The sequence below is a fragment of the Wenxinia saemankumensis genome (assembly GCF_900141735.1).
Taxonomy (GTDB): Bacteria; Pseudomonadota; Alphaproteobacteria; order Rhodobacterales; family Rhodobacteraceae; genus Wenxinia; species Wenxinia saemankumensis.
This window is the reverse complement of the sequence record NZ_FQYO01000003.1, coordinates 276,432-328,560: the sequence shown is the minus strand read 5'-3', so window position 1 is coordinate 328,560 and position 52,129 is coordinate 276,432. Positions and strand designations below refer to the sequence as shown.

The 52,129-nt window shown below is 72.3% G+C and carries 60 protein-coding genes, 2 tRNA genes and 1 riboswitch (2 of these 63 only partly in view); of the genes, 19 read left to right on the top strand and 43 right to left on the bottom strand.

The annotated features are described in order from the left end of the window. On the top strand, positions 1-454 hold the end of the coding sequence (locus tag BUE30_RS09115) for a hypothetical protein (RefSeq protein WP_073328998.1). 566 nt of this gene lie to the left of the window's left edge; the window shows 454 of its 1,020 coding nt (coding positions 567-1,020); the start codon falls outside the window, past its left edge; its stop codon occupies positions 452-454. 19 nt (positions 455-473) lie between these two features. Here BUE30_RS09115 and BUE30_RS09110 read toward each other — a convergent pair whose 3' ends face one another. The 3 genes from BUE30_RS09110 to mobA are packed head-to-tail and all read right to left on the bottom strand — an operon-like array spanning position 474 to position 2,559. Next, entirely contained in the window at positions 474-1,052 is a 579-nt protein-coding gene (locus BUE30_RS09110; protein ID WP_073328993.1) for a GNAT family N-acetyltransferase, read from the bottom strand. Further along, the gene (locus tag BUE30_RS09105) at positions 1,049-1,990 is read right to left on the bottom strand and encodes a hypothetical protein (protein ID WP_073328988.1); all 942 of its coding nucleotides are present in this window, start codon (positions 1,988-1,990) and stop codon (positions 1,049-1,051) included. Before BUE30_RS09105 ends, BUE30_RS09110 begins: the two co-directional genes overlap by 4 nt. After that, on the bottom strand, positions 1,987-2,559 hold the full coding sequence (mobA, locus tag BUE30_RS09100) for a molybdenum cofactor guanylyltransferase MobA (protein ID WP_073330229.1): 573 nt from the start codon (positions 2,557-2,559) through the stop codon (positions 1,987-1,989). Before mobA ends, BUE30_RS09105 begins: the two co-directional genes overlap by 4 nt. A 111-nt stretch (positions 2,560-2,670) precedes the next feature. On the opposite strand from mobA, the gene BUE30_RS09095 reads away from it, so the two are divergent. Together BUE30_RS09095 and BUE30_RS09090 are read left to right on the top strand one after the other, a co-directional pair. Continuing rightward, positions 2,671-3,390 carry an AzlC family ABC transporter permease gene (locus BUE30_RS09095; RefSeq protein WP_073328983.1) on the top strand — a complete coding sequence of 240 codons (720 nt, stop codon included), beginning with the start codon at positions 2,671-2,673 and terminating at the stop codon, positions 3,388-3,390. Next, positions 3,387-3,728 (top strand): AzlD domain-containing protein, encoded by a 342-nt coding sequence (locus BUE30_RS09090; RefSeq protein WP_073328978.1) that lies wholly within the window; start codon positions 3,387-3,389, stop codon positions 3,726-3,728. Before BUE30_RS09095 ends, BUE30_RS09090 begins: the two co-directional genes overlap by 4 nt. A gap of 13 nt (positions 3,729-3,741) precedes the next feature. On the opposite strand, the gene BUE30_RS09085 is transcribed toward BUE30_RS09090, so the two are convergent. The 5 genes from BUE30_RS09085 to BUE30_RS09065 form a co-directional block, all read right to left on the bottom strand. After that, the gene (locus tag BUE30_RS09085; protein ID WP_244526317.1) at positions 3,742-4,359 is read right to left on the bottom strand and encodes a hypothetical protein; all 618 of its coding nucleotides are present in this window, start codon (positions 4,357-4,359) and stop codon (positions 3,742-3,744) included. Between the two features lie 13 nt (positions 4,360-4,372). Continuing rightward, the gene (locus BUE30_RS09080) at positions 4,373-4,513 is read right to left on the bottom strand and encodes an aa3-type cytochrome c oxidase subunit IV (protein ID WP_073328973.1); all 141 of its coding nucleotides are present in this window, start codon (positions 4,511-4,513) and stop codon (positions 4,373-4,375) included. 54 nt (positions 4,514-4,567) lie between these two features. After that, a complete protein-coding gene (locus BUE30_RS09075) occupies positions 4,568-5,098 on the bottom strand; it encodes a DUF6173 family protein (RefSeq protein ID WP_073328968.1) in 531 nt (176 codons plus the stop codon). 337 nt (positions 5,099-5,435) lie between these two features. Continuing rightward, positions 5,436-6,533, bottom strand: coding sequence for an MBL fold metallo-hydrolase (locus BUE30_RS09070; protein ID WP_083601292.1), 1,098 nt, complete (start codon positions 6,531-6,533; stop codon positions 5,436-5,438). A 28-nt stretch (positions 6,534-6,561) separates the two neighbouring features. Further along, on the bottom strand, positions 6,562-8,265 hold the full coding sequence (locus BUE30_RS09065; protein ID WP_073328963.1) for an acyl-CoA dehydrogenase: 1,704 nt from the start codon (positions 8,263-8,265) through the stop codon (positions 6,562-6,564). Between the two features lie 134 nt (positions 8,266-8,399). On the opposite strand from BUE30_RS09065, the gene BUE30_RS09060 reads away from it, so the two are divergent. Further along, positions 8,400-9,362: an L-threonylcarbamoyladenylate synthase gene (locus BUE30_RS09060; RefSeq protein WP_073328959.1), complete on the top strand. Its 963-nt coding sequence runs from the start codon at positions 8,400-8,402 to the stop codon at positions 9,360-9,362. A 63-nt stretch (positions 9,363-9,425) separates the two neighbouring features. Here BUE30_RS09060 and trpB read toward each other — a convergent pair whose 3' ends face one another. The 3 genes from trpB to BUE30_RS09045 all read right to left on the bottom strand — a co-directional run bounded on the left by trpB (position 9,426) and on the right by BUE30_RS09045 (position 12,510). After that, positions 9,426-10,652 carry a tryptophan synthase subunit beta gene (gene trpB, locus BUE30_RS09055; RefSeq protein WP_073328954.1) on the bottom strand — a complete coding sequence of 409 codons (1,227 nt, stop codon included), beginning with the start codon at positions 10,650-10,652 and terminating at the stop codon, positions 9,426-9,428. A 162-nt stretch (positions 10,653-10,814) separates the two neighbouring features. Next, positions 10,815-11,771 carry a DUF7282 domain-containing protein gene (locus BUE30_RS09050; RefSeq protein ID WP_139300521.1) on the bottom strand — a complete coding sequence of 319 codons (957 nt, stop codon included), beginning with the start codon at positions 11,769-11,771 and terminating at the stop codon, positions 10,815-10,817. 58 nt (positions 11,772-11,829) lie between these two features. Further along, positions 11,830-12,510 (bottom strand): phosphoribosylanthranilate isomerase, encoded by a 681-nt coding sequence (locus BUE30_RS09045; protein WP_073328945.1) that lies wholly within the window; start codon positions 12,508-12,510, stop codon positions 11,830-11,832. Between the two features lie 199 nt (positions 12,511-12,709). Between BUE30_RS09045 and BUE30_RS09040 the strand changes: the two genes are divergently transcribed. After that, a complete protein-coding gene (locus BUE30_RS09040; protein ID WP_073328941.1) occupies positions 12,710-13,000 on the top strand; it encodes an ArsR/SmtB family transcription factor in 291 nt (96 codons plus the stop codon). Positions 13,001-13,015: 15 nt separating this feature from the next. On the opposite strand, the gene BUE30_RS09035 is transcribed toward BUE30_RS09040, so the two are convergent. The 3 genes from BUE30_RS09035 to rpsA form a co-directional block, all read right to left on the bottom strand. Further along, positions 13,016-13,375 (bottom strand): lipopolysaccharide assembly protein LapA domain-containing protein, encoded by a 360-nt coding sequence (locus BUE30_RS09035; RefSeq protein WP_073328936.1) that lies wholly within the window; start codon positions 13,373-13,375, stop codon positions 13,016-13,018. Next, positions 13,375-13,665, bottom strand: a complete 291-nt coding sequence (ihfB, locus tag BUE30_RS09030; protein ID WP_073330216.1) for an integration host factor subunit beta — start codon at positions 13,663-13,665, stop codon at positions 13,375-13,377. The genes BUE30_RS09035 and ihfB overlap by 1 nt, the downstream gene beginning before the upstream one ends. A gap of 438 nt (positions 13,666-14,103) precedes the next feature. Beyond that, positions 14,104-15,786 carry a 30S ribosomal protein S1 gene (gene rpsA / locus BUE30_RS09025; protein WP_073328931.1) on the bottom strand — a complete coding sequence of 561 codons (1,683 nt, stop codon included), beginning with the start codon at positions 15,784-15,786 and terminating at the stop codon, positions 14,104-14,106. 314 nt (positions 15,787-16,100) lie between these two features. Here rpsA and BUE30_RS09020 point away from each other — a divergent pair, with 314 nt between their 5' ends. Then, positions 16,101-16,742, top strand: coding sequence for a histidine phosphatase family protein (locus tag BUE30_RS09020; RefSeq protein ID WP_073328926.1), 642 nt, complete (start codon positions 16,101-16,103; stop codon positions 16,740-16,742). 19 nt (positions 16,743-16,761) lie between these two features. On the opposite strand, the gene BUE30_RS09015 is transcribed toward BUE30_RS09020, so the two are convergent. From BUE30_RS09015 to ybeY, 8 genes are all read right to left on the bottom strand, one after another. Then, on the bottom strand, positions 16,762-17,367 hold the full coding sequence (locus BUE30_RS09015) for a (d)CMP kinase (protein ID WP_073328922.1): 606 nt from the start codon (positions 17,365-17,367) through the stop codon (positions 16,762-16,764). After that, on the bottom strand, positions 17,364-17,846 hold the full coding sequence (locus BUE30_RS09010; RefSeq protein ID WP_073328918.1) for a hypothetical protein: 483 nt from the start codon (positions 17,844-17,846) through the stop codon (positions 17,364-17,366). Before BUE30_RS09010 ends, BUE30_RS09015 begins: the two co-directional genes overlap by 4 nt. Beyond that, positions 17,843-19,195, bottom strand: a complete 1,353-nt coding sequence (gene aroA, locus BUE30_RS09005) for a 3-phosphoshikimate 1-carboxyvinyltransferase (protein WP_073328913.1) — start codon at positions 19,193-19,195, stop codon at positions 17,843-17,845. The genes BUE30_RS09010 and aroA overlap by 4 nt, the downstream gene beginning before the upstream one ends. Before the next feature lie 193 nt (positions 19,196-19,388). Then, positions 19,389-20,108, bottom strand: a complete 720-nt coding sequence (trmB, locus tag BUE30_RS09000) for a tRNA (guanine(46)-N(7))-methyltransferase TrmB (RefSeq protein ID WP_073328909.1) — start codon at positions 20,106-20,108, stop codon at positions 19,389-19,391. A 262-nt stretch (positions 20,109-20,370) separates the two neighbouring features. Then, positions 20,371-21,552 (bottom strand): methionine adenosyltransferase, encoded by a 1,182-nt coding sequence (gene metK / locus BUE30_RS08995; RefSeq protein ID WP_073328905.1) that lies wholly within the window; start codon positions 21,550-21,552, stop codon positions 20,371-20,373. 5 nt (positions 21,553-21,557) lie between these two features. Continuing rightward, a riboswitch (SAM-SAH riboswitch) is annotated at positions 21,558-21,606 on the bottom strand. 16 nt (positions 21,607-21,622) lie between these two features. Beyond that, positions 21,623-23,143, bottom strand: a complete 1,521-nt coding sequence (lnt, locus tag BUE30_RS08990) for an apolipoprotein N-acyltransferase (protein WP_073328901.1) — start codon at positions 23,141-23,143, stop codon at positions 21,623-21,625. Between the two features lie 4 nt (positions 23,144-23,147). Continuing rightward, entirely contained in the window at positions 23,148-24,041 is an 894-nt protein-coding gene (locus tag BUE30_RS08985; protein ID WP_073328896.1) for a hemolysin family protein, read from the bottom strand. Between the two features lie 37 nt (positions 24,042-24,078). Next, positions 24,079-24,582: an rRNA maturation RNase YbeY gene (gene ybeY, locus BUE30_RS08980; protein WP_073330213.1), complete on the bottom strand. Its 504-nt coding sequence runs from the start codon at positions 24,580-24,582 to the stop codon at positions 24,079-24,081. A gap of 105 nt (positions 24,583-24,687) precedes the next feature. Here ybeY and BUE30_RS08975 point away from each other — a divergent pair, with 105 nt between their 5' ends. Both BUE30_RS08975 and BUE30_RS08970 read left to right on the top strand, forming a co-directional pair. Continuing rightward, positions 24,688-25,029, top strand: a complete 342-nt coding sequence (locus tag BUE30_RS08975; protein ID WP_073328892.1) for an ArsR/SmtB family transcription factor — start codon at positions 24,688-24,690, stop codon at positions 25,027-25,029. Then, positions 25,026-25,937, top strand: a complete 912-nt coding sequence (locus BUE30_RS08970) for an SRPBCC domain-containing protein (protein WP_073328888.1) — start codon at positions 25,026-25,028, stop codon at positions 25,935-25,937. The genes BUE30_RS08975 and BUE30_RS08970 overlap by 4 nt, the downstream gene beginning before the upstream one ends. Positions 25,938-25,973: 36 nt before the next feature. Here BUE30_RS08970 and BUE30_RS08965 read toward each other — a convergent pair whose 3' ends face one another. The 6 genes from BUE30_RS08965 to rpmH all read right to left on the bottom strand — a co-directional run bounded on the left by BUE30_RS08965 (position 25,974) and on the right by rpmH (position 29,099). Then, complete coding sequence (locus BUE30_RS08965; protein ID WP_073328883.1) at positions 25,974-26,996, bottom strand: PhoH family protein; 1,023 nt, start codon at positions 26,994-26,996, stop codon at positions 25,974-25,976. Positions 26,997-27,145: 149 nt separating this feature from the next. Beyond that, on the bottom strand, positions 27,146-27,448 hold the full coding sequence (locus tag BUE30_RS08960; RefSeq protein WP_073328879.1) for a hypothetical protein: 303 nt from the start codon (positions 27,446-27,448) through the stop codon (positions 27,146-27,148). A 13-nt stretch (positions 27,449-27,461) separates the two neighbouring features. Next, entirely contained in the window at positions 27,462-28,031 is a 570-nt protein-coding gene (locus BUE30_RS08955; RefSeq protein WP_073328875.1) for an OmpA family protein, read from the bottom strand. 194 nt (positions 28,032-28,225) lie between these two features. After that, positions 28,226-28,447 carry a membrane protein insertion efficiency factor YidD gene (gene yidD, locus BUE30_RS08950; protein WP_073328871.1) on the bottom strand — a complete coding sequence of 74 codons (222 nt, stop codon included), beginning with the start codon at positions 28,445-28,447 and terminating at the stop codon, positions 28,226-28,228. Further along, positions 28,444-28,812 carry a ribonuclease P protein component gene (gene rnpA / locus BUE30_RS08945; protein ID WP_073328868.1) on the bottom strand — a complete coding sequence of 123 codons (369 nt, stop codon included), beginning with the start codon at positions 28,810-28,812 and terminating at the stop codon, positions 28,444-28,446. Before rnpA ends, yidD begins: the two co-directional genes overlap by 4 nt. Before the next feature lie 152 nt (positions 28,813-28,964). Beyond that, positions 28,965-29,099: a 50S ribosomal protein L34 gene (rpmH, locus tag BUE30_RS08940; RefSeq protein ID WP_073328865.1), complete on the bottom strand. Its 135-nt coding sequence runs from the start codon at positions 29,097-29,099 to the stop codon at positions 28,965-28,967. Positions 29,100-29,360: 261 nt separating this feature from the next. Between rpmH and BUE30_RS08935 the strand changes: the two genes are divergently transcribed. The 5 genes from BUE30_RS08935 (at position 29,361) to BUE30_RS08915 (ending at position 33,693) form a co-directional block, all read left to right on the top strand. After that, positions 29,361-30,095 carry a TVP38/TMEM64 family protein gene (locus BUE30_RS08935; RefSeq protein ID WP_073328860.1) on the top strand — a complete coding sequence of 245 codons (735 nt, stop codon included), beginning with the start codon at positions 29,361-29,363 and terminating at the stop codon, positions 30,093-30,095. A gap of 5 nt (positions 30,096-30,100) precedes the next feature. Further along, positions 30,101-31,516: a dihydrolipoyl dehydrogenase family protein gene (locus BUE30_RS08930; protein ID WP_139300540.1), complete on the top strand. Its 1,416-nt coding sequence runs from the start codon at positions 30,101-30,103 to the stop codon at positions 31,514-31,516. A gap of 145 nt (positions 31,517-31,661) precedes the next feature. Further along, positions 31,662-33,005, top strand: coding sequence for a sensor histidine kinase (locus BUE30_RS08925; RefSeq protein ID WP_073330210.1), 1,344 nt, complete (start codon positions 31,662-31,664; stop codon positions 33,003-33,005). A gap of 86 nt (positions 33,006-33,091) precedes the next feature. Continuing rightward, positions 33,092-33,565, top strand: coding sequence for a hypothetical protein (locus BUE30_RS08920; protein WP_073328851.1), 474 nt, complete (start codon positions 33,092-33,094; stop codon positions 33,563-33,565). 51 nt (positions 33,566-33,616) lie between these two features. Next, positions 33,617-33,693, top strand: a tRNA-Arg gene (locus tag BUE30_RS08915). Positions 33,694-33,782: 89 nt separating this feature from the next. Here the strand turns inward: BUE30_RS08915 and BUE30_RS08910 are convergent. The 4 genes from BUE30_RS08910 to BUE30_RS08895 are packed head-to-tail and all read right to left on the bottom strand — an operon-like array spanning position 33,783 to position 37,029. After that, complete coding sequence (locus BUE30_RS08910; RefSeq protein ID WP_073328846.1) at positions 33,783-34,553, bottom strand: SDR family NAD(P)-dependent oxidoreductase; 771 nt, start codon at positions 34,551-34,553, stop codon at positions 33,783-33,785. Positions 34,554-34,565: 12 nt separating this feature from the next. Continuing rightward, the gene (locus tag BUE30_RS08905; RefSeq protein WP_073328841.1) at positions 34,566-35,537 is read right to left on the bottom strand and encodes a threonine ammonia-lyase; all 972 of its coding nucleotides are present in this window, start codon (positions 35,535-35,537) and stop codon (positions 34,566-34,568) included. Continuing rightward, complete coding sequence (locus tag BUE30_RS08900; RefSeq protein ID WP_073328837.1) at positions 35,534-36,352, bottom strand: alpha/beta fold hydrolase; 819 nt, start codon at positions 36,350-36,352, stop codon at positions 35,534-35,536. Before BUE30_RS08900 ends, BUE30_RS08905 begins: the two co-directional genes overlap by 4 nt. Then, the gene (locus BUE30_RS08895) at positions 36,349-37,029 is read right to left on the bottom strand and encodes a haloacid dehalogenase type II (RefSeq protein ID WP_073328832.1); all 681 of its coding nucleotides are present in this window, start codon (positions 37,027-37,029) and stop codon (positions 36,349-36,351) included. The genes BUE30_RS08900 and BUE30_RS08895 overlap by 4 nt, the downstream gene beginning before the upstream one ends. Before the next feature lie 201 nt (positions 37,030-37,230). Between BUE30_RS08895 and BUE30_RS08890 the strand changes: the two genes are divergently transcribed. Beyond that, positions 37,231-37,665 (top strand): FKBP-type peptidyl-prolyl cis-trans isomerase, encoded by a 435-nt coding sequence (locus BUE30_RS08890; RefSeq protein WP_073328827.1) that lies wholly within the window; start codon positions 37,231-37,233, stop codon positions 37,663-37,665. 521 nt (positions 37,666-38,186) lie between these two features. On the opposite strand, the gene BUE30_RS08885 is transcribed toward BUE30_RS08890, so the two are convergent. The 4 genes from BUE30_RS08885 to fabA form a co-directional block, all read right to left on the bottom strand. Then, positions 38,187-38,975, bottom strand: coding sequence for an enoyl-ACP reductase FabI (locus BUE30_RS08885; RefSeq protein ID WP_073328822.1), 789 nt, complete (start codon positions 38,973-38,975; stop codon positions 38,187-38,189). A gap of 4 nt (positions 38,976-38,979) precedes the next feature. Further along, positions 38,980-40,206 carry a beta-ketoacyl-ACP synthase I gene (gene fabB, locus BUE30_RS08880; protein WP_073328817.1) on the bottom strand — a complete coding sequence of 409 codons (1,227 nt, stop codon included), beginning with the start codon at positions 40,204-40,206 and terminating at the stop codon, positions 38,980-38,982. A 157-nt stretch (positions 40,207-40,363) separates the two neighbouring features. Next, positions 40,364-40,570 (bottom strand): cold-shock protein, encoded by a 207-nt coding sequence (locus BUE30_RS08875; RefSeq protein ID WP_073328813.1) that lies wholly within the window; start codon positions 40,568-40,570, stop codon positions 40,364-40,366. Between the two features lie 287 nt (positions 40,571-40,857). Continuing rightward, on the bottom strand, positions 40,858-41,367 hold the full coding sequence (fabA, locus tag BUE30_RS08870) for a bifunctional 3-hydroxydecanoyl-ACP dehydratase/trans-2-decenoyl-ACP isomerase (protein ID WP_073328809.1): 510 nt from the start codon (positions 41,365-41,367) through the stop codon (positions 40,858-40,860). A 134-nt stretch (positions 41,368-41,501) separates the two neighbouring features. On the opposite strand from fabA, the gene irrA reads away from it, so the two are divergent. Further along, positions 41,502-41,936: an iron response transcriptional regulator IrrA gene (gene irrA, locus BUE30_RS08865; RefSeq protein ID WP_073328805.1), complete on the top strand. Its 435-nt coding sequence runs from the start codon at positions 41,502-41,504 to the stop codon at positions 41,934-41,936. Positions 41,937-41,970: 34 nt separating this feature from the next. Here the strand turns inward: irrA and BUE30_RS08860 are convergent, their stop codons facing one another. Further along, entirely contained in the window at positions 41,971-42,840 is an 870-nt protein-coding gene (locus BUE30_RS08860) for a glycosyltransferase family protein (protein ID WP_073330207.1), read from the bottom strand. Positions 42,841-43,052: 212 nt separating this feature from the next. Between BUE30_RS08860 and miaB the strand changes: the two genes are divergently transcribed. Then, positions 43,053-44,366 carry a tRNA (N6-isopentenyl adenosine(37)-C2)-methylthiotransferase MiaB gene (miaB, locus tag BUE30_RS08855; protein WP_073328801.1) on the top strand — a complete coding sequence of 438 codons (1,314 nt, stop codon included), beginning with the start codon at positions 43,053-43,055 and terminating at the stop codon, positions 44,364-44,366. A gap of 46 nt (positions 44,367-44,412) precedes the next feature. Here miaB and BUE30_RS08850 read toward each other — a convergent pair whose 3' ends face one another. The 4 genes from BUE30_RS08850 to BUE30_RS08835 form a co-directional block, all read right to left on the bottom strand. After that, the gene (locus tag BUE30_RS08850) at positions 44,413-45,330 is read right to left on the bottom strand and encodes a phosphotriesterase family protein (RefSeq protein WP_073328797.1); all 918 of its coding nucleotides are present in this window, start codon (positions 45,328-45,330) and stop codon (positions 44,413-44,415) included. A 58-nt stretch (positions 45,331-45,388) separates the two neighbouring features. Next, a complete protein-coding gene (locus BUE30_RS08845) occupies positions 45,389-46,645 on the bottom strand; it encodes an aminopeptidase (RefSeq protein WP_073328793.1) in 1,257 nt (418 codons plus the stop codon). 260 nt (positions 46,646-46,905) lie between these two features. Then, positions 46,906-48,015, bottom strand: a complete 1,110-nt coding sequence (gene zapE, locus BUE30_RS08840) for a cell division protein ZapE (RefSeq protein ID WP_073328788.1) — start codon at positions 48,013-48,015, stop codon at positions 46,906-46,908. A 64-nt stretch (positions 48,016-48,079) separates the two neighbouring features. Continuing rightward, positions 48,080-48,934 carry an N-formylglutamate amidohydrolase gene (locus BUE30_RS08835; RefSeq protein WP_073328784.1) on the bottom strand — a complete coding sequence of 285 codons (855 nt, stop codon included), beginning with the start codon at positions 48,932-48,934 and terminating at the stop codon, positions 48,080-48,082. A 180-nt stretch (positions 48,935-49,114) separates the two neighbouring features. Between BUE30_RS08835 and BUE30_RS08830 the strand changes: the two genes are divergently transcribed. From BUE30_RS08830 to BUE30_RS08820, 3 genes are all read left to right on the top strand, one after another. After that, a tRNA-Val gene (locus tag BUE30_RS08830) sits at positions 49,115-49,189 on the top strand. Positions 49,190-49,269: 80 nt separating this feature from the next. Next, positions 49,270-49,395: a type B 50S ribosomal protein L36 gene (ykgO, locus tag BUE30_RS08825; RefSeq protein ID WP_008884645.1), complete on the top strand. Its 126-nt coding sequence runs from the start codon at positions 49,270-49,272 to the stop codon at positions 49,393-49,395. A 420-nt stretch (positions 49,396-49,815) separates the two neighbouring features. Further along, positions 49,816-51,108: a pre-peptidase C-terminal domain-containing protein gene (locus BUE30_RS08820; protein WP_073328780.1), complete on the top strand. Its 1,293-nt coding sequence runs from the start codon at positions 49,816-49,818 to the stop codon at positions 51,106-51,108. A gap of 108 nt (positions 51,109-51,216) precedes the next feature. Here the strand turns inward: BUE30_RS08820 and BUE30_RS08815 are convergent, their stop codons facing one another. Together BUE30_RS08815 and BUE30_RS08810 are read right to left on the bottom strand one after the other, a co-directional pair. Next, positions 51,217-51,747, bottom strand: coding sequence for a GNAT family N-acetyltransferase (locus BUE30_RS08815; RefSeq protein ID WP_073328776.1), 531 nt, complete (start codon positions 51,745-51,747; stop codon positions 51,217-51,219). Continuing rightward, positions 51,744-52,129, bottom strand: the end of a protein-coding gene (locus BUE30_RS08810) for a peptidoglycan-binding domain-containing protein (RefSeq protein ID WP_073328773.1). 1,264 nt of this gene lie beyond the right edge of the window; only the last 386 of its 1,650 coding nucleotides appear in the window; its start codon lies beyond the right edge, outside the window — the gene reads right to left on this strand; the stop codon is at positions 51,744-51,746. The genes BUE30_RS08815 and BUE30_RS08810 overlap by 4 nt, the downstream gene beginning before the upstream one ends.

Sequence of the window (52,129 nt, the reverse complement as noted above, 5' to 3'; positions counted from 1 at the left end):
CTTCGTCCGGGCGCTGAACTTCCCCGACCATGACGGCGATGCCGAGGGGTTCGCCGCCCTGCGCACCGCCCTGTCCGACCGCAAGGGCCGGCAGCTCATCCAGTCGGCGCAGGACGTGCTCACCCTGCTCAGCCAGGACGGGATCTATGTCGACGATCTCGCCGCCGACCGCGCCCGGCCCGAGATCTGGCGCCGCTTCGCGCGGGGCGAGCGGGGCCGCGCCGTGGCGCAGCTGGGCGGCATCCACGACCGCACCGCGATCGCGATGGTCGCGGCGCGGATGCGCGAGGACCTGATCTTCCGCGACACGGCCCACCATTTCCTGCGCCATTTCGACCGGATGCTGGTCGAGTTCGAGGACGGGGCCGAGGATGCCGAGCTGGCGCAGCTTGCCACGACGCGGACCGCTCGCGCCTTCATGCTGATCGGCCGGGCCACCGGGGCGTTCGACTAGGGGCGGGCCGGGCGCGGCCTCAGGCCAGCCGCCGCACCATGGTGACCGTCGGCGGCAGGCCCAGCAGCGGACCGGCCAGCCCGGGGCGGCGCGTGCCGGCCGCGACGAATCCCTCGCGCTCGTAGAGGGCGCGGGCCCGCAGGTTGCCCTCGGCCACGTCGAGCCGGATCTCGCGGTGGCCCCGGCCGGCCGCCAGCCCCGCCAGCGCGGCGAGGAGCCGCGTGCCGACCCCCTGCCCGCGGGCTCCCGCCGCGACGGCGAGCCCGTCGACGAGGAACCGCGCGTTGTCGACGTCGCGCGGGATCGCGACGAGGGCGAGCGCGCGCAGCGGCGCGGCGACGCCGTAGGCGGCGAGGAAATCGCCGGGCCGGCCCGCGACCAGACCGCCCGCCCCGTCGCGGATCCCCGCCACGCCCAGCACCTGCCCCCCCGCACCCCGCGCGACGAGCGCGTGGGCCGGGTCCAGCGCGCGGACGAGGAATGCCTCGGCGCGCCGCCGCGGGCCGAGCGCGCGGCCGAGCTTGTCGCCGAACGCGTCCCAGTAGATCGCGGCGAGGGCCGGCCGGTCCGACGCGGCGAAGCCCGCCTCGATCCTCATCTCGCGCCGCCCCCGGCCCCGGTACCCGCACCGGTTTCCGATCCGGGGCCCGGATCGACGCCCAGGATCCACCCTTCCTCCCGCGCGACGCGCTCCGCGTCGCCGTCCAGCCCGGCCGGAGGCCCGAACAGCGCGGCGAGCGCGGCCGGCGGCAGGTCCGCCAGGTGATCGACGACCGCGCGGACCTGCCGGGCATCGGGAATGGCGTAGCTCTCTTCCGGGAGGGCCTCGACGAGCCAGGCGGGGTCGTGGCGCCGCAGCAGGCCGGGATAGATCTCGTTGAGGGTGATCGGCGCCCCGGGCACGCGCCAGCCGCTCTCCATCGGCCAGACGGACAGGTCGGGCCCGTAGCGCCGCCGCAACGCCGCCAGACGCGGCAGACCCAGCAGCGTCTGCGAGCCGACCGCGCCGGTCGTGTAGAGCTTCCACACCGATTGCGCGCCGGGCGCCCGCCCCTCGGTCAGGCGATGCGGCGGCAGGCCGCGGCCGTGACCCGGGGGGCGCAGGCGCGGCAGGCCGGGACAGGACCGCCCCGGCGGATGCCCCCAGAACGGACCCTCGCCCGGGAAGAATGCGTTCAGCTCGGCGGCGACCTCGAACCTGTCGTTCGCGTTGTCCGGCCCGTCCTGCACCCGCGCGGCCAGCCAGTCCCAGACGGCCAGCGCCTCGGCCCGGCCGGTCAGCGCGCGGGCGAAACCCGGCGGGAAGCCGAAGGCGAAGTCGAAGCCGACCAGCACCTTTTCCCCCGCCGCCAGCGAGCGGCCCAGGATGTCGTGGATCGCCTCCATCGCCGCGTCCCTGGTCCGCAGATAGACCGGGTGATCCGCCCCGCCGGGGCCGCGCTCGCACAGGAAGATCGCGTCGGGGGACGGCCGACGCGGCGAGGGACCGGCGCGGGCCGACCAGTCGATCGCGACGATCCGGTCGAAGGGGCTCATCCCCCCTCCAGCGCGGCGAGATCGCCGGGCGTGTTGACGTTGGCGAAGGACGCGGGGTCCGGGAACGGTGCCTCGACCGCGCCCGCCTCAGCACTCCAGTCCCGCATCCGGGCCATGTCCCCGCCCAGGGCCGCGCGCAGGGCCCCGGCCAGCCGGGCGGGCCAGAGCCCGATGACCGGATGCGCCCGCCCGCCGGCGGCGGCAACGGCGGGGCGCGTCCCTTCGTCCCCCGCGAGGATCAGGCGGGGCACGAGGTCGGGGGGCAGGAAGGGCGTGTCGCAGGGCACGGTCAGCACCCAGCGATCGCCCCGCTCCGCCGCCCAGTCCATCGCGGCGAGAAGGCCCGCCAGCGGCCCCGGTCGCCCCGGCAGGGGGTCGGGCAGGACCGGCAGCCCGAACCGGGCGAGCGCGCCGGGATCGCCGTTCACCGCCAGCGCCGCGACCTGCGGGGCGATCCGGTCCGCGACATGCGCCAGCAGCGGCCGGCCCCGCAGCAGCGCCCCGGCCTTGTCGCCGCCCAGCCGCCGGGCCGCGCCGCCGGCAAGGATCACGCCGGGGGGCTGTCTCATGCGCACCGTCCCGGCATCGTCCACCTCCGCGATCCCATCCGGCCCCCGCGATTGCACATCCCCCCCGCCGCGCCTAGACCGGCGCGGCATCCCGACCCTAGGCCCATTCCGATGTCCCGGCAAAGATCCCCCTACACGCTCGGCTTCCTCGACGGCCTGCCGTTCCTGTTGGTGATCGCGCCGGTCGGCCTGCTCTTCGGCGTCGTGGCGACCGAGGCCGGGCTCGACATCCTGCAGGCGCTCGCCTTCTCGATCGTGGTGATCGCGGGGGCGGCGCAGTTCACCGCCGTCGCGCTGATGCAGGACCAGGTGCCGGTCCTGATCGTCATCGCGACCGCGCTGGCGGTGAACCTGCGGATGGCGATGTATTCCGCGGCACTCACGCCGTTCCTCGGGACCGCGCCGCTCTGGCAGCGGGCGCTGGTCGCCTATCTCAACGTCGACCAGACCTACGCGCTCGCCTCGGCCCGCTACGAGGATTTCCCCGGCTGGACCGTCCGGCAGCGCGTGGCCTATTTCCTCGGCGCGGCGACGCCGGTCTGCCCGATGTGGTACGTCTTCACCGTGATCGGCGCGCTGATCGGGGCGGGCCTGCCCGACTGGCTGGCGCTCGATTTCGCGGTGCCGATCTGCTTCCTCGCCATCATCGCGCCGGCGCTGAAGACGCTGGCCCATGTCGCCGCGGCGGTCACCTCGGTCGTGCTGGCGCTCGCCCTGGCCGTCCTGCCGTTCCGGCTGGGGCTTCTGGTCGCGGCGCTGGCCGCCATGGCCGTCGGCGCCGCGGTCGAGACCTGGACCGCGCGCCGCGCCGGACGGAGGGCGGCGGCATGAGCGCGCCCATCGACGCCGCGACAATCTGGATCGTCATCGCCGCGCTCGGCGCCGGAAGCTGGCTGATCCGCTTCTCGTTCCTGGGACTGATCGGCGACCGCGAGATGCCGCCCCTCGCGATGCGGCTGCTGCGCTACACGCCGGTCGCCGTCCTGCCGGGGCTCGTCGCGCCCTATGTCGTCTGGCCCGACGCCACGGGGGGCGAGCCCGATGCCGCGCGGATGCTGGCGGCGCTTGTCACGCTGGGCGTGGGCCTCTGGCGGCGCTCGATGCTGCCGGCGGTCGGCGCGGGGGCGGTCACCCTCTACGCCGTGCTGGCGCTGCAGGCCTGGCTCTAGTCCGCAGCGGCCCTCAGCCCCGGATCTCCTGGTCGAAGGTCTCGAGCGCGACGGCCTTGTCGGGATCGTCGTCCTCGCGGATCTCGGTCTCGCGCACGCCCGGCAGCCGCGCCACCTGGTCCGAGAGCGATCCGGGGAAGAAGGTCGACCGGATGCGCGGCACGCCCGCGTCGCGCAGGATCCGGCTGACCGCGGTCGTGCAGCGCGCCTGGCTGACCGGACCGGCCGATTGCGCCAGGACGAAGGCACGCTCCGCCACCTCGGCGCTGACCGGGATGTCCTGCCGCAGGACGTAGTAGGTCGCCCGCGCGTGGTAGCTTTCGTAGAAGGCCGCGATGCGGGGCGTGATCCCGTAATGCAGCTCGTTCCGCTCGGGGATCGAGGGATGGCCGAACGTGCCGGCCGGGTCGAAGATCACCCGCTGGCTGGCCGAGATCATCAGCCCGGTATGGTTGCCGGCGCCCGAGGACGTGCTCTTCATCGTGTAGAGCGTCAGCAGCGGACCGCCCGGATCCGTATAGGCGGCACCCCGCAGGGCGCTGTCGGGCGCCCAGGTCTCGGGCGCGGTGGCGCAGGCGGCGAGCGCGGACAGGCCGCCCAGCAGGGCGGCGCGGCGGGTCAGATGGGTCAAACCGGGACCGGCCTCAGGCGTTGACGAGGGCGAGAAGGATCAGCAGCACGACGATGACGATCGAGGCGCGGGTGATCATCTTCACGAAGCCGTGGAAGACGCGTTGCTGCGCGGTGATGTCCATCGTGCCGGGTTCGTGGTGCTGCTCTGCCATGGTCCTGCGTCTCGCTTGGGTCGGTGCGTCCCATAGCAGCGCGCGCGCGGCCTGTCACGACCCGGCGGCGCCCCCGTCCTGCGGCGCGGCGCCGCCCCCTGCCCCGCCGCCGGCCTCGTCCGCGGTCCCGTCCTCCTCGCCCGGCTCGATCTCGCGCGAGAGGCGGAAGCCGATCCGGCGCGGCGCTTCGGCGCTCTGCGGTTTGGGCAGGGCGCGCAGCATCACCGAGAGTTGCGTGACATGCTGGATCAGCTGGGTGCGCCCCCCGGCGGGATCGGTGCCGTAGAAGGTCACCACGTCCGGGTCGAAATAGCCCATCCCCTCGATCCGCAGCACGCCCGCATCGCCGCCGACGAACCCCATCGCCACCTCGTGCTCGGAATCGAGCCTCTCCTCGAACTTGCGGATGTAGAGGATCAGGCGCTCGTAGGCCCAGCGCGCGGGACTCTTGGGGGCCTTGCCCCGCATCGCGGGCGGCAGGTCGGCCTCGCAGGTGGCGGGCCTGGCAGGATCGGCATGGACCTCGCGGAGCGCGGGCAGAGCCGCGTTCTCCTCGGCCTCGGCGGTGGTCTGGATGTCGCTCATGGGGGCGAGGTATGGGCGCGGGCGCGCGCGGCAAGGGGGCGCGTCGCCCCGGCCGGGTCTCGGGCCCCGGCGGCTGGCCGAGGTATCCGGGTCCCTGCGAAGGAGGGGGCCGGGCGCGCCGGACCCCGGGGCGGCTCCGGAAGGGCCGGCTGCCGGAGACGGACGGCGCCCCGGGTCAGGCGGCGGTTGGAGGGGCGGTGGGTCGCGCTTCGGGCCATCCCTGCCGGCCGCGGCATCTCGGTCCCTGCGACGGGGGGCCGGGTGCGCCGCGCCTGGGGGACGAGGGGGGTCGACCGCGCGCCGGCGACCGGCGCGCGCGCCCTCCCCCGTTGCCGGCTCAGGCGGCGGCGTTCGCCTGCCAGCGCCAGGCCCCGTCCTCCGCCAGCCAGCGCCGGGCGCGGCCGGTCGCGACGAGGTGGTTCAGGTGGGCGACCGTCTCGGCGAAGGCGAGGCCGTAGACGCCGCGCCCGATCTCGCGCCGGAACAGCGGGGGGAAGCACTCCCCGCCGCGGCGCGGCTCGGCGAGATGCGCCTCGAGCCGGGCGAGCGCGCCGTGATGGTTCGCCTCCAGCTGGTCGAGCCGCGTCGGCAGGCCGCGATAGGGCAGCTTGTGCCCCGGCAGGACGAGCTGGTTCTCGCGCGCATGGGGCGCGAGTCGCCGGCAGGACGCGATCCACTCGCCGAGGGGATCGGCCTCCGGCTCGGTCGGATGGACGCCGATATTGGGGCTGATCCCGGGCAGCAGCTGGTCGCCCGCGATCACCAGCGGCTCCTCCCGCGCCCAGAGGGTGGCGTGCTCGGGGGCGTGGCCGTCGCCCATGCGGATGTCCCAGCTCCGCCCCGCGAGGCGCAGAATCCCGCCCTCGACCAGCCGCGTGTGGCCGGGCGGCAGCAGGTCCACGCAATCGGCGAAGTTGAAGGGCCGCTCGTCCAGCCGCCGCGCGTATTCCGCGGGATCCATCCCGTTCAGCCGCCAGAAGGCCCGCGCCTCGGCGCTGGGGCGGTCCTGCACGTCGAGCGTCAGCATCCGCGCCATCAGCCAGGCGGTGCGCGGCATCAGGATCGTGGCGCCGTCCCGGGCCAGCCAGGCGGTGAGGCCGACATGGTCGGGATGGGCATGGGTGACGAGCACGCGCGCGACCGGCCGCCCGGCCAGCGGGCCCGCCAGCAACTCGCCCCAGAGCGCGCGCCCCGTCTGCCAGGACAGGCCGGCATCGACGATGGTCCAGCCGTCCTCGTCCGCCAGCGCGTAGACGTTGACGTGGTCGAGCGCCATCGGCAGCGGCAGCCGCATCCACAGGATGCCCTCGGCCACCTCGGTGGCCCGGCCCGGCTCCGGCGGCGCATCCCAGGGGAACCGCAAACCGTCGCGCTGGAACGGGGCGTTCACCGCCGCCGCGCCCCTGCGCGCGGCCCCGTCCCCCGCAGCGGCCATGCGCGCGGCCCCGACCTCCGCCCGGAACTCACGCCGCGAAATCCTCCGCCCGCAGCGCCATCACCGTCTCGCCGCCGGCGGCGACCTGTGCCAGCAGGGCGGCGTGCTGCGGCAGGAGCCGCGCGATGTAGAAGGCGGCGAGACGGGCGCGCCCCTCGTCCCCCGACCGCGCGGCGGCCAGATGGGCATGCCCCCCCAGCACCCGGGCAAAGGCCGTGAGATAGGCGACCGCGCCCGCCATGCGGGCCTGCGGCTCCATCTCCACCAGCGCCTCGGTCGCCTCGCGCAGCGACTCGGCGGCGTTCCAGACCGGCGCGGCGAGATCGGCGAGCCCGGCCGCCTTCGCCGCCTCGGCCCCGGCCTCGATCTCGTCCAGCAGCCGGAACGCGGCCTCGCCCCCGTCCATCAGCTTGCGCCCGACGAGGTCCATCGCCTGGATGCCGTTCGTGCCCTCGTAGATCGCCGTCACCCGCACGTCGCGCAGGAACTGGGCGGCCCCCGTCTCCTCGATGAAGCCCATGCCGCCATGGACCTGCACGCCGAGCCCCGCGACCGCGATCCCGGTCTCGGTGCCGAAGGCCTTGGTGATCGGGGTCAGGAAGGCGGCGCGCGCCTTCCACTTCGCCTCCCCCGTTGCGGTCGCCATGTCGATTGCGACGGAATTCATGTAGCCGATCGAACGCGCGGCGAAGGTGTCGGCGCGCATCTCGGCCAGCATCCGGCGCACGTCGGCATGCTCGATGATCGTCCCGGTCCCCCCGGCGCGGCCCTGACGCCGTTCCTGCGCATAGGCCAGCGCGGCCTGGGTCGCCGCCTCGGCCACGCCGATCCCCTGCACGCCGACGCCGACGCGGGCATTGTTCATCATGGTGAACATCGCCGCCATCCCGGCATGCGCCTCGCCCACCAGCCAGCCGGTCGCGCCCTCGTAGGCCATCACGGCAGTCGGCGAGCCGTGCAGGCCCAGCTTGTGCTCGAGGCTGACGACCCGCAGCGCGTTCCGCTCGCCCGGATTGCCGTCCGCGTCCGGCAGGAACTTGGGCACCATGAAGAGGCTGATCCCCTTCGTCCCCTCCGGCCCGTCCGGCAGACGGGCGAGGACGAGGTGGCAGATGTTCCCGGAGAAGTCGTTGTCGCCCCAGGTGATGTAGATCTTCTGCCCGGTGATCGCGTAGGTTCCGTCGCCCTTCGGCTCGGCCTTCGTCTTCAGCGCGCCCACGTCCGAGCCGGCCTGCGGCTCGGTCAGGTTCATCGTGCCGGACCATTCGCCCGCGATCAGCTTCGGCAGGTAGGTGGCCTTGATCTCGTCCGAGGCATGGGCCTCCAGCGCCTCGATCTGGCCCTGGGTCATCAGCGGGTTCAGCGCCAGCGAGAGGCAGGCCCCCGAGAACATGTCGTTCACCGCCGTGGCGATGGTCTGCGGCAGGGCCATGCCGCCGAATTCCCCGGGCGCCGCGACGCCCAGCCAGCCGCCCGCGCCGATCGCGGCGGAGGCGTCGCCGAACCCCTTCGGCGTGCGCACGATCCCGTCCTCCAGCCGGGCGGGGTCGGTGTCGCCCACGCGCTGCAGCGGGGCGATCACCTCGTCCGCCAGCCGGGCCGCCTCGGACAGGATCGCCTCCACCGTCTCGGGCGTCGCCTCGGCGAAGCGCCCGGTCCCCGCGACGGCGTCGAACCCCGCGACATGCTTCAGCACGAAGCGGATCTCGGCGGTGGGAGAGCGGTAGGGCATGGATCACCTCTCGTGCGGGACGGGCGGGCTTTGCGTTCGGGCGCGCCGCCGGATACGGCGTTGCGACCGAGTCTAGAAGCGCGGCGCCCGGGGGGTCACGTCGAACGCCGCGTCATGAATCACGGAGCCGCGCCATGCCCGATGCAGATCGCGAGACCGTCCTGCTCGCGGCGGACGCGGCCGGCCTCGCCCGAGCCGCCGCCCTGATCCGGGACGGGGGGCGCGTCGCCTTCCCGACCGAGACGGTCTACGGCCTCGGCGCCGATGCCGGGAACGGCGACGCCGTGGCGGGGATCTACGCGGCGAAGGGCCGGCCCAGCTTCAACCCGCTGATCGTGCATGTCGCGGACCTCGCCGCGGCGCGGAGGCTCTGCGAGGTGCCCCGCGCGGCCGAGGAGGTCGCGGCCGCCTTCTGGCCCGGGCCGCTGACCCTCGTCCTGCCGCTGCGCGGCGGGGCGCCGGTCTCGCGGCTGGTGACGGCGGGGCTGGACACGCTGGCGATCCGCGTGCCGGCGCATCCGCTGGCGCAGGCGCTGCTGCGCGCGGCGGGGGTGCCAGTGGCCGCGCCCTCGGCCAACCCCTCGGGCCGGATCAGCCCGACCCGGGCGGCGCATGTGATGGACGGCCTCGGCGGGCGGATCGACGCGGTGCTGGATGGCGGGCCCTGCGGCGTGGGCGTCGAATCGACGATCCTGTCGCTCGCCGGGGACCGCCCCCGCCTCCTGCGCGAGGGCGGCCTGCCGGCCGAGGCGCTCGAGGCGATGCTGGGCCCGCTGGACCGGACGCCGGATGCCGGCTCGGCCCCCAGCGCGCCGGGGCAGCTCGTGTCGCATTACGCGCCGCGCGGCCGCGTCCGGCTGGGCGTCACCGCGCCGGAGCCGGGCGAGACGCTGCTCGGCTTCGGCTCCGCCGCGGGCGCCGCCATCAACCTTTCGGAAGCGGGCGACCTGCACGAGGCGGCCGCGCGACTCTTCGACGCGCTGCATGCGCTGGACGCGATGGGGGCAGAGCGGATCGCGGTCTCGCCGATTCCCGAGACCGGGCTCGGCCGGGCGATCAACGACCGGCTGCGGCGCGCGGCGGCGCCGCGGGACTGACCGCACGGACGGGACGCCGGGGAATGGGATGCCGGGGTGCGGGAGCCGCCCCCGGCGCGCCCCTCACCGGTCCATGTCGAAGCCGAGATGGTCGGCCACGGCGAAGATGTCCTTGTCGCCCCGGCCGCACATGTTCATGCAGATGATGTGATCCTTCGGCAGGTCCGGCGCGATCTTCATCACGTGGGCGAGCGCGTGGCTTGGCTCCAGCGCCGGAATGATCCCTTCCGTCGCGCAGCACAGCTGGAACGCCTCCAGCGCCTCCTTGTCGGTGATCGCGACGTATTCCGCCCGGCCGACATCGTGCAGCCAGGCATGTTCCGGCCCGATCCCGGGATAGTCGAGGCCCGCCGAGATGCTGAATCCCTCCAGGATCTGCCCGTCCTCGTCCTGCAGCAGGTAGGTCCGGTTGCCGTGCAGCACGCCGGGCCGCCCGCCGGTGAGCGAGGCGCAATGCTCCATCTTCGCCGTCACGCCCTTGCCGCCGGCCTCGACGCCGATGATCCGCACGTCCTTGTCGTCGAGGAACGGGTAGAAGAGGCCCATCGCGTTCGAGCCGCCCCCGATGGCGGCGATGATCGTGTCCGGCAGACGGCCCTCGGCCTCCTGCATCTGCGCCTTCGCCTCGGTGCCGATGATCGACTGGAAGTCGCGGACCATCGCCGGGTAGGGGTGCGGGCCGGCGACGGTGCCGATGCAGTAGAACGTGTCGCGCACGTTGGTCACCCAGTCGCGCAGCGCATCGTTCATCGCGTCCTTCAGCGTGCCGCGGCCCGAGGTCACCGGGATCACCTCGGCGCCCAGCAGCTTCATGCGGAAGACGTTGGGCTTCTGCCGCTCGACATCGTGCGCACCCATGTAGACGACGCATTTCAGGCCGAACTTGGCGCAGACCGTCGCGGTGGCGACGCCGTGCTGGCCGGCGCCGGTCTCGGCGATGATGCGCTCCTTGCCCATCCGCCGCGCCAGCAGGATCTGCCCCAGCACGTTGTTGATCTTGTGCGCGCCGGTATGGTTCAGCTCGTCGCGCTTCATGTAGACCTTCGCGCCGCCCAGATGCTCGGTCAGGCGCTCGGCGAAGTAGAGCGGCGAGGGGCGGCCGACATAATGCTTCCACAGGTGGTCCATCTCGGCCCAGAAGCTGTCGTCGGTCTTGGCCTTCTCGTATTCGGCCTGCAGGTCGAGGATCAGCGGCATCAGCGTCTCGGACACGAACCGGCCGCCGTAATCGCCGAACCGCCCCTTCTCGTCGGGGCCGTTCATGAAGGAATTGAACAGGTCGTCGGGCATCGGGCGCTCCTCCCATCTGGGCGGCACAGGATTAGGGCAGTGCGCCGCTCTTGGCCAGATGCCCACCGGCAGGAAGCGGCGGCCCGCCCAACGAAAAGGGCCGCATCCCGGAGGATGCGGCCCGATCCCTGCCCGGCCCCGCAGGGGGCCGCGAGGCTCCGATCACATGGCGCCGCCGGCAAAGGTCGCGGTGACCGGCGCGCCGTTCGAGGTGACCGGCACGTCGACCTCGGTCATGCCCTCGCCGAAATCGTAGGTCGAGTTGCCGTTATCCTCGACGTGGAGCATGGCGACGTAGTTCTCGCCGGCGACGAACGGGTAGTCGATCGTCACCTCCACGTCGGTATTCTGGCCGGCCATGACGGGCGTGTGCCCGATCGAGGCCGGAACGACGGGCTCGCCGTCCAGCACCGCGTGGATCACGAGATAGCCGTCCTGTTCGGCCACGACGGACGGCACCGTGAGGGTGGAGCCGCTGATCGTGCCGCCGGCCACGGTGATGCCCGGCGCCATCGTCGCCATGGCCGAACCCGCATCCTCCGTCATCGCGTCGTCGGTCATCGCCTCGGCGTCGGTGTCGAAGTTCTCTTCGATCACGCCATCGAGGCCCGGCTCGTCGCCCGCTTCGTCGGCGACATCGCTATCGTCCGGCAGTGCGGGATCCATGTTCACGTCCATGTCTCCGGTCATCTCGACCCCGGCGGTGAAGAGCCGCGTGACGGGCGCGCCGCCCGCCGTCACCGGGACGTCGACATCGGTCATGTCCTCGCCGAAATCGTAGGTCGAGTTGCCGTTGTCCTCGACATGGAGCATGGCGACGTAATCCTCTCCCTCGACGAGGCCGCCGGGTACGTCGACCACGACGTTTGTGTTCTGCCCGGCCATCAGCGGGGCATGGGCGATGGATTGCGGCACGACCGGATTGCCGTCGGCATCGGTCTCGTGGATCACGATGTATCCGTCCTGCGCGACGTTGATCGCGGGGAAGGTGACCGTGGTGCCGGACGGCGTCATGCCCTCCATCATCATCGTGTTGTCGGTCGCATCGTCCTGCGCCATCGCGCCCCCGGCCATGAGGGCGGTGAGGGCGGTGGCGGTCATCATGTGACGCATACGCATGAGAGTTTCCTCCGTTTCTGCGGTTCGCCGCATCAACGAGGGTGACCGGGGGAATGGTTCAGTCCGGGTCGATCACGTCGGCGGGAGGACGCCGATCGCGGACCTCGCCCGCAGCGGTCACGAAGGCCCGGATCAGCGCGTCATCCTTGGTGCCCGGCGCGCTTTCGACGCCCGAGGACACGTCGACCTGCCGGGCGCCGGTCAGCCGGATCGCCTCGGCCACGTTCTCCGGATTCAGGCCCCCCGCCAGCATCCACGGCACCGGCCAGCGCCGGCCCGCGATCAGCCGCCAGTCGAAGGCCACGCCGTTCCCGCCGGGCAGGACGGCGCCTTTCGGCGCCTTGGCATCGACGAGGATCATGTCGGCGACCCCGGCATGCGCATCGATCGCGGCCAGATCCCCGGGTCCCGCGACGCCGATCACCTTCATCACCGGCAGGCCGTAGCGGGCGCGCACCTCGCGCACGCGGGCCGGGCTCTCGCGGCCGTGCAGTTGCAGGATGTCGAGCGGCACCGTCTCGACGATCCCGTCAAGAACGGCATCCTCCGCATCGACGACGAGCCCGACCTTGGCGATGCCGGGCGGCGCCTCGAGCGCGAGATCGCGGGCGAGCGGCGGCGCGGCGTAGCGGGGCGAGCGGGGAAAGAAGTTGAATCCCAGATAGGCGGCGCCGGCCTCGGCCGCCGCTTGGACAGCGCCTTCCGTCGTCACGCCGCAGATCTTGACCCGAGCCGCCATTCACCCCGCCTAGACCGGCGCGGGACCGGGTTCAAGCGCCCGCGGCGGACCGGATCCTGGCCCCCCGCGAGGCCCGATGCGAGCGGGGGCCCGGTCCGGCGGACGCCGATCCCCGGCGCCCCGCGCGCGCGTGGGCCGGAACTATGCCGCCACGTGGATAGTTTGGGAGGCAGAGATCCGAACCCCGGGATTCCGGACCATGACCCCCTCGACCGACACGCTGTTCCGCCTTCTCTCGGACCCGATTCGCCGGTCGATGATCGAGCGGCTGCGCGACGAGGGGGAAGTCGCGGTCCACAATCTCGCAGACCGGGTGCCGATCTCGCAGCCTGCGGTCTCGCGCCACCTCGCGCGGCTGCGCGCCGCCGGGCTGGTCAATGCCCGCAGCGCCGGCCGCGAGACGTTCTACAGCCTGACCGAGGATGGCCTCGCCCCGCTGAAAGAATGGGCCTCGACCTATTGCGAGGGCGGCGCGCGGCTGAAGATCTAGCCGCGCCCCGCGTCGTCAGCGGCGGGCGCCCTGCGCGTCGAGCAGGGCCAGGACGTCGTCCTGCCCCTCGTGCTTCTCGGACCTCAGGCGGCCGACCTCGCGCTCCAGCCGGACGACCTCCTTGCGCCTCGCCCGCACCTCGGACCGGTGCTTGTGCTCGCGCAGCCATTCCCAGACGAAGCCGATCAGCAGGCCGAGCGCGACGCCCAGCAGGATCACGACGAAGAGCGGCATGGCGATGTCGGGGGACACGCCGAACAGGCCGGCCAGCGGGGTCGGCAGCGCCTGCAGCGTGACGATGTCGCGATTCGCGATGCCGAGGACGATGAGGCAGAGGGCGACGAGGCCCCAGAACAGGATCCGGATCAGGCGCATCAGACTTCCTGGTTGCCGTTCAACCGGTCGCGCAGCAGCTTGCCGGTCTTGAAGAACGGGACGTGTTTCTCTTCGACGTCTACGGCTTCGCCGGTGCGCGGGTTCCGTCCGACCCGCCCGTCGCGCTTCTTGACCGAGAAGGCGCCGAAACCGCGCAGCTCGACCCGCTTGCCCTCGGCCAGGGCGCCGACGATGCTGTCGAACACGGTGTTCACGATCTTCTCGACGTCGCGCTGGTAGAGATGCGGATTGTCGTCCGCGATCTTCTGGATGAGTTCCGACCGGATCATCCGCGTCCCCCCGTCATTCTCGGTCATCTGGCAACGCCCCCGACTATAGGCGAGCGCCGCCCTACCCGAAACAGGAGTTTTTCACCCCGGCAGCTTATCCGGGATCGTCCGGCTCGCCGGCAGGCGGGTCAGGCTCGGGTCGGCGCGCTCGCGCGAGCGCGCCACCCCGTCCCTGCCCCGCCCAGCGCCGGACCCGCCGCCCGAGGGGACGGGCCGGGAGTCCAGCTGTGCGGGGGCGCTGCCGGCACTGTCCTGGATCCTGCCCCAGATGGCCGGGGCTCGCCGCCCGAGACACCCCCTTGCGCAACAAAGGGTTCCTCGTAAGCCGACCCGGCGGTCGCCCCGGCCGATCCGAAAGAAAAGGCCCGCCCCGTCCTGGTGACGGGGCGGGCCGAAGATCGCCGGAGACGCGGGCCGAAGCCCGCCCCCCGTCAGTCGTCAGTCGTCGTTGCCGCGCAGGGCCGCGCCGAGGATGTCGCCCAGCGAGGCGCCGGAATCGGAGGAGCCGTACTGCTCGACCGCTTCCTTCTCTTCCGCGATCTCGCGCGCCTTGATCGACAGGCCCAGCTTGTGGCTCTTGCTGTCGACATTGGTCACCCGGACATCGACTTTGTCGCCGACGCCGAAGCGCTCGGGGCGCTGCTCGGCCCGGTCACGCGACAGGTCGGAGCGGCGGATGAAGGACTTCATGCCCTCGTATTCCACCTCGATGCCGCCATCCTCGATCTTGGTCACCTCGACGGTGATGATCGAGCCGCGCTTCACGCCGCCGATCGCGTCGGCGAAGGGGTCGCCGTCGACCGTCTTGATCGAGAGCGAGATGCGCTCCTTCTCGATGTCGGTCTCCAGCACCTTGGCCTTGACGATGTCGCCCTTGCGGTAGTCCTGGATCGCCTCTTCCCCGCGCTGGTCCCAGCTGAGGTCGGAGAGGTGCACCATGCCGTCGATATCGCCGGGCAGGCCGACGAACAGGCCGAACTCGGTGATGTTCTTGACCTCGCCCTCGACCACGGTCCCCTCGGGATGGGTCTCGGCAAAGACCTCCCACGGGTTGCGCATCGTCTGCTTGAGGCCGAGCGACACGCGGCGCTTGGCGCTGTCGATCTCGAGCACCATGACGTCCACCTCCTGCGAGGTGGAGACGATCTTGCCGGGATGCACGTTCTTCTTGGTCCAGCTCATCTCGCTGACATGGACCAGACCCTCGACGCCGGGCTCCAGCTCGACGAAGGCACCGTAATCGGTGATGTTCGTCACGCGGCCGGTATGGACGGAGCCGAGATCGTACTTCCGCTCCACCGCGTCCCACGGATCTTCCTGCAGCTGCTTCATGCCGAGGGAGATGCGGTGGGTCTCCTTGTTGATCTTGATGACCTGGACCTTGATGGTCTCGCCGATCGACAGGATCTCGGAGGGGTGGTTGACGCGGCGCCAGGCCATGTCGGTGACGTGCAGCAGGCCGTCCACACCGCCGAGATCGACGAAGGCGCCGTATTCGGTGATGTTCTTGACCACGCCGTCGACGACCTGACCCTCGGAGAGGTTCGAGATCACCTCGGCGCGCTGCTCGGCGCGGGATTCTTCCAGGATGGCGCGGCGCGAGACCACGATGTTGCCGCGGCGGCGGTCCATCTTGAGGATCTGGAAGGGCTGCTTGAGGCCCATGAGCGGGCCGGCGTCGCGCACGGGGCGCACATCGACCTGGCTGCCGGGCAGGAAGGCCACGGCGCCGCCGAGATCGACGGTGAAGCCGCCCTTGACGCGGTTGAAGATCGCGCCCTCGACGCGCTCCTCGTCGGCATAGGCCTTCTCGAGACGGTCCCACGCCTCTTCACGGCGCGCCATCTCGCGGCTGACGACGGCCTCGCCGCGGGCGTTCTCGGCGGCGCGGAGATAGACTTCCACCTCGTCGCCGACCTGCAGGTCGGACGTCTCGCCGGGATTCGCGAATTCCTTGAGATCGACGCGGCCTTCCATCTTGTAGCCGACATCGATGATGGCCTGGCCCGCCTCGATGGCGATGACCTTTCCCTTGACGACAGTGCCTTCCTGCGGCGTGTCGATATCGAAGCTTTCGTTCAGGAGGGCTTCGAAATCCTCCATGGTGGCGTCTTTGGCCATGTGCTGGGGTGTATCCTTTGCAACGGTTTTCGGGCCGGGCGGTTGTCTCCGCCGGTCTTGGGAATGAATTGGACGAATCCGCGGATTGGCGGACCCCGGACAACGACAAAGGGCCGGCTTGCGACCGACCCTGCGCGACACCCCGGGTCCACGGCTGTCCCGCCGCTTCGACGGGCGCGATATACGCAAGCCCGCCCCGCCTGGCAAGGCCCGCCCCCCGCGGGGCGGCCGGCCGCCGCCTTTACCCCCGGCGCCGGCCATGCGACAGGCCGGGGGCCCGCCGCCCCAAGGCGGGTGCTACAGGGGAGACGCCGATGGGGGAGATCGTCCTCGTCCGGCACGGCCAGGCCAATTCCGGCGCCACGTCCGAGGCGGAGTACGACCGCCTGTCCGAACTCGGCCACCGCCAGGCGGGCTGGCTGGGCGAGTGGCTGCGCGCGCATGACGCGCCCTTCGACACCGTCCATACCGGCACGATGCGCCGCCATCTCGAGACCGCCGCCGCGATGGGGGTGGAGGGAAGCTCGGACGACCGCCTGAACGAGCTCGACTACTTCGCCCTCGCCCGGGACATGCAGGTGCGGCACGGTCTCGCCCCGCCGGGGCCAGACGAATGGCCCGACCACGTCGTCGCGACCTTCAACGCCTGGCACCTCGCCGAGATCGAGGGGACCGAACCCTTCGCCGCCTTCGAGGCGCGGGTCGCGGCCGTACTGGACGAGGCGGCGCAGCCCGGACGTCGCGTGCTCTGCGTGACCTCGGGCGGGGTCATCGCGATGGCGCTGCGGCTCGCGCTCGGCCTCGATGCGGACCGGCTGGCCCGGGTGCTGCTGCCGATCCACAACACCTCGATCCACCGCTTCCGGGTGCGGGCGGGGGGCACCCATCTCGCGCAGTTCAACGCGACCCCGCATTTCGACCCGCCGGAGCGCCAGCCCTCGCGCACCTGGCTCTGACCCGGCCGGTCCGGCGCGCTCAGAGACGTCCGCGCACGATCTCCAGAGCGCGGGCCACCGCCTCCTCGATCCCCAGATCGGTCGTGTCGATCACGACGGCATCCGCGGCGGCGCGCATCGGCGCATCGGCCCGCCCGGTATCGCGCGCGTCCCGCGCCACAACCTCGGCCAGCACGGCCTCGAGGGGCTGGGCCTCCCCCGCCGCCACCTGCTCGGCATGGCGCCGCGCGGCCCGCGCCTCGGCGCTGGCGGTGACGTAGAGCTTGGCCTCCGCCTCCGGGCAGATCACCGTCCCGATATCCCGCCCGTCGAGGACCGCCCCGCCCTCGCGCCGGGCGAAGGCACGCTGGAACTCCAGCAGCGCGCGGCGCACCTCGGGCAGGGCCGCGACGCGGCTGGCGGCGTCGGCGATGGCGGGCTGCCGCAGGCCCGGCCGATCTAGGTCGGCGGGAACCAGCCCCCGCGCCGCCGCCGCCGCCTCCTCGCCGCCCAGGACCCGCGCCCCGACCGCGCGGTAGAGAAGCCCGGTATCGAGATGCGCGAGCCCCAGCTCCGCCGCCAGCCGCTTCGAGATCGTGCCCTTGCCCGCCGCCGCGGGCCCGTCCACCGCCACGGTGAAGATCATCGCCGCGTCCCCCGCGCCAGAAGGTAGATCAGGCAGGCCAGCAGCAGGGCCGCGAACTTCGCCATCGTCAGGACCGAGGCGCCGGTGACCGTCAGCGGGTCGGGCGGCACCGGCCCCTCGACCAGCCGCAGCACCGCCGCGTTCTCGGCCAGGTCGACCCCGCCATAGACCAGCGCGACCAGCGCCCCCAACCAGCCCAGCCGCCCGCCCCGCCGCAGGCAGAGCAGGGCGAGGAAGGCCGTCAGCGCGACCGGAAAGGCCGTGTCCCAGGTGGCGAGCGTGGTGCGGAAGGTGGCGCGCCCCTCCTCGCTCAGCGCCTGCAGATAGGCGGTCGCTGTGGCGAGGTCGTAGCCGAGCGGGCGCAGGTCGAAGGGCCGCAGCCCGCCCGCATCGGGCATCAGCCCCGTCACCGTCACCCAGACGAGGACGAGGAAGCAGCCCAGCGCGGCCAGCCCGGCGGCGAGGATCAGCGCCCTCATCGGTTCGCCCGCACGATCTGCGCGCCGAGGCCCGCCATCAGCCCCTCGAAGGCCGGGAAGGAGGTCGCGATCGGCCCGCCGTCGTCCACGCCCATAGGCTTCTCGGTGGCGAGGCCCATCACGAGGAAGGACATCGCGATCCGGTGGTCGAGCCGGCTCTCGACGGTCACGCCCCCCGGCACGTCGCCATGGCCGCGCCCGTGGACGATCCACCAGTCCGGCCCCTCCTCGACCTCGATCCCCGCGGCCCGCAGCCCCTTCGCCATCGCGTCGATCCGGTCGCTCTCCTTCACGCGCAGCTCCCTGACGCCGCGCATCGCCGTCCGCCCGCGGGCAAAGGCCGCGACGACGGACAGGACCGGATATTCGTCGATCATCGAGGCCGCGCGCTCGGGTGGCACCTCGATCCCCTCCATCTCCGGCGAGAAGCGCGCCCGCAGGTCGGCGACCGGCTCGCCCCCCTCCTCGCGCTCGTTCTCGTAGGTCAGGTCCGCGCCCATCTCCCGCAAAGTCGTGAACAGCCCCGCCCGGGTCGGGTTGAGCCCGATGTTCGGCACCAGCACGTCCGACCCCTCGGCCAGCAGCGCCGCGCAGACCGGAAAGGCGGCCGAAGAGGGATCGCGCGGCACCGCGATGGTCTGCGGCCGCAGCTCCGGCTGGCCCTTCAGCGTGATGATACGGCCCTCCGGCCCGGTCTCGACCGCCACTTCCGCACCGAATCCCGCCAGCATCCGCTCGGTATGGTCGCGCGTCGCCTCGGGCTCGATCACCACGGTCTCGCCCGGCGCGTTCAGCCCGGCCAGCAGCACCGCCGACTTCACCTGCGCCGACGGCACGGGCAGCGCGTAGCGCACCGGCACCGGATCGGCGGCGCCGACCAGCGTCATCGGCAGCCGCCCGCCGGCCCGCCCGTAGGCGCGCGCGCCGAACAGGGCCAGCGGATCGGTCACCCGCCCCATCGGCCGCCCGTTCAGCGAGGCATCCCCGGTGAAGGTGGCGGCGATCGGCGTCGTCGCCATCGCCCCCATGATGAGGCGGACCCCGGTGCCCGAATTGCCGCAATCGATCACCTGGGCAGGCTCGCCGAAGCCGCCCACCCCGACGCCGTGCACGCTCCACGCGCCGTCCCCGTGCCGCGTCACCTCGGCGCCGAAGGCCCGCATCGCCGCGCCGGTATCCAGCACGTCCTGCCCCTCGAGCAGGCCCGTCACCCGCGTCTCGCCGACCGACAGCGCGCCGAGGATCAGCGACCGGTGCGAGATCGACTTGTCCCCCGGTACATGCGCCTCGCCCCGCAGGGCCGGCCCCTTGCGGGAGGTCATCGGGATGGGCTGGCCGTGGCCGGACATGGGCGTCGCTCCGTCTCGTTACGGCCTCGGGGTCTAGCCGAGCCGCGCCCCGGGGTCCATCGGGGGCCGGGATCGGGGGCCGGGATCGGGCCCGGTCGGCGACGGGCGGGACGGGCGGCACCGGAGGCGCAGGGCGCGGGTCCGACGGCCGGCCCGGGATCCGGAACCGGCGGGGCGGGTCAGCCCCGGCGGCTCATTCCGCCGCCGCCGGCTTGCGGAAGGTCAGGTAATGGGGAGGCCGCCCCTCGCGCAGCGCCTTTGCCTCGTAGCGGGTGCCGGGCCAGTCGGGCCAGGCCCGGTGGATGTCCTGCGGTACCCGCTCGAACCCGGCCGCCGGCACCTCCTCCAGCGTCTGGCGCACGTAATCCTCGATATCCGTCGCCACGCGGAACAGCGCCCCCGGCCTGAGCACCCGGTAGAGCGGCTGCAGATGGCCCGCCGTCACGAAGCGCCGCTTGTGGTGCCGCGCCTTCGGCCAGGGATCGGGATAGTTCAGGAAGGCGCGCGAGATCGACGCCTCCGGCAGCACGTCGAACAGATCGCGCACGTCGCCCGGATGCACCGCGACGTTGTCGACCCCCGCATCCCGGATCTTGCCCAGCAGCATCGCGACGCCGTTGATGTAGGGCTCCGCCCCGATCAGCGCGACCTGCGGATGGGCCGCGGCCATCGCCACCATGTGCTCGCCGCCGCCGAAGCCGATCTCGAGCCAGACCTCCTCCCGCCCCGGAAACCGCGCGCCGAGATCCAGCGGCGCGCGGCCGGGATTCTCGTCCCAGGACACGGCCCCGGGCGAGAGCGCGCCGAGATCGTCGCGCAGCATCTCCTCCTGCCGCGGCCGCAGGGCCTTGCCCTTCAGCCGCCCGTGGAAATTGCGCCAGGGGGCGCCGCTTCGATGCCTGTCCTCGTTCATGGCGCGCGCCCTACCCCGTCCGGCGCGTCCGGGGCAAGGGCGCGGCCCCGCCGGACCGGCCGCTCCCCTCGGGATCGGGGAACCGCCCTGCCCCCTTCGCAGGGTCGCAAATACCGTCCGCACCATCCGCCCGCGCCGCCGCCGCCCCCGGGGCCCCCGGGCCCCGCAGGACCGTCCGCGGGACGGCTTGCGGGACGGCTTGCGGGACGGTGGGCGGGGCGAGGCGCGTCAGCGCGAGCGCCGGCCCGCCGGATCCCGCGCCTCAGACCTCGCGCTTCAGCGCCTCGACCAGATCCGTCCGCTCCCAGGAAAAGCCGCCATCGGCCTCGGGATCGCGGCCGAAATGGCCGTAGGCGGCGGTGCGGGCATAGATCGGGCGGTTCAGAGAGAGGTGCTCGCGGATGCCGCGCGGGGTCAGGTCCATGGCCCGCGCGATGGCGCCCTCGATCTCGCGCGCATGCACGTCGCCGGTGCCGTGGGTATCGGCATAGATCGAGAGCGGCCGCGCCACCCCGATCGCGTAGCTCAGCTGGATCGTGCAGCGCTCGGCCATGCCCGACGCGACCACGTTCTTGGCGAGGTAGCGCGCGGCATAGGCGGCCGAGCGGTCGACCTTGGTCGGATCCTTGCCCGAGAAGGCCCCGCCCCCGTGCGGCGCCGCGCCGCCATAGGTGTCGACGATGATCTTGCGGCCCGTCAGGCCCGCATCCCCGTCGGGACCGCCGATCACGAAGACCCCGGTCGGGTTCACCCACCATTCGGTCGCGTCGTCGATCCAGCCCTCGGGCAGGACCTCGCGGATATAGGGCTCGACGATGGCGCGGATGTCGGCGCTGGTCTGGTCCTCGCGCTCGTGCTGGGTCGAGAGCACGATCGAGGTCACGCCGACCGGCTTGCCGCCCTCGTAGCGGACCGAGATCTGGCTCTTGGCGTCGGGGCGCAGCGTCGGCTCGGCGCCGGACTTGCGCGCCTCGGCCAGCCGCTTGAGAATGCCATGGGCGTAGAGGATCGGCGCCGGCATCAGCTCGGGCGTCTCGTTCGTGGCGTAGCCGAACATGATCCCCTGGTCGCCCGCGCCCTCGTCCTTGTCGTCGCGCGCGTTCACGCCCTGCGCGATATGCGCCGACTGCTCGTGCAGCAGGTTGGTGATCTCGCAGGTGGCGTGGTGGAACTTGTCCTGCTCGTAGCCGATGTCGCGGATCGCGGCGCGGGCGATGTCGGGCACGGCGGCCATCTTCTCGGCCAGCTTCGACTGGTCGGCGAGGCCGATCTCGCCGCCGATGACCACGCGGTTCGTCGTGGCGAAGGTCTCGCAGGCGACGCGCGCCTCGGGCTCCTCGGCGAGGAGGGCGTCGAGGATCGAGTCCGAGATGCGGTCGCACACCTTGTCGGGATGCCCCTCGGAAACCGATTCCGAGGTGAAGATGTAGTCCTGCCGTGCCATGGGGATGCTCCATTCGGTCTGACCCGCCACGCCAGGAAGCCGTTGTGACGGTACATGCAATCGCGCCTCGCTATGCCCGGCGGACCCCGCGGTCAACGGCAATCGCCCCCGCGGCCGCCAGGACCATCAGCAGCAGGGCCGGCCCGTCGCCCCACCGCGCATAGGGCGGCGGCGCCAGGGCGGGGGGAAGCGGCGCGTCCAGCGCGCCCTGCACGCCCAGCGGCAGGCTTGCGGTGATCCGGCCCCGCGCGTCGATCATCGCCGAGATGCCGGTATTGGCCGCGCGCACCAGCGGCACGCCCTGTTCGATCGCGCGCAGCCGGGCCTGAGCCAGGTGCTGCTGCGGACCGGCCCGGGTGCCGAACCAGGCGTCGTTGGTGACGAGAAGCAGCAGCCGCGGCGCGGCGCCGGGCAGGCCCACCTCCTCGGCGAAGATGCCCTCGTAGCAGATCAGCGGCCGCGCGGTGCCGATACCGTCGAGCTCGATCGCGGCCGCCGCGCCGCCCGCCGCGAATCCGCCGCCGTCCCGCGCGGCGAGTCCGCGGATCCCCAGCCGCGCCGCCAGCTCGCCCAGGGGCACGTATTCGCCGAAGGGCACGAGATGCACCTTGTCGTAGACGTCGCGGACGGTCCCGCCCGGATCCAGCGACAGGAGCGAGTTGTAGTAGACGCCGTCCTGCCAGCGCAGCAGCCCGGTGACGAGCGTCGCGTCGCCGAGGCCCCGGACGAGCGGTTTCAGATCCTCGGCCGCGGCCAGGTCGATGGGCCAGGGCAGCGCGGTCTCGGGCCAGACGACGAGGTCCGCCGGGACCGGATCCGCCCCGCTGCCCCGCCCCAGGCGCTGCAGATCGGCGAGGCGCTGCGCCGCCACGTCGCCCGACCATTTCTCGTCCTGCGGCACGTTGGGCTGGACGATCCGGACCAGCGGCGCCTCCGCTGCCGGGGCCGGTCCGTCCGGCAGCGGCAGCAGGGCGGCGAGGACCGGCAGGGCCGCCGGGACCAGCCAACCGGGGCGCGACCTCCCCCGCCCCGGCCCGGCGGCAAGGGCGCTGGCGAGGGACGCCGCGCCGAGCAGCGTCAGCGCCGTCAGCAGGTGCGGCCCCCCCAGCGCGGCCAGTCGCGCCGCGCCGGTATCGATCCACACATGGCCGAGCATCGCCCAGGGAAAGCCCGTCAGGACGAGCGAGCGCGCCGCCTCCGCCAGGCCCAGCAGGGCCGCGACGGCCCAGATCGCCGGCCGGCCCGCCCCGGCGCCCGACCGGCCCAGCCACCCGGCGGCCCCCCAGAACAGGGCGAATCCGCCCGCCGACAGGATCAGCGCGAAGGGCGCCATCCAGCCGTAGACCTCCGGCTCGACGAGGAAGGGCGAGACGATCCATTGCAGCGTCCAGCCGAAATAGCCGGCCCCGAACAGCCACATCCGCCCCGCCGCCCCCCGGGCCGAGGGCGCGGCGGCCGCCTCGCGCAAGCCCAGCGCCAGCGCGAGCAGCGTGAGCGGCCAAAGCCACCAGGGCGCCTGCCCCGCCCCGGCCACGACGCCCCAGGCGACCAGCGCCGGGCCGCCGAGGCGGCCGGTCAGCCAGGGGCGCACGCGGCTATTCGGCGGGACGCGCGGCCGAGCCGGACAGCCGGACCCGCAACCGCTTGATCCGGCGCGGATCGGCGTCGACGACCTCGAATTCCGGGCCGTCGGGATGGCGGATCACCTCCCCGCGCGCGGGGACGTGCCCGGCCAGCATCACGACGAGGCCGCCGAGCGAATCGACCTCCTCCTCGTCGATCTCGTCATGCTCCGTCAGGTTCAGCCCGGTCGCGGTCTCGAACTCGTCCAGCGGGGTCCGGGCGAGGGCGAGCCACTGGCCCGGCCGCTCGGGGACGAAGCCCTGCGCCTCGTCGATGTCGTGCTCGTCCTCGATCTCGCCCACCACGGTCTCGAGCAGGTCCTCGATCGTCACCAGCCCGTCGGTGCCGCCGTATTCGTCGATGACGAGGGCCATGTGCGTCCGCTCGGCCTGCATCTTGGTCAGCAGCACCCCCAGCGGCATCGAGGGCGGCACGTAGAGGAGCGGGCGCAGCATCCCGCGCAGATCGAAGTCGGAACCGTTGCCGAAGCCGTGCTTCAGCGCGAAATCCTTGAGGTTCACGAAGCCGAGCGGGGAATCGAGCGTGCCCTCGTAGACCGGCAGCCGGGTCATCCCGCTCTCGCGGAAGACCTCGACCAGTTCGTCCTTGGACAGGGTCACGGGAACGGCGGTGATGTCGGCCTCGGGGACGGACACGTCCTCGACCCGCATGCGCCTCAGGTTCAGGATGCCCGGCACCGGGATCGCGCTGACCGGGCTGGAGCCCGCGGCCATCTGCGCGGCTTCCTCCTCGGTCGGGTTCAGGGCCTCGAGGAACCGGCTGAAGAAGCCCCTACTCTGCCCGTCCGAATCGTCGCCATCGGCCCGTTCCGGCCGGCCCGGCGCGTCGTCTCTGCTCTCGCCCATCGTCCCTTTCCATCCCGGCGGCGGGGGCGCCCCGGGTTCACGCCCCTCCATATGGGTCAGGCACCCCCATCTTCGCAAGGATCTCGGTCTCCAGCCCCTCCATGAGCGCCGCATCGCCGTCGCGGACATGGTCGAAGCCGAGGAGGTGCAGCAGTCCGTGGACGATCAGGTGCGTGACATGGGCCTCGACCGGGCGGCCCGCCTCCTCCGACTCGCGGGCGCAGGTCTCCCAGGCGAGGGCGATGTCGCCCAGCTCCTCCGGCGGGCCGCCGCCGAAGCGGGGCAGGTGCGGCATCTCTCCCTCGACCTGCGCGCCGCGCTCCTCCGACGGCCAGGACAGCACGTTGGTCGGCTGCGGCCGGTCCCGGAAATCGCCGTTCAGCGCCGCGATGCGCGCGTCGTCGCAGGCCAGCAGCGCGGTCTCGAAGATCGAGGGCTCCAGCCCCAGCCGTTCGAGCGTCGCGCGCTCCGCCGCTTCGGCGAGGGATTCGATGTCCACGCCCTCCCACGGGGCGTGCTCGATGATGATGTCGATGCTCATGCCCGCCTGCATAGCGGCGGCGTCCGGCAATGCCAGCCGGCAATAGGTAGGCGTACTCCTAACTTTTTCGTTGCATCGGCCCGTCGGACGGAAATACCTAGGAACATGGCTAAGCATGATCCCGCCCTCGATTCCCTCTTCACGGCGCTCGGCGATCCGACGCGCCGGGCGATCCTCGCCCGGCTGGCGGAAGGGCCGGCCAGCGTGTCCGAGCTGGCCGCGCCCGCCGACATGGCCCTGCCCTCCTTCCTCGGTCACCTGCGCCGGCTCGAGGCGGCCGGCCTCGTCACCTCGACCAAGGACGGGCGCGTGCGGACCTGCGCGCTCGTCCCCGCCGCCCTCGACCCGGTGGAGGGCTGGCTGGCGCAGCAGCGCCGCACCTGGAGCGACCGCCTCGACCGTCTCGACGCCCTCGTCACCACCCTTTCAAAGGACAGCCCCCGATGATTCCCGCGCCCGACCCGTCCGGCACCGACCTCGCCTTCACACGCACGCTCGCCGCCCCGCGCGACCTCGTCTGGGCCTGCTGGACCGATCCCCGCCTGCTGGCGAAATGGTTCTATCCCGGCACGACCGCCATCGCCGAGATGGAGATCGACGCCCGCCCCGGCGGCGTCTTCCGCTCGCGCCTGGAGGGCGAGGCCGAACCCCACATGAACGGCGTCGTGCTCGAGGCGGAGCCGGCCCGCCGGCTGGTCTGGACCGACGCGTTCCGCCCCGGCTGGATCATGGCCCCCGACCCGTTCGTCACCGCGATCCTGACCTTCGGCGACGCCCCGGAGGGGACGCGCTACGACGTGCTCGTCCGCCATGCCTCGCCCGAGAAGCGCGCGGATCACGAGGCGCGCGGCTTCTTCGCCGGCTGGGGCAGCGCGACCGACAAGCTGGGAGAGACGGCTGCGGCGGAACGGGGCCCCGCCCCGGACCGGGAGGGGCGCATCACCCGGCGGATCGCCGCGCCCCCGGCCCTCGTGTGGAAGGCCTGGACCGACCCGGACCTGCTGCCCAAATGGTGGGGACCGGACGGGTTCAGCTGCGAGACCGAGAGCATCGACCTGCGCGAGGGCGGGCACTGGGCCTTCACCATGACCGGCTTCGGGCAGCGTTTCCCCAACCGCCACGATTTCACCGCGATGGAACCCGAGCGACGGCTCGCCTACCGCCTGTCCGGCTTCGACGACATGCGCCACCATGCGGATGTGGAGGTGACCTTCGCCCCCGAGGGGGAAGGCACCCGCGTCGAGATGCGGATGACCTTCGTCGACACGACGATGGCGGAGGCGATGAGCTACGGCGCGCTGGAGAAGGGCTACGAGACGCTCGCGAGCCTCGAGGCGATGGCCCGCACGCTGTGACCCGCGCGGCCCCCGGTCCTGCCGGGGGCCGAACGATCAGCGTTCGGCGTCGCGGTCGTAGGCCTCGATGATCGCGGCGACGAGCGGGTGGCGCACCACGTCCTTGGCCGTGAAGTAGTTGAAGCTGATCTTGGGAATGTGCTTCAGCAGCCGCTCGGCATCCTGCAGCCCGGACTGCACGCCGCGCGGCAGGTCGACCTGCGTCCGGTCGCCCGTGATGACCATGCGGCTGCCCTCGCCGAGGCGGGTGAGGAACATCTTCATCTGCATCGAGGTCGCGTTCTGCGCCTCGTCCAGCACGACGAAGGAATTGGACAGCGTCCGCCCGCGCATGAAGGCGAGCGGCGCGATCTCGATCACCTTCTCCTCCATCATCTTCTGCACCTGCTTGCCGGGCAGGAAGTCGTTCAGCGCGTCGTAGAGCGGCTGCATGTAGGGATCGACCTTCTCCTTCATGTCGCCGGGCAGGTAGCCCAGCTTCTCGCCCGCCTCGACGGCGGGGCGGGAGAGGAGGATCTTGTCGACGTTTCCGGAGAGGAACATCGACACGCCGACCGCGACGGCGAGATAGGTCTTGCCGGTGCCGGCGGGGCCGATGCCGAAGGCCAGTTCGTTGTCGAACAGCGCCCGGACATAGGCCTTCTGCGCGTCGGTGCGCGGCTCGACCAGCTTCTTGCGCGTCTGGATCTCGATCCGGCGGCCGTCCTCCTTGAACAGCTCGGGCTGTGATTCGGCCTTGCGGGCATCGGTCGACTCGCCCGGGCCGCCGTTCATGCGAAGCTCGCGGTCGACATCCGCCGGGCCCACCTCGCGCCCCGCCTCGAGCCGGGCGTAGAGCGCGCGCAGCGCCTGCGCGGCGGCCTGCCGCGAGGCGGGCTCGCCCATCACCGACAGCCGGTTGCCGCGGCGCAGGATCTGCACCGACAGCGCCTCCTCGATCTGGGCGAGGTGGCGGTCGTGCTGGCCGCAGAGGTCGATGAGCAGGAAGTTGTCGGGGAATTCGAGCGCGGTCTCGGCGAGGGTATCGGCCGGGCCGCCATTCAGGATGCTGGTCGCCAAACAGGGCCTCCCGGGGCTGGCGTTACGCCCTCAAGGTGGCCGCTGCCCCGCCGGAGGGCAAGCCTCGCCGCGGCCGCCCGGCCCCGCCGGCACGAAAAAGGGGGTCGCGGCACGTGCCGCGCCCCCCCGTGCATGACGAACAGTCGGTATCAGAGCAGGTCGGGGAAGCCCTGCGTGCTCTGGAACGGGCCGACCACGGTGGTCGGCGCGCCGACGCCCGAGCAGACCGGGCGGCCATCGGGCGTCAGCCTCTCGGACAGGTAGCCCTCGAGACCGTCGTCGATGATCCAGTGGTCGCAGCCGTTCGGGTCGACCCAGATCCCCGCGACCATGTTCGACAGGTTGCCCGACCCGTCGACCGGACCGAAATCGACCGACTTGTCCGGGCCGACCTCGCAGGCCGAGACCAGCGCGGCCACGGGGAGAAGGGCGAAAGCCTTGAGCATCTTCATGGAATGTCCCTCCTCAGCGCAGGCAGTAGATTTCGACGCGGCGGTTCTGCTGCATGCCCTCGGCCGTGGCGTTCGTCGCCCGCGGCCGGCGCTCGCCGAAGCCCGTCACGTCCACCACGTTCGCCCCGACCGACTGCGCCACCTGCGCCACCGCAGCGGCGCGGTTGTTCGACAGGCGGATGTTGTACTCGTCCGAGGCGCGGCTGTCGGTATGGCCGTAGATCAGGTAGCCATAGGCATTCGCGCCCTGGAAGAACTGCGCCAGCCGCTGCCGGTTCGCGTCCGAGATGTTGTAGCGGTCCGTCGCGAAGAGCTGGTCGGTCGGCATCACGCCGCAGATCTCGGCCCGGTGGCAGACCGGGGAGCCGTCGCGCTGGCGGTGCGGCGACATGAAGCCTTCGGCCCCGTCATCCATCACCCAGTGCTCGCACCCGTCGGGATCGACCCAGATCCCCGGGATGTACTGCTGTTGCGCCGATGCGAAAGTCGGCACGGCGAGCGCGGCGACGGTGACCGCGGCAGCCGCCAGCCCCCCGATCGCGGCACGGGCCGCCCTGAATTGTTCGAGAACCACGTCTCTCATCCTCTGCCAGTCACCCCCGGGATCCCCCACGCACGACCCGGGCGCGCAAGGACATCTTCTCGCCGCAATGTGAGCGAAGATTTCCCGTAAGGAAAGGACTATTAACCAGATATTGTGGCTCTTTGCGCAACAAAGACCAAGGATGCCGGGCACTTGCCCGCATGAGGCGAAAGTCCGGCCCGGCCGGGGTCCGGCTAGTCGGGCACGTTGTCGATGCCGGCCCCGCCCCAGGGATGGCACCGCCCGATCCGGCGCAGCGCCAGCCAGCCGCCGCGCAGCGCTCCGTGGCGCGACAGCGCCTCCAGCGCGTAGGCCGAGCAGGTCGGATGGAAGCGGCATCCATGGCCCACCCAGGGCGACAGCAGGAACCGGTAGGCGTGGACCGGTAGCGACAGCAGCAGCGCCGCGGGGGTCACGGATGCACCTTGCGCAGGGCCCGGCGCAGGTCGTCCTGCAGCGCGCGGAAATCGCGCGTGGCGGTCGTTTCCGGCCGGCCGATCAGCACGTAGTCCCAGCCCGGCCGCGCGGCCTCCGGCAGGACCAGCCGCGCGATCTCGCGCAGGCGGCGCTTGGCGCGGTTGCGGGCGACCGCATTGCCGACCTTCTTGCTGCAGGTGAAGCCGACGCGCACCGCCGCGCTGCCGTCGGCGCGCGCCCGCGCCTGCAGCCCGAAGGCCGGGGCGCCGGCGCGCAGGGCCCGGGCGGCGGCGAGGAAATCGGCGCGCTTGCGCAGGATCTCGATCCGGCGCGCATCGGCTCCGGTTGCGTCGGGGACGGACATGTCGGGGACGGGCGCATCGGGGACGGCCGCATCGGGGACACGCCCCGCGGGGCCACCCCCCGGACGCACCAAAGCCGCCGGCCCCGCCCCGCCCCGATCCTCGGGGTCCGGCAGGGCCGACGGCATCACGTCGGGATGTCCCGGTTTGCGGCTCAGGCGCTCAGGCGCTTGCGGCCGCGGGAGCGGCGCGCCGCGATGATCTGGCGGCCGCTCTTGGTCGCCATGCGGGCGCGGAAGCCGTGACGGGCCTTGCGGACCCGGTTCGAGGGCTGGAACGTGCGCTTCATGAGCCTGTCTCCATCGTCGGGCGGGGCCCTCGCGCGCGCCCGGGGGCGGCGCGTCGGATCCCGGTCAAATCTGTCGAAGCCCGCCCTCTAAAGCCGCCGCCGGCACCTGTCAACCACGCCGCCCGCGGTCACCCGCACCGGGGGCGGTGTTTGTTACGGCCGGGCGCCGTCCCATAAAGACGGCGTGATCCCGCTTTAACGCCCCGGGCCCGGCGCCATCTGGCGTGTCATCCTGTCGCAGTTCCGGCCAAGAGGGCACCGATGACCCACGACCCGTCCCCGCCCGCGCCCTCCCCCTGGCGCCGCCGCCTGCCGATCCTCGCCATCGCGCTGATCGCGGTGGTCGGCGCGGTCTGGTTCCGCGACTACCTGAGCTTCGAGACCCTGCGCGAGAACCGCGAGGCGCTGCTCGCCTTCCGCGATTCGCGCTACCTCGCCACGGCCCTGCTCTTCATGGCGGCCTATGCCGGGATCGTCGCCTTCTCGCTGCCCGGCGCGACCGTCGCGACGCTGACCGGTGGCTTCCTCTTCGGCACGTTCCCCGGCGTGGTCTTCAACGTCCTCGGCGCGACCGTCGGCGCGATCCTGATCTTCCTTGCGGCGCGGCTCGGCGCGGGCGAGCGGCTGGCGCGGCGGATGGATGCCTCGGACGGGCTGGTCCGCCGGATCAAGCAGGGGATCGACGACAATCTCTGGCCGATGCTCTTCCTGATCCGGCTGGTCCCGGCCGTGCCCTTCTTCGTCGCCAATCTCGTCCCCGCGCTGGTGGGCGTGCCGCTCCTGCCCTTCGCGGTGACGACCTTTCTCGGCATCATCCCCGGCGCGCTGGTCTTCACCTCGGTCGGGGCGGGGCTCGGCGCCGTCTTCGCCGCGGGCGAGACGCCGGATCTGGGCCTGGTCTTCGAGCCGCGGATCCTGCTCCCCCTGCTCGGCCTCTGCGCGCTGGCCGCGCTGCCGATCCTGCTCAAGGCCGTGCGCGGCCGGAAAGGCCTGTGATGTCCCTGCCCGAGATCGAGACCGACATCTGCGTCATCGGCGCCGGCTCCGGCGGCCTCTCCGTCGCGGCGGGCGCGGTCCAGATGGGGGCCCGCGTCGTGCTGATCGAGGCCGGCGAGATGGGGGGCGACTGCCTGAACTACGGCTGCGTGCCCTCCAAGGCGCTGATCGCCGCCGCCGAGAAGGCGCAGGTCGTCCGGCGCCCGCGCTTCGGCATCGCCGGCACCGAGCCGCGGGTCGATTTCGGCGCGGCCAAGGACCATGTCCGCGACGTGATCGCCGCCATCGCCCCCGTCGATTCGCAGGAGCGGTTCGAGGGGCTGGGCTGCACCGTGATCCGCGCCCATGCCCGCTTCACCGGCCCGGACCGGCTGGAGGCGGGGGGCCGCACCGTCCGCGCCCGGCGCTTCGTGGTCGCCACCGGCTCGTCCCCCCTCGTGCCGCCGATCCCGGGCCTCGACCGGGTGGAGGCGCTGACGAACGAGACGATCTTCGACCTGCGCGAGCGCCCGGACCACCTCGTCATCATCGGCGGCGGCAATATCGGGATGGAGATGGCGCAGGCGCATCGTCGCCTCGGCTGCGAGGTCACGGTGATCGAGGGCGCGACCGCGATGGGCAAGGACGACCCCGAGGCCGCCGCCCTGGTGCTGCGGGCGCTGCGCGACGAGGGCGTGACGATCCACGAGAACCGCAAGGCCGAGCGGGTGTCGGGCGGGGACGGCTCGGTCACCGTCCATACCGATGCGGGGGACGTGACCGGCTCGCATCTGCTCGTCGCGGTGGGGCGCGCGGTCAATGTGACCGATCTCGGCCTCGACGCCGCCGGGGTCGATCACGACAGGCGCGGCGTGAAGGTGGGCGAGGATCTGCGCTCGGTCTCCAACCGGCGGGTCTATGCGGTCGGCGACGCGGCGGGGGGATTGCAGTTCACCCATGTCGCGGGCTGGCATGGCGGCCTCGTCGTGCGCAATGCCTGCCTCGGCCTGCCGATCAGGGCCCGCACCGCCCACATCCCGTGGTGCACCTACACCGCCCCCGAGCTCGCCCAGGTCGGCCTGACGGAGGCGCAGGCGCGCGAGGCCCACGGAGACAGGCTGAAGGTGCTGCGGGCCGGGTTCGACGAGAACGACCGCGCCGTCGCCAGCGGGCAGCGGACGGGGTTCGTCAAGGTGATGGCCGTGGGCGGCAAGCCTGTCGGGGCCACCATCGTCGGCGCCCATGCCGGAGAGCTGATCGCCCCCTGGGCGATGGCGCTGGCCAACGGGCTGAAGCTGACCGCGATGACGGGCACCGTCCTGCCCTACCCGACCCTGTCGGAGGCGTCGAAACGCGCGGCGGGCAGCTACTACGCGCCGAAGCTCTTCGACAATCCGTGGGTCAAGCGCGCGGTGCGCCTCGTCCAGCGGATCGGCCGCTAGGGTGCGGCGATTCGCCTACCCCTCGGCGCGAGGCCTGACATTTTCGTGACGGCGCCCTAGATCCTGCCGCGCTGGACTGTTGCAGGGCGACGCGCGCGTGAACACGCTTTCGGGACGATTCCTGATCCTCACGACGATCTTCGTCATGATGGCGGAGATCCTGATCTTCGTGCCCTCCGTGGCGCGGTTCCGCGAGGATTACCTGATGCTGCGGCTCGAGCGGGCGCAGATCGCCTCGCTCGCCGTGCTCGCCGCCGACAGCCTCGACCCCGCGCTGGAACAGGAGCTGCTGGACAATGCCGGCGTCTTCAACGTCGTACTGCGACGCGACGAGGTCAGCCAGCTCGCCCTCTCCTCCCCCGTGCCGGCCCCGCTCTCCAAGACCGTGGACCTGCGCTCGGCCACCGGGCCCGCGCTGATCGCCGGCGCGCTCGACACGCTGTTCACGCCCCAGAACCAGGTGATCCGGGTCATCGGCGACCCGGTGCAGGAAGGCGGCCTGCAGATCGAGGTCACGATGGAGACCGGGCCGCTCAGGGACGAGATGCTGGATTACGGGCTGCGGATCCTGCTGCTCTCGGCGGTGATCTCGATCGTGACGGCCGCGCTCCTCTTCTTCGCCGTGCGCTCGCTGCTGGTGAAACCGATCAAGGGCCTCGTCGGGCACATGGCCGATTACGCGGCCCAGCCCGAGGACAGCAGCCGCATCATCGAGCCCAAGGCGAACCTCGTCGAGCTGCGCGAGGCCGAGACCGCGCTGCAATCGATGGAGACGCAGCTCACCCAGGCCCTGCGCCAGAAGGAGCGGCTCGCCCAGCTCGGCGGGGCCGTCGCCAAGGTGAGCCACGACCTGCGCAACATCCTGACCTCGGCCCAGCTCTTCGTCGACCGGATCGGCGGGTCCGAGGATCCGCTCGTGCGCCGCATGGCGCCCAAGCTCGTCGGATCGATCACCCGGGCGGTGAACCTGACCGAGGCAACGCTCGCCTTCGGCCGCGCCGAGGAGCCGCCCCCCCAGCTGGGCCGGGTGCGGCTGGCGCAGGTGGTGGGCGACGTGATCGAGAGCGAGCGCCTGGCGGCCGGCGACAGCGACGTGTCCTTCTCGGTCGACGTGCCCGCCGGCATGGTCGTGCGCGCCGATGGCGAGCAGCTCTTCCGGATCCTGCTCAACCTCGTCCGCAATGCCCGCGCCGCCATCGTCGCCACCGGAGAGCCGGGCGAGATCTGCGTGCGCGGGACCGAGACCGAGACCGCGTGGGAGATCGCGGTCGCCGATACCGGGCCCGGCCTGCCGCCCAAGGCGCGCGAGCACCTGTTCCAGCCCTTCCAGGGGCGCGTGGCAAAGGGGGGCAGCGGGCTCGGCCTCACCATCGCGGCAGAGCTGGCGCGCGGCCATGGCGGCGAGATCGCCCTCGTCCGAACGGGGCCGGAGGGCACCGAATTCCGCCTGACGCTGCCGCAGAGCCGGATCTCGGCCGCCGCGCGCTGACCGCCCGCCCCGCGCCCCGGATGCGCCCGAGTCTCGCCGCACGGCCGGGGAAAGCTGGGGGAAGGACCAACAGCCCCGCCAGACAGATGGACAGCGACACCCCCCTCGCCCGGATCTGGGCCCGCGACGGCGGCCCGCGCCCGACGACCCCGACGCCCGAGGACCGCCTGACCGACCGCCAGCGGCGCATGGCCGCCGCTCGCGCGCCCCGTCCCGGTCGATTCGAGGCCCTGTGGTTCGGGCTGGGCGCGATCCTGCTGATGGCGGGCATCCTCGCGGTGCGGGGCGTGATCCTCGCCCCGGTCGCGGCGCTCGATCAGGACGTGGCGCCGCTGAGCCGAAGCATCGGCCAGATGCTGCGCGTGCAGGGGCCCGGGGCGTCCGACCTTGCCAGCGGCGATCCGGTCGCCGCCCCGAACCAGGCGGCGCAAGGCGGTCCCGCGCCCGCCGCCGATCCAGGCCGCGCGGATGCCGTCCCCGACCCGTCGCCAGCGCCAGTCCTCACCCCCGGGGCGGGCCGCGTCCCCGCGACCGGGCGTCAGGCCTTCAGAAACCGCTGACCGGCCCCCTTGCATTGCCCGGACCGTCCCGATAAATGGCCCCTACTCCGCGCGCTGGTAGCTCAGTTGGATAGAGTACTTGACTACGAATCAAGGGGTCGGGGGTTCGAATCCTCCCCAGCGCGCCACTTCCCCGGACATCGCGGACTGAAGCCGGCAGGACCCGTCGAGGTCCGTCCGGATCCCCCCTGCCCCTGACCGTCCCGGCCCGCCCTCCTCAGCGCGGTGCCATCCGGATCGCGCCGTCGAGGCGGATCGTCTCGCCGTTCAGCATCGGGTTCTCTACGATGGACCGGACCAGCGCGGCATATTCGGCCGGATCGCCGAGGCGGTTCGGGAACGGCACCTGCGCGCCGAGCGAGTCCTGCGCCTCCTGCGGGAGGGACGACATCAGCGGCGTCAGGAAAAGGCCCGGCGCGATCGTCATCACCCGGATGGCGTGCCGCGCGAATTCGCGGGCGACGGGCAGCGTCATCCCCGCGATCCCGGCCTTCGACGCGGCATAGGCCGGCTGTCCGACCTGGCCGTCGAAGGCGGCGACCGAGGCGGTGTTCACGATCACCGCCCGCTCCTCTCCGACCGGGTCCAGCCGCGCGGCGCGGGCCGCGAACTGGGACAGGACGTTGAAGGTGCCGATCAGGTTGATCTCGACGATGCGGGCGAACTCCGCCAGCGGCAGCGGCGCGCCCGACCGGTCCAGCACCTTGGCCGGCGGGCCGATCCCGGCGCAGTTCACGCAGATGCGGGGGGCCGCCCCGCCCGGGTCCCGCGCGAAGGCCGCGTCCAGCGCCGCGGCCACGCCCGCCGCGTCGGTCACGTCGACCTCGGCGAAGGCGCCGCCCAGTTCCTCCGCCAGGGCCGCGCCGGCCCCGGCATTCCGGTCCAGCAGCGTCACCTGCGCCCCCGCCCCCGCCAGCAGGCGCGCCGTGGCCGCCCCAAGCCCCGAGGCCCCGCCCGTGATCACCGCGCCCGTCCCGTCGATCCGCATGGCTCCCTCCCGTCAGAGCGTGCTCAGCGCCCGGCCCAGCGTGTGGGCATCGGCGTTCCCGCCCGAGAGCGTCACGATCACGTCCCCGCCCTCCAGCGCGTCGCCGTGGAACAGGGACGCGGCCAGCGCGACGGCTCCGCCCGGCTCGACCACCACCTTCAGATGCCGCAGGGCGAGGCCCATCGCCCGCAGCACCTCCGCCTCGGTGACGACGAGGCCGGGGCCGCAGAGGCGCGTCAGGATCGGGAAGGTCAGCTCCCCCGGCATCGGCGTGACGATGGCGTCGCAGATCGACCCCGACGGGTCGGCGTCGTTGCGCTGGCGCGCCCCGCTCTCGAGCGAACGGGCGGTGTCGTCGAAATTCTCCGGCTCCACCGGGCGGACGCGGAATCCGGGCCTCTCCGCCTCCAGCGCGAGGGCGATGCCGGCGGTCAGCCCGCCGCCGCCGCAGCAGGTCAGGACCTCGGCCCGGGCGATGCCCGCCTCGCGCGCCTGGTCCGCGATCTCCAGCCCGCAGGTGCCCTGCCCGGCGATCACCAGCGGCTCGTCGTAGGGGCGCACGAGGGTCAGCCCGCGCTCGGCGGCGAGGGCGGCGCCGATCTCCTCGCGGCTCTCGCCGGCGCGGTCGTAGAACACCACCTCCGCCCCGTAGGCGCGCGTGCCCTCGACCTTGGCCTGCGGCGCGTCGGCCGGCATGACGATCACCGCCGGCGCGCCGAAGGACGCGGCGGCCCGCGCGACGCCCTGCGCATGGTTGCCCGAGGAATAGGCGATCACCCCCCGCGCGCGCAGGGCGGGCTCCATGGCCGAGAGGGCCGACCAGCCGCCCCGCGCCTTGAACGAGCCGGTATGCTGCAGGCACTCCGCCTTGGCCCAGACCCGCCGCCCCGCGAGCGCGTCCAGCGCGGGGGAATGCAGCAGGGGCGTGCGGCGGATATGGCCGGCGGCGCGCGCGGCGGCGGCGCGGATCATCTCGATGTTCATAGCAGGTCGATCCAGGCGTGGAGGGCGGCGAGCGATTCGGGCTCGTCCAGGAACGGGACGTGACCCCGGCCGGGCACCTCGGCATGGATCATGTCGGGGCGGCGACGCGCCATCTCCTCGGCCGTGGCGCGCGACAGGATGTCGGACGTCTCGCCCCGGATCAGGCAGAGCGGCAGCCCGTCCAGGGCGTCGAAGAGCGGCCAGAGATCGGGCGCCGGCTGCGCCCCGCCGCCGAACACCGCCTCGCGCAGGCGGGGATCGTAGCGCAGGGCGAGCCCCTCCCCGGTCACGTCGTAGAGACGCTCCGCCTCCTCCAGCCAGCGGCTGTCGGGCACCTCGGAAAAGCCGGCCAGCGCGGCCTTGCGCGCCCGGGCCGCCTCCTCCAGCGTCGCGGCGGCGGGCGGGATGCCCAGATAGCCCCGGATCGCGTCCAGGCCCTCGGGCTCGACTACCGGGCCGATGTCGTTGAAGGCGATGCCGGTGATCCGCTCCTGCGCGATCTGCCCCAGCACCATCGCGATCAGCCCCCCGCGCGACGTGCCGAGGATCGCCGCCCGATCGAGATGCAGGTGATCGAGAAGCGCGATCACGTCGACGGCCTCGGCCGGGACGTTGTAGGTCGCGGGATCGGCGGGGTCCGACCGGCCGCGCCCCCGGTAATCCGGGCGGATCAGCCGGATCCCGGTCAGGTGCGGCGCGACGAAGTCGAAATCCCGCCCCGAGCGCGTCAGCCCCGGCAGGGCGACCAGCGGCAGCCCCTCGCCCTCGTCGGTGTAATGCAGCCGGGTGCCGTCGGCGGCGCGGAAATCGGTCATCGGTCGAGGTCCGGGATCGGGGTCAGGTCGGAAAGGACATGGTGCGGCGCGGCCCACAGGCGGTCCGGCGGCGCATCGGCGCGGTTCACCCAGGCGGAGGTGAAGCCGGCCCCGGCCGCCGCCGCCGCGTCCCAGCAGTTCGACGACACGAAGAGCACCTCCCCCGGCGCGGTGCCGAGCCGCGCGGCGACGAGGTCGTAGGCGGCCGGGGCGGGCTTGAAGATGCCGGCCGCCTCGACCGAGATCACCTCGGAGACAAAGCCCCCGATCCCCGCGCTCGTCACCGCGCCGTCCAGCATGCCCGGCGATCCGTTCGACAGGATCGCGATGCGGGCGCCCGACGCGGCGAGACGGGCCAGGACGTCCGGCACTTCGGGAAATGCCTCCAGCTCCCAGTAGAGGGCGAGCAGACGCTCGCGCAGGTGCGGATCGTCCAGCCCGTGCGCCGCCATCGCCCAGTCGAGCGCGTCCTGCGTCAGCGACCAGAAATCGGCGTGGCGCCCGGCGGCGGCGCGCAGCCAGGACCAGCCCAGCTGCCTGTCGCGCCAGTCCCGGGCGAGGGCGGGCCAGACGGCGCGCAGCGCGTCCTGCCCCGGCGCCTCGGCCGCGCGGCGGGCGGCGGCGGTCACGTCGAACAGCGTTCCGTAGGCATCGAAGACATGGGCGGCGAAAGCCATGGGCGCTCCCTTCCGGGCGGGAAACTGGCACGCGGGCGCGGGAAGGAAAAGACCCGCCCCCGGGGACGGTGAATCCCGAAAAAGTGACGGATGGGGGTTACATCGCGCCGCCGGGTCCCTAGATCGTTGGGGATCGCAAGGAGCACCCGCCGGAGCGGCGGCCTCCCCATGAATTTCCACCAGACCCCGAAAGGAGCGCCCATGACCCAGGTCAAGGAAGGCGATACCGTTCGTATCCACTACACCGGCACCCTCGCCGACGGCACCACATTCGACAGCTCCGATGGGCGCGACCCGCTCGAGTTCACCGTCGGATCCGGCCAGATCATCCCCGGCCTCGACAAGGCGATGCCCGGCATGAGCCAGGGCGAGAGCAAGAAGGTCGAGGTCCCGGCGGCCGAGGCCTATGGCGACCGCGTGGAAGAGGCGCGCCAGACCGTGCCCCGCAGCTCGATCCCGGACAACATCCCGCTCGAGATCGGCACCCGGCTTCAGATGCAGACCCCGCAGGGCCAGGCCGTTCCGGTCAGCGTCGCCGAGGTGACGGACGAGCAGGTCGTGCTCGACGCCAACCACCCGCTCGCGGGCCAGGACCTGACCTTCGACGTGGAAGTGGTCGAGGTGAAGGCCGCCTGATCGGCCCCTCGACATGCCATCCCGAAGGCCCGCCGGAGCGATCCGGCGGGCCTTCTTCGTGACCGGGACGGGCGGGCGCGTTGGCGCCCGCGCAGGCGTCGGGACCGGGAAACAGGCGGGCGCCGCCCTAAACGGTCCCCGGGGGGCCGGCGGAGGTGGGTGCGACCCACCCTACGGTCCCGGGGGCCTGCGCTCTCCGCGGGCGGGAGCCTCGTGGATTTGCGGAACCCGATGGGGGGTTGGGTGCAACCCCACCCTACGGGTGCCGGAAAAGCTGCCATGCGTTCGGGGTGGGGCCTGCGGCCTTGGCGATGGGGGTGGGTGCAACCCACCCTACGATTCCGGGGGCGGCCGGGGGCGGGCGCTACTTCGATCGGCCGCCCGTAGGGTGGGTTGCACCACCCCCCCCAACCCCGACCGGCAGGGGCCGCCCCGGCCAGCCCCGCACGTGACGCCGGATCAGCCGCCCGTAGGGTGGGTTGCACCCACCCCGCCGCCACCCCGGGGCCGCATCCCCCGCGTCAGAGGTTCTCGCTCTGCGGCATGCCCAGCACGTGGAACCCGCTGTCGACGAGGATCGTCTCGCCCGTCGTGCAGTTCCCGGCATCCGAGCAGAGGTAGACCGCCGTGCCGCCGATCGCCTCGAGCGTGGCGTTGCGGCGCAGCGGGGCGTTCGCCTCGGTATGCTTGAAGGTCTTGCGCGCCCCGCCGATCGCGGCCCCCGCCAGCGTCTTCATCGGACCGGGCGAGATCGCGTTGACCCGAATCCCCTGCGGGCCGAGATCGTTGGCGAGGTAGCGGACCGAGCTTTCCAGCGCGGCCTTCGCCACCCCCATCACGTTGTAGAACGGCGTCACCCGGTTCGACCCGGCATAGGTCAGCGTGATCACCGACCCGCCCTCCGGCATCAGCTCCGAGGCGCGCTTCGCCACGTCGATCAGCGAGTAGCACGAGATGGTCAGCGACTTCTGGAAGTTCGCGCGGGTCGTGTTGGTGAACCGCCCCGTCAGCTCGGCCTTGTCCGAGAAGGCGATGGCGTGAACGACGAAGTCGATGCTGCCCCAGCGGTCCTTCAGCGCGGCGAAGGCGGCGTCCATGCTGTCATCGTCCATCACGTCGACCGGCAACAGGACGTCGCTCCCGACCGAGGCGGCGAGGGGGGCGACGCGCCGTTCGAACGCCTCGCCCTGGTACGAGAAGGCGAGCTCGGCGCCCGCCGCATGCATCGCCCTCGCGATTCCCCAGGCGATGGAATGATCGTTCGCGACCCCCATCACGAGGCCGCGTTTTCCGTTCATCTGGATCGTCATGGGTTCACTCCCGAAAGCGGGAGAGGAGCATCGATCCGTTCGTGCCCCCGAACCCGAAGCTGTTCGTCATCACCGTGTCGAGGTTCGCGCCCTCCACCGTCTCGGTCGCGATCTCCTCGGGCCGAAGCGCGGGGTCGAGCGTCTCGACGTTGATCGAGGGGGCGATGAAATCGTCCTTCAGCATCAGCAGGCAGTAGATCGCCTCCTGCGCGCCGGTCGCGCCCTGGCTGTGACCGGTCATCGACTTGGTCGAGCTGATGGGCGGGTGATCGTCGCCGAAGGTCCGGCGCACCGCCTCCACCTCGCCGACATCGCCGACGGGCGTCGAGGTGCCGTGCGCGTTGATGTAGCTGACGCGCCGCCCCTCGGGCAGCGTCTCCAGCGCCAACCGCATCGCCCGCTCGCCGCCCTCGCCGGACGGGGCGACCATGTCGGCCCCGTCCGAGGTGGCGGCGAAGCCCGTCACCTCGGCGTAGATCCGCGCCCCGCGCGCCTGCGCGTGCTCCAGCGATTCCAGCACCACGATGCCGCCGCCGCCGGCGATGACGAAGCCGTCGCGGTCCTTGTCGAAGGCCCGGCTGGCGCGGGTCGGCGTGTCGTTGAACTTGCTGGACATCGCGCCCATCGCGTCGAAGAGGCAGGACAGCGTCCAGTCCAGCTCCTCGCCGCCGCCGGCGAACATCACGTCCTGCTTGCCCATCATGATCTGCTCGGCCGCGACGCCGATGCAGTGCAGCGAGGTCGAGCAGGCCGAGGTGATCGAATAGTTGATGCCCTTGATCCGGTAGGCGGTCGAGAGGTTCGCGCTGATCGTCGAGCTCATCGTCTTGGGCACGGCGAAGGGGCCGATCCGCTTCGGCGAGCCGGATTTCAGCACCGTCTGGTGGGCCGAGAACATCGCGCTGGTCGACGGCCCGCCGGACCCCGCGATCAGGCCGGTCCGGGGATTGACGATGTCGTCCTCCTCCAGCCCCGCATCCGCGATGGCCTGTCCCATGGCGATATGGGCATAGGCGGCGCCCGGCCCCATGAAGCGCAGGGTCCGCTTGTCGACATGCTCGGCGACGTCGATCTTCAGCGTGCCCGCGATGCGGGAGCGGAAACCGTGCTCCTCCATCTCCGGCACCGCCTCGATGCCGGAGCGGCCGGCCTTCAGCGCGGCGGCCACCTCATCGGCGGAGTTTCCGATGGGCGAGACGATGCCCAGACCTGTGACGACGACGCGGCGCATGGACGCTCCTTCCTTCCCGGTGTCCCGTGTGTAGGTCAGAGCGCGGAGCCGGGGCAACCGGATCGGCGCCTTCCCGGAACGAAAGAACGCGGCGCCGGGGGCCGGCGCCGCGTTCCGATGTCCCTGGCGCGCCGCCCGGGGGCGGCGTCGGCCCGGATCAGGCGAGCTTGAGATTCGTCGCGGATTCGCGGCCGTCGCGGCCGGCTTCCACGTCGTAGGTCACCTTCTGGTCGTCGGCGAGGGTCGTCAGACCGGCGCGCTCGACGGCCGAGATGTGCACGAACACATCCTTGCCGCCCGTCGCGGGCGCGATGAAGCCGAAGCCTTTGGTGGCGTTGAACCATTTCACGGTGCCGTTGGCCATGTCCGTGGTCTCCTTGTGTGGTGCTGCCCGCAGGATGCGGCAGCCCGGCGTCGTCGGTCTCAGATCGAGGGACTGAATGCCGGTGAGGGAGACAGTGGTCGAAAAGAAAGAACGGTAGCCCCTCTTCCGTCTAGCAAAGCCCGCCTCCTGTCAACGCGCCTGACGCGCGGCGGGGCGGGGCCGGCGGATCGCCGCCGGCCGGGGACGGACCGGGGGGACAAGGGGGACGGAACGCGCCCGGCGGGGTCCGCCCCCGCTCTCGCTCCCCTCCGCTTTCGCGGGCCGGCTCAGCTTTCGCTCAGCGCGACCTTCATGTCCTTCACCTGGTAGATCACCTCGCCATCCGCCTCGACGATGCCGTCGGCGACGCCCATCGTCAGCCGGCGGGTCTGCACCGCCTTGGTGAAGTCGACCTTGTAGGTCAGCAGCTTGCGATCGGGGCGCACCATCCCGGTCAGCTTCACCTCGCCGACGCCCAGCGCGTAGCCCCGCCCCTGCCAGCCGCGCCAGCCGAGGTTGAAGCCGGTGAGCTGCCACAACCCGTCGAGGCCGAGGCAGCCGGGCATGATCGGGTTGCCCGGGAAGTGGCAGTCGAAGAACCAGAGCTCGGGATGGATGTCGAACTCGGCGAGGACATGCCCCTTGCCGTGCGCGCCACCATCGGCGCTGATCTCGGTGATCCGGTCCATCATGAGCATCGGCGGCTCGGGCAGCTGCGCGTTGCCGGGGCCGAACAGCTCGCCGCGGGCGCATTTCAGCAGGTCGTCGCGGTCGAACGAGGTGGGATAATCGGCCATGGTCGCGTCTCCGGTCCGGGGGCGGAACGGTCCTACCACCGCCGCTTCGCGCGTGGCAAGGCGCTCACGCCCAGCGGCGCGGCGGCGGGCGGGGCGTTGAATCCCGTCCCGGCTCCGGGGTATGGTGCCCGGCGATGACCGAGACCCGCCCCTCCCCCGCGACCCCCAGGGACCGCGCCGCCGACTGGCTGCACTCGGCCGGGCTGCGTCCGACGCGGCAGCGCCTCGCCCTGGCCGAGCGGCTGGTGGGCGACGGACACGACCGGCACGTCACGGCGGAATCGCTCTACGAGGCGACCGGCGCCGCGGGCGAGAAGGTCTCTCTCGCGACGGTCTACAACACGCTGCGGACCTTCTGCGAGGCCGGCCTGATGCGCGAGATCACGGTCGACGGCGCCCGCAGCTACTTCGACACGAGGGCCGAGGATCACCCCCACTTCTTCTGGGAAGAGGACGGGCATCTCAGCGACGCGCCCGCGGCCGAACTGCATATCGACCGCCTGCCCGGCGCCCCCGAGGGGGCCGAGATCGCGGCCGTCGACGTGGTGATCCGGCTCCGCCGCAAGTAGCCGCCAGGGCTGCCCCGGCCCTCTTTCCGCCCCCTCAGAACCACTGCCCGGGCTCCATCAGCCCGAGATCGAGCAGCTGCTTGGAATGCCAGGCGAAGGGTTCGGAATTGTGCCAGCGGAAACTGTGGATGTCGAAGGCGCTGCCCGGATTGCGCTTCAGCGCCTTGGCGACGCGGAACGACGCGATCGCCGCGGTCAGGTTGTGATGCCAGGGACAGGCATAAGTGTTGTATTCCTCGTCCGCAAAGGTGTGGTCCGGCCGGAAGACGAGGCCGGGCTTCGTGCGGAACAGCGCGATCCGGTCGATCCGGCGGCGCGGGGCCGGGATATGCTCCTCGAAGCGCCAGCGCAGCCCGCCGAAGAAATCGAGCTGCCGCTCCTTGGGGTGATGCGTCGCGGGGTCCGGCCGGGCCAGCGCGTAGTAGCCCGTCCGGTCGAAATGCGCGTCCTCCAGCGAGACGGCGTTCGGATGCGCCTCGAGATCGCCGGCATAGAGGTCGACCACGTAGCTCAGCATCGCGTCCCGCCGCTCCTCGGCGTGGAAGGCGAGCATCTCGCCCACGCTGCGCTGCTCGCAGAAGGGAAAGAACAGGTATTCGGCGTTGTAGCAGTAGTAGATCCAGGTCCGGTCGGGCGCGGTCCGGATGATCGTGTTGAGCACGGCCGGCAGCGCCCCGTCCGCGGTGAGGTCGTGGTCGATGCGCACCACGCCCGACCCGGTCGGCGGCAGGTCGATCTCGGGCGAGGCGACGAGCAGCAGCGCCGCGAAGCCCAGGTCGCGGTGATGGCGCAGCGTCGTCGCCACCTCCACGGGATCCTCGGCGAGGATCACCGCCACCGGGCCCCGGGCCAGATGCTCCCGCGCGCCGTGCCGCGCGAAATCGGCGAGCGATCCGTACTCCATGCCCCGTCCCGTCATTCCCGTCCTTCGCCGCCGATCCGCCCGGCCCCGCTCTCCGGCGGCCATCCGCCGGCGCCGGCGGCCGGCCTGCCGGCACCCGCCGGACGATGCCGCGCCGGCCGCCCGGGACGCAAGGGCGCGGCCCCGCCCCCCGCGTTGCATGCGGCCCCCCGGCCGCGGTAGAGGGGCGGATGCCGCAAGCCCCGGGGGCCGCCATGACCGCGCAGAAGAAGCTCTACATCAAGACCTACGGCTGTCAGATGAACGTCTACGACAGCGAGCGCATGGCCGAGGCGCTGGGGGCGGAGGGTTACGTGCCCACCGACCGGGCGGAGGAGGCGGACATGATCCTCCTCAATACCTGCCACATCCGCGAGAAGGCCTCCGAGAAGGTCTATTCCGAGCTCGGCCGCCTGCGCCCGCTCAAGGACGCGAAGCCCGACCTCAAGGTCGGCATTGCCGGCTGCGTCGCCCAGGCCGAGGGGACCGAGATCATGGCCCGCGCGCCGGTCGTCGATCTCGTCGTCGGCCCGCAGAGCTATCACCGCCTGCCCGCGATGGAGCGCGCGGTGCGCGGCGGCGCCCGCGCCGTCGATACCGACTTCCCCGAAGAGGACAAGTTCACCGAGCTGAAGGCCCGCCCGAAGGCGAAGCGCGGCCCGACCGCGTTCCTCACCGTGCAGGAGGGCTGCGACAAGTTCTGCGCCTTCTGCGTCGTGCCCTATACCCGCGGGGCCGAGGTCAGCCGCCCCGCGGACAGGATCGAGGCCGAGACGCGCGGCCTGGTCGAGCAGGGCGTGCGCGAGATCACCCTCCTCGGCCAGAACGTGAACGCCTGGCACGGGATGGAGGGCGGCCTCGGCGCGCTCGTCCGCCGGCTCGCGCGGATCGAGGGGCTGGCCCGCATCCGCTACACGACGAGCCACCCGAACGACATGGACGACGCGCTGATCGCCGCGCATGGCGAGGAGGCGAAGCTGATGCCCTACCTGCACCTGCCGGTGCAGTCGGGTTCGGACCGCATCCTCAAGGCGATGAACCGCAAGCACGGCCGCGACGCCTACCTGGCCCTAGTGGAGCGGATCCGCGCGGCCCGGCCCGACATCCTGCTGACCTCGGACTTCATCGTCGGCTTCCCCGGCGAGACCGAGTCCGATTTCGAGGACACGCTCGATCTGGTCCGGCAGGTCCGCTACGGCGCGTCCTTCTCGTTCAAGTATTCCCCACGACCCGGCACACCGGCGGCCGAACGCGGCGCGCAGGTCCCGGCCGAGGTGATGGACGAGCGGCTGCAGCGCCTTCAGGCGCTCATCACCGAACTGCAGCGCGAGGCACAGGAAGCGATGGTCGGCCGCGAGGTCGAGGTCCTGTTCGAGAAGCCTGGCCGCCTGCCCGGCCAGATGGTCGGCAAGTCCGGCCAACTCCACGCGGTCCATGCCGACGCGCCCGAAAGCCTGCGCGGCGAGGTCCGGCGCGTCCGCATCACCGCGTCCGGCCCGAACTCGCTCGCCGGGACGCTGGCCGCCTGACCCCGCCCGGTGTCCGGGCCGGTCTCCGGGCCGGTCCCCGGCCCGACTACCGCGCGAAGGCCCGGAACGGGTTGTCCCGCATCAGCCCGTCGATCGTGTCGCTGCCGACACCGCTCGCCTCGAGCTTCGGCAGGAACCGCTCGCTGAGGTAGGTATAGGGCTTCGGCGTGCCGCCGCCGGGTTCTGCGGGGTCGTACCAGCCCCGGTCGTGGCTGAGCAGTACCCTGTCCTCCAGCCCGGCATCGAGCAGGCGGTGGATGTTGGTCAGGTGGCGCTCGTCCTCGCCGTCATTGCCGATCCAGTCGTATTCGATCCACGCCCCCCGCCGCGCCACCTCGAGATGGAGGGCGAAATCCGGCTCGGCCTGCGTGTGGATCGAGATGAACCGATCCGGCGCATGTCCGCAGGCCTCGATGATGTCGAGCTGTTCCAGCACCACGCGGCCCCGGATCGTGTGGCTTCCGATCACCGCGTTCGTCCGGGCCCCCGCGCGCGCCGCGGCGCGCAGGATCTTCGCCTCGGCCCCGGTGATGCCGTCGTCGCCGGCGCTGACCTTGATCCAGCCGGCCTGCACGCCGCTTCCCTCGATCCCGCCCTCCAGCTCGGACAGCATCCAGTCGGCCAGCGCATCCTCGCTCGCCTCGTGCGCCCAGGGCGGAATCCAGGGCTCACGGTAGATGCCCGTCGGCACGACGATGGGGAAGTCCGTGGCCTGCGAGACCGCGAGAACCAGGTCCGCCCGCCGCCCGACGCCGACCGGCGTGCATTCGACCAGCGCCGCGAATCCCAGCGCCTTGATCCGCTCGATCTCGGGCGCCATCAGCGCGACCACGTCGGCCGGATCGGCCTGCGCGTAGCCGGGCGCGTCCCAGGTCCGCAGGTCCACGAAGACATGCTCGTGCGGCAGGATCGGGCCGAGCTCCTCCGCGCCCCTCGGCCCGAGGGTCGTGATCAATCGGGTCATCCCGTCATCCTCCTTCGGCCCCCCCGCGCCGGGCCCGGTCCGGAGCGGGCATCCTGCCCTACAGGGCCTGCGCCCATTCGCCGCCACGCATGACCGGCGTGCGGCCCCCGTCCGCGTCCAGACCGTCGATGTCGATCTCGGTCGAGCCGATCATCCAGTCGACATGGATCATCGAGGAATTTCCGCCCCGCGCCGCGATCTCCTCGTCGGACATCTTCGTGTCGGTGAAGCAGTCCGCGTAGCACTGGCCGAGCGCGATATGGCTCGCCGCGTTCTCGTCGAAGAGGGTGTTGTAGAACAGCAGCCCCGAGGCCGAGATCGGAGAGGAGGCGGGCACCAGCGCCACCTCGCCCAGCCGCCGCGCGCCCTCGTCGTTGTCGATGAGCTTGAGGAACACCTCCTCGCCCTTGCTGGCCTTCGCCTCCACGATCCGGCCGCCCTCGAACCGCACCTCGATCCCCTCGATCAGGCTGCCCTGATGCGCCAGCGGCTTGGTCGCGCGGACGATGCCCGAGACGCGCTCGCGGTGGGGCGTGGTGAAGACCTCCTCCGTCGGGATGTTGGGGTTGCAGTCCACCCCCTTCTTCGAGGTCGACTTGCCGCCCTTCCAGCGGTGGTCGTCGGCCAGCCCGATCGTCAGGTCCGTGCCCGGCCCGCTGTAATGCAGGGAATGGAAGCGGTGGTCGTCGAGCCATTTCCGCCGGGCCAGCAGCTCGGCATTGTGGGCGTTCCAGGCCGCGACCGGATCCTCGCGATCCGCGCGGGACGCGGCGAAGATGGCCTCCGCCAGTTTCGCCACGGCCGCGTCCTCGGCCATGTCCGGGAACATCAGCCGCGCCCAGGAGGGGGCGGGATAGGCGCAGATCGACCAGTTCGTCTGGAAGCCGGTGATCATCTTTCGCGCGGGCGTGTAGGCCTGGTTCAGCGCCTTGCCGGCGCGGGCGACCTTGTCCGTGTCCTGGTCGGCCAGCAGCATCGGATCGTCCGAGACGATGTGCAGCCGGGCGGAATTGTCCCCGTAGGCCGAGGCCATCCCGTCATAGAGCCAGCCGGGCGCCCGGTCGAAGCTGTGGTCGGCCGCCATCTCGTAGCGGGCGCGGGTGATCGCGCTGTCCGAGATCATCGGCGTGACCAGCCCCGCCCCCTCGCGGTAGGCGACCTTGGCGATCCGCCGCAGCAGCGGCAGCGCGGCGGCGTCGGCGGTGACGATCAGGTCCTGCCCGGGCCGCAGCCCCACGCCCACGCGGATCGCCACCTCCGCCAGCCGGTCGAGCTGCGCGGCGTCGAAGGGAAGGGCGGTGTCGGTCTGCGTCATCGTGGGCTCCTTGTCCGGGGGCGGGCGGCGCGGATCGCGGCCCGTCGCCGCCCGGCATGATAGCTCTGCCCTGCGCCCCGGCCAGCGCGACCTCGGTGCGGAACCTGTGGACAAGGTGAATTTCCGCTTTACCGCCGAATCACCCTCACGCTATATCTTGGGCCGAGGGTGCCGCCGGACGCAGGTATGGTATCCCGGGACGACCGCGCACTTCGGGGCGATGGGTTATTGACAGGCGGGTACGATATAACGGGGGCCGGTCAACGGCCCCCTTTCGCGTCCTCCGCCCCCGCTTCCCCGTCGAGGGCAGGCCGCCCCCAGCCGTCCGAGGCCATCTCCCGCAGGCGCGAGGCGGTCCGCGCGAACTCGAAGCTGCCCTCCCCCTCGACATAGAGGCTCTCGGGCTCGGCCGCGGCCGAGGCGAAGAGCGCGACCTTCCCCTCGTAGAGCGCATCGACGAGGGTCACGAAGCGCTTCGCCTGGTTGAAGTTGTCGCTCGAGAGCTGCGGGATCTCGTCCAGCAGCAGCACCCGCGCCGCCTCGGCCAGCGCCAGGTAGTCGGCCGGGCCCAGCGGCCGGCCGCACAGGTCGTAGAACGACGCCCGCGCCGCGCCGCTGACGAAGGCGGGGATCTCGACCGCGCGCCCGTGGACGCGCAGCACCTCCGGCGCGGCCTCGGCCCCGCCCAGCTCCGCCCAGACCGCGTTCATCCCGGCCCGCGCCTCGGCATCGACGGGGGTGAAGTAGCGCACCCGCCCGGCGAGCCGCCCCTGCCGGTGATCGGCCCCGTCCGCGAAATGAACGACCTCCAGCCGGTCCTTCAGCATCTCGATGAAGGGCAGGAAGATCGCCCGGTTCAGCCCGTCCTTGTAGAGATCGTCCGGCGGCCGGTTCGAGGTGGTGACCACCGTCACCCCCGCCTCGAACAACCGCTCGAAGAGCCGCCCGACCAGCATCGCGTCCGTGATGTCGGTGATCTGCATCTCGTCGAAGGCGAGAAAGCGCACCCGCCCCGCCAGGTCCTCGGCCACGGGCCGGATCGCATCGTCCACGCCGCGCGCACGCGCCTTGTTCATCTCGGCATGGACCCATTGCATGAAGGCGTGGAAATGCCGTCGCTCCTTCGGCACCGAGACCTCGGCATAGAGCAGGTCCATCAGCATCGACTTGCCGCGCCCCACCCCGCCCCAGAGATAGAGCCCGCGCACCGGCTCGGGCGCGCTGCGCCGGAAAAGCGAACGCTTCGCCGGCGGTTGGCGGGCCAGCCCCTCGGCGATCCGGTCGAGCTCGGGCAGGAGGGACTCCTGCACGGGATCGGGGGTCAGGGCGCCCTCCCGGACGCGGGCGGCATAGGCTTCGGTCACGCTCATGGCCGTGAGGTAGCGGGATCGCCCCGCCTGGGAAAGAGGCGCCCCCCCGGATGCCGCCGGGCCCCTACTCCGCCGCGACCGCGCGGTCCTGCGGCCGGCCGAGCGCCGCGAGATCCGCGACGATCCCGTCCATCACCGCGCGGAAGGCGTCGAAGCCCGGCGCCTTCTCCACCCGCGCCTCGTCCATGTAGAGCGCGCGGTCGAGCTCCACCTGCACGGCGTGGCGGCGGCGGGCCGGGCGGCCATAGGCCTGCGTCGTGTAGGCCCCGGCGAAGGGCATGTTGCGCGCGACGCGCAGGCCCGCCCCGGCGAAGACCGCCTCGATCCGGTCGACGAGGTCGCCGCGCGCCGCGGCGCCGAACCGGTCGCCGAGGATCACGTCGGCCCGCCGCCCCGGGCCCTGGTCCAGCGCCTCGTGCGGCATCGAGTGGCAGTCGATCAGGATCGCCTCGCCGAAGGCCTCGCGGCTCTCCTCCAGCAGGTCGGACAGGGCCGCGTGGTAGGGCACCCAGCCCGCCGCGATGCGGGCGCGGGCGGCGTCCAGCGGCAGCTTGCCCTCGTAGATCGGCCGCCCGCCGGCGACGACCCGCGGCACCACGCCGAGGCCGGAGGCCACGCGCGGATTGTGCGCGCCCCGGCGGACCCCCTCGACCAGCGCGGGGTCGAGTTCGTCCTGCGCGCGGTTGAGGTCGAGCCAGGCGCGGGCGGCGGTCGCGGCGATCAGCGGCGCGCCCTGTCCCGGAGCGGCGGCGAAGAGTTCGTCGACGAAGGCATCCTCGGAGGACCGCAGCGCGGTCTCGTCGAGCCGCGTGGCGCGCCGCATCTCGTCGGGGTAGTGCCGGCCCGAATGGGGCGAGGCGAAGACGACGCAGGTCGTGCGCCGCAACGGCCGAACGAGGGTGAAGGCCCGCTCCGACATGCCCGTGATCTCCCGCCTGACCGCGTCATCCTAGCCTTCGCGAACGCGCCGCCGAAAGCCCTTGATCCCCCCACCGACTCCTTTTATACGGCACCGCACCTGACGCGGGCCCTGTCCCGCGTCCTTGTCTTTCGGGCACTTGCCGGGGACCGGGACGCGCGGGGGGATCCCATCGGGAACGGGCGGTTAGCTCAGTGGTAGAGCACTTCGTTGACATCGAAGGGGTCACAAGTTCGAACCTTGTACCGCCCACCACGCCATTCACCGCGGGCCCTCCGGGACCGCATGACGCAATCAAGGCGCATCGCCGCGCCGCGACAGATGGGGAGAGCGCCATGAAGGTCGCCAACTCGCTCCGTTCGCTCAAGCAGCGCCACCGCGATTGCCGCGTCGTGCGCCGCAAGGGCCGGGTCTACGTGATCAACAAGACCCAGCGCCGGTTCAAGGCCCGCCAGGGCTGAGACCGGACCGCACCGGAACCGATCGGGGGCCGCGCGACAGCGCGGCCCTTTCTCGTTCGGGGGGCGGATCGGGCCCGCCGCCCGGGTCCGTCGCCCCCGCCCCGCTCCCGTCCCGCCCCCGTCCTGCCCCCGTCCTGGCCCCCGTCCTGCCCCCGTCCTGCCAGAGTGCCGCCCACCGGGCCTCGTCCCACCGGACACGTCCCTCGCGTCCTTCCCGCGGCCCGGCCCCGCCCCGCCGGGAACCGACCCGGTCGCCGGCCCGCTCCCCCTTTTCCGGGTCAGCAGCCGCGGCCCCCTCCGCCCCGGCTCTCCGCCAGCCCCGCCCGCCCCCGGCGGCGACCTGCCGCTTCGGAAACTTGTGGCCCGGCCCGGGGCGACGGGCTAGGCTGCCGGCAGACGACCACCAGGGAGATTTTCAGCATGAAGTTCTTTGCAACCACCGCGCTGGCGGGCGGCCTCTTCGCCTTCGGCGGCGCCGCCTCGGCGCAGGACCTGTGCGGCGGGTTCGGCGCGAACGGCACCTGGCTCGGCGGCTCGGAAGAGGCCTCGGACATCGCGACCTCGGGCGACTACCTCGAGCAGATGGCGCTGGTCCTGATGAACAACCAGTATACCGGCCTGTTCTCGGTCTCGGCTCCGACCGCCGTCCGGCTCGAGGCCGAGGGGCGCGGTGGTGGCGATCCGGTGATCGACCTGCGCGACGCGGCGGGCGAGATCCTGCTCTCGGACGATGATTCGGGCGGCGGCGGCGCATCCTACGCGGCGACGACGCTGGAGCCCGGCACCTACTGCCTGTCGATGCAGAGCTACGACGGCTCGCCGATGACCGGCTTCGTCCGGGTCAGCCGCGACGGTCAGGACCAGCTCACCGATGGCGGCGGCGCGATGCCGGTCGATGCCGGAACCGACACCGCGGCGGACACGGGGACCGAAACCGCGACCGACACGGGGACCGATACGGGCACCCCCTCGACCGGCGGCTGCACGATGGCGTCGAACGCGCTCGGCGACGGGCCGATCGACGGCAGCCTGTCGATGGGCGGGGTCTCGGCGACCGCGCCGGTCAACCAGATCGACGCCTGGACCTTCACCCTGTCGCAGCCCGCGCCGATCACGATCACCGCGACCAACGAATTCGCGGACCCGGTCGTCACGCTCTATGACGGGGCGGGCAACTACCTGGCCGAGAACGACGATTACGACGGCCTCAACAGCCAGCTCGACATGACGACCCCGCTCGCGGCGGGCGAGTACTGCATCGAGCTCGCCGCCCTGTCCGACAGCAACGAGCCGATCACCGTCTCGGTGACGGAATACGATCCGCGCGCCGCGATGGACGCGCTGATCGCCGCCGGCGAGGCGAGCCCGCCGCTCGACGGGTCCTACCCGATCACCGAGCTCGGCGTCGCGCAGTCCCGCCTGCGCCACGACGCGCAGGTCGGATCGGATGCCAGCTGGTTCCGGATCGACGTGGACGAGGGCGGCCTGCTGCTGATCGAGGCGGTGGCCAACGGCAACGGCGACCCGGTGATCTTCCTCTACGACGATATCGGGCGCGAGGTCGCCTACAACGACGACAGCGGATCGTCCTACGATTCGATGATCGCGACCCGCGTCCTGCCGGGCACCTACCTGCTGGGCGTGAAGCAGTACGACGAATCGCAGACCAGCCTGATCCGCCTGGTGGTGGAGCGCTACGTCCCCGCCAACTGACGGCGCGGGTCGCGGAAGGAGAGGGCCCGGCCGGGGATCGTCCCGGCCGGGCCCTCTGTCGTCCGGGGGCGCGGCATGTCCGGGGCCGGCCGCCCCACGGGGGCGCCCTCAGGCCCCGCCCGGCACCACGGTCAGCGCGGGGCCGTCCGGGCGGTCGTAATCGCGCGCCAGGACGTGCCAGCCGTCCTCGAGCACGCGCAGGCAGCGCCAGCCCCGGCGCAGGAACAGCGTGCGGGCCTCGCGCGCGGTGGCGTAGGCGCGCGGATAGCCCTGCCGGCAGAGCTCGGCCTCGGCGGCGGCGACCAGCGCCGCGCCGATCCCGGCGCCGCGCCGGTCCGGCGCGACGCATAGTCCGTTGATCCAGGGCCCCTCCGCCGGCTCGGCCCCGTGACCGTTCAGGCCCAGCGCCACCGTGCCGATCGCGCGCCCGTCCAGCAGCGCGACGAACCCGAGCGGCACCCCCGTCCGCGCCATCCGCAGGGCGAGGTCGTCGCGCGCCACGCCCCGGCCGCCGCCCTGCTCCGCCCCGCCGTACCAGTCGGGCCAGGTCTCGGTGATCAGGCGCTCCACCTCGTCCACGCTGTGCGGCGCATCGGCGAGGCGGCAGATCCGCAGCGCGCTCTCGGGCACCGCGCTCATCGCAGCGCCTCCAGCCCGTCGGCGATCAGCCGGACGATCGTGCCCTGGTCGACGAAGCCGGTGGCGTTCAGCCCCTGCCCCTCCTGGTAGGCCGAGAGGGCCCGGCGCGTATCGGCATCGATCTGCCCGTCCACCGCCCCGGCGGCGAACCCGAGCGCGCTGAGCCGCTGCTCGATCAGCCGGATCGTCAGCGTGTTGAGGCCCAGCGCCCGCTCGGCGGCCTGCACCTCGGGGCTGGGCCGGCGCGCGGCCTCGATCCGGGCGCGGGCCTGCTGCGCGAACCGCCCCTCGGGGAATCTTTCGAGATAGGCCCGGTAATCGGCCGGCCGGCCCGCTTCCTCGGCGGCGGCCCAGGCCTGCCGGTCGGCCCGGTCCGCCCGCT

What these genes read in the sequence shown, in the direction of transcription:
- BUE30_RS09110 (WP_073328993.1), bottom strand. Translation starts at nt 1,052, where the DNA reads ATGAGGATCGAGGCGGGCTTCGCCGCGTCGGACCGGCCGGCCCTCGCC.
- BUE30_RS09105 (WP_073328988.1), bottom strand. Translation starts at nt 1,990, where the DNA reads ATGAGCCCCTTCGACCGGATCGTCGCGATCGACTGGTCGGCCCGCGCC.
- mobA (WP_073330229.1), bottom strand. Translation starts at nt 2,559, where the DNA reads ATGAGACAGCCCCCCGGCGTGATCCTTGCCGGCGGCGCGGCCCGGCGG.
- BUE30_RS09095 (WP_073328983.1), top strand. Translation starts at nt 2,671, where the DNA reads ATGTCCCGGCAAAGATCCCCCTACACGCTCGGCTTCCTCGACGGCCTG.
- BUE30_RS09090 (WP_073328978.1), top strand. Translation starts at nt 3,387, where the DNA reads ATGAGCGCGCCCATCGACGCCGCGACAATCTGGATCGTCATCGCCGCG.
- BUE30_RS09080 (WP_073328973.1), bottom strand. Translation starts at nt 4,513, where the DNA reads ATGGCAGAGCAGCACCACGAACCCGGCACGATGGACATCACCGCGCAG.
- BUE30_RS09075 (WP_073328968.1), bottom strand. Translation starts at nt 5,098, where the DNA reads ATGAGCGACATCCAGACCACCGCCGAGGCCGAGGAGAACGCGGCTCTG.
- BUE30_RS09070 (WP_083601292.1), bottom strand. Translation starts at nt 6,533, where the DNA reads ATGGCCGCTGCGGGGGACGGGGCCGCGCGCAGGGGCGCGGCGGCGGTG.
- BUE30_RS09065 (WP_073328963.1), bottom strand. Translation starts at nt 8,265, where the DNA reads ATGCCCTACCGCTCTCCCACCGCCGAGATCCGCTTCGTGCTGAAGCAT.
- BUE30_RS09060 (WP_073328959.1), top strand. Translation starts at nt 8,400, where the DNA reads ATGCCCGATGCAGATCGCGAGACCGTCCTGCTCGCGGCGGACGCGGCC.
- trpB (WP_073328954.1), bottom strand. Translation starts at nt 10,652, where the DNA reads ATGCCCGACGACCTGTTCAATTCCTTCATGAACGGCCCCGACGAGAAG.
- BUE30_RS09050 (WP_139300521.1), bottom strand. Translation starts at nt 11,771, where the DNA reads ATGCGTATGCGTCACATGATGACCGCCACCGCCCTCACCGCCCTCATG.
- BUE30_RS09045 (WP_073328945.1), bottom strand. Translation starts at nt 12,510, where the DNA reads ATGGCGGCTCGGGTCAAGATCTGCGGCGTGACGACGGAAGGCGCTGTC.
- BUE30_RS09040 (WP_073328941.1), top strand. Translation starts at nt 12,710, where the DNA reads ATGACCCCCTCGACCGACACGCTGTTCCGCCTTCTCTCGGACCCGATT.
- BUE30_RS09035 (WP_073328936.1), bottom strand. Translation starts at nt 13,375, where the DNA reads ATGCGCCTGATCCGGATCCTGTTCTGGGGCCTCGTCGCCCTCTGCCTC.
- ihfB (WP_073330216.1), bottom strand. Translation starts at nt 13,665, where the DNA reads ATGATCCGGTCGGAACTCATCCAGAAGATCGCGGACGACAATCCGCAT.
- rpsA (WP_073328931.1), bottom strand. Translation starts at nt 15,786, where the DNA reads ATGGCCAAAGACGCCACCATGGAGGATTTCGAAGCCCTCCTGAACGAA.
- BUE30_RS09020 (WP_073328926.1), top strand. Translation starts at nt 16,101, where the DNA reads ATGGGGGAGATCGTCCTCGTCCGGCACGGCCAGGCCAATTCCGGCGCC.
- BUE30_RS09015 (WP_073328922.1), bottom strand. Translation starts at nt 17,367, where the DNA reads ATGATCTTCACCGTGGCGGTGGACGGGCCCGCGGCGGCGGGCAAGGGC.
- BUE30_RS09010 (WP_073328918.1), bottom strand. Translation starts at nt 17,846, where the DNA reads ATGAGGGCGCTGATCCTCGCCGCCGGGCTGGCCGCGCTGGGCTGCTTC.
- aroA (WP_073328913.1), bottom strand. Translation starts at nt 19,195, where the DNA reads ATGTCCGGCCACGGCCAGCCCATCCCGATGACCTCCCGCAAGGGGCCG.
- trmB (WP_073328909.1), bottom strand. Translation starts at nt 20,108, where the DNA reads ATGAACGAGGACAGGCATCGAAGCGGCGCCCCCTGGCGCAATTTCCAC.
- metK (WP_073328905.1), bottom strand. Translation starts at nt 21,552, where the DNA reads ATGGCACGGCAGGACTACATCTTCACCTCGGAATCGGTTTCCGAGGGG.
- BUE30_RS08985 (WP_073328896.1), bottom strand. Translation starts at nt 24,041, where the DNA reads ATGGGCGAGAGCAGAGACGACGCGCCGGGCCGGCCGGAACGGGCCGAT.
- ybeY (WP_073330213.1), bottom strand. Translation starts at nt 24,582, where the DNA reads ATGAGCATCGACATCATCATCGAGCACGCCCCGTGGGAGGGCGTGGAC.
- BUE30_RS08975 (WP_073328892.1), top strand. Translation starts at nt 24,688, where the DNA reads ATGGCTAAGCATGATCCCGCCCTCGATTCCCTCTTCACGGCGCTCGGC.
- BUE30_RS08970 (WP_073328888.1), top strand. Translation starts at nt 25,026, where the DNA reads ATGATTCCCGCGCCCGACCCGTCCGGCACCGACCTCGCCTTCACACGC.
- BUE30_RS08960 (WP_073328879.1), bottom strand. Translation starts at nt 27,448, where the DNA reads ATGAAGATGCTCAAGGCTTTCGCCCTTCTCCCCGTGGCCGCGCTGGTC.
- BUE30_RS08955 (WP_073328875.1), bottom strand. Translation starts at nt 28,031, where the DNA reads ATGAGAGACGTGGTTCTCGAACAATTCAGGGCGGCCCGTGCCGCGATC.
- rnpA (WP_073328868.1), bottom strand. Translation starts at nt 28,812, where the DNA reads ATGTCCGTCCCCGACGCAACCGGAGCCGATGCGCGCCGGATCGAGATC.
- rpmH (WP_073328865.1), bottom strand. Translation starts at nt 29,099, where the DNA reads ATGAAGCGCACGTTCCAGCCCTCGAACCGGGTCCGCAAGGCCCGTCAC.
- BUE30_RS08935 (WP_073328860.1), top strand. Translation starts at nt 29,361, where the DNA reads ATGACCCACGACCCGTCCCCGCCCGCGCCCTCCCCCTGGCGCCGCCGC.
- BUE30_RS08925 (WP_073330210.1), top strand. Translation starts at nt 31,662, where the DNA reads ATGATGGCGGAGATCCTGATCTTCGTGCCCTCCGTGGCGCGGTTCCGC.
- BUE30_RS08920 (WP_073328851.1), top strand. Translation starts at nt 33,092, where the DNA reads ATGGACAGCGACACCCCCCTCGCCCGGATCTGGGCCCGCGACGGCGGC.
- BUE30_RS08910 (WP_073328846.1), bottom strand. Translation starts at nt 34,553, where the DNA reads ATGCGGATCGACGGGACGGGCGCGGTGATCACGGGCGGGGCCTCGGGG.
- BUE30_RS08905 (WP_073328841.1), bottom strand. Translation starts at nt 35,537, where the DNA reads ATGAACATCGAGATGATCCGCGCCGCCGCCGCGCGCGCCGCCGGCCAT.
- BUE30_RS08900 (WP_073328837.1), bottom strand. Translation starts at nt 36,352, where the DNA reads ATGACCGATTTCCGCGCCGCCGACGGCACCCGGCTGCATTACACCGAC.
- BUE30_RS08895 (WP_073328832.1), bottom strand. Translation starts at nt 37,029, where the DNA reads ATGGCTTTCGCCGCCCATGTCTTCGATGCCTACGGAACGCTGTTCGAC.
- BUE30_RS08890 (WP_073328827.1), top strand. Translation starts at nt 37,231, where the DNA reads ATGACCCAGGTCAAGGAAGGCGATACCGTTCGTATCCACTACACCGGC.
- BUE30_RS08885 (WP_073328822.1), bottom strand. Translation starts at nt 38,975, where the DNA reads ATGACGATCCAGATGAACGGAAAACGCGGCCTCGTGATGGGGGTCGCG.
- fabB (WP_073328817.1), bottom strand. Translation starts at nt 40,206, where the DNA reads ATGCGCCGCGTCGTCGTCACAGGTCTGGGCATCGTCTCGCCCATCGGA.
- BUE30_RS08875 (WP_073328813.1), bottom strand. Translation starts at nt 40,570, where the DNA reads ATGGCCAACGGCACCGTGAAATGGTTCAACGCCACCAAAGGCTTCGGC.
- fabA (WP_073328809.1), bottom strand. Translation starts at nt 41,367, where the DNA reads ATGGCCGATTATCCCACCTCGTTCGACCGCGACGACCTGCTGAAATGC.
- irrA (WP_073328805.1), top strand. Translation starts at nt 41,502, where the DNA reads ATGACCGAGACCCGCCCCTCCCCCGCGACCCCCAGGGACCGCGCCGCC.
- BUE30_RS08860 (WP_073330207.1), bottom strand. Translation starts at nt 42,840, where the DNA reads ATGGAGTACGGATCGCTCGCCGATTTCGCGCGGCACGGCGCGCGGGAG.
- miaB (WP_073328801.1), top strand. Translation starts at nt 43,053, where the DNA reads ATGACCGCGCAGAAGAAGCTCTACATCAAGACCTACGGCTGTCAGATG.
- BUE30_RS08850 (WP_073328797.1), bottom strand. Translation starts at nt 45,330, where the DNA reads ATGACCCGATTGATCACGACCCTCGGGCCGAGGGGCGCGGAGGAGCTC.
- BUE30_RS08845 (WP_073328793.1), bottom strand. Translation starts at nt 46,645, where the DNA reads ATGACGCAGACCGACACCGCCCTTCCCTTCGACGCCGCGCAGCTCGAC.
- zapE (WP_073328788.1), bottom strand. Translation starts at nt 48,015, where the DNA reads ATGAGCGTGACCGAAGCCTATGCCGCCCGCGTCCGGGAGGGCGCCCTG.
- BUE30_RS08835 (WP_073328784.1), bottom strand. Translation starts at nt 48,934, where the DNA reads ATGTCGGAGCGGGCCTTCACCCTCGTTCGGCCGTTGCGGCGCACGACC.
- ykgO (WP_008884645.1), top strand. Translation starts at nt 49,270, where the DNA reads ATGAAGGTCGCCAACTCGCTCCGTTCGCTCAAGCAGCGCCACCGCGAT.
- BUE30_RS08820 (WP_073328780.1), top strand. Translation starts at nt 49,816, where the DNA reads ATGAAGTTCTTTGCAACCACCGCGCTGGCGGGCGGCCTCTTCGCCTTC.
- BUE30_RS08815 (WP_073328776.1), bottom strand. Translation starts at nt 51,747, where the DNA reads ATGAGCGCGGTGCCCGAGAGCGCGCTGCGGATCTGCCGCCTCGCCGAT.